A 54,145-nucleotide genomic window follows, 5' to 3' on the forward strand; every position below is an offset into this window, starting at 1 on the left:
GGCACCGCGGCAAGGATGCCGCGGTAGCCGCCCCCGGCCATGGATGGCCGATGGCGGCGGGCCCCCGGAGCAATGCCGGAGTGAGGGCATGCCGAGCCACAGCGAGGCACCGAATGGCGGGGCAAGAGCCCTTGGTTACTTGGGGCTTTTCCAAGTGACTCGCTGTAAAAGCGAAACCAATAGCCGCCATGACCGCAGAAACGGATATGTACACCACAAAAGCGGCCAAACACTGAGCACGCGTTGTCACTTCATAGTCGTGGCGATGATTTCCACCAGGTTGATTTGGGTAAAGGGTTTGGACAGGCGTGGAAGTCTGGTGGCGAAACCTTCCAGGCGCTCGGCGTAACCAGTGGCAAGAATGATCGGCAGGCTCGGCTTAATGATCCGGATGGCCTGCGCCAGTTGCGCGCCATTCATCTGTGGCATGGCCATGTCGGTGATGACCAGATCAATCGCCTGTTCGCTGTCGAACATGGCCAGCGCCTGTGCACCGGACACTGCACTGATCACTCGATGCCCCAGGTCCTCGAGCAACAGGCAGGTACTGGTCAATACCAGACTGTCGTCATCCACCACCAACACACACAGTCGGGGCACGGGCGGTGCGGCGTGCTCCTCGGCAACAGGTTTGGCGACTGAACCAGCGGCGGCGACGGGTATCCACAGTTCGGCGGTTGTACCTTTGTCCTTCAGGCTCTTGAGAACGAATCGACCGCCCAATTGCTCGATAAAACCATGAACCATCGACAGCCCCAGGCCAGTACCTTTGCCAACACCCTTTGTGGTGAAAAAAGGGTCCGTTGCCGATGCCAGCGTCGCGTCATCCATACCCTCACCGGTGTCGGTGACACTCAGGCAGACATAACGACCGGGCGCCAGGGAAAGCTGCTCCTTGTCCAGAACAGCATCTGTCTGGGCACTGATCACGATTTTTCCGCCATGGGGCATTGCATCGCGAGCGTTGGTCACCAGGTTCAGGACAGCCAGTTCGAGCTGATTGACGTCGGCCATGACCGGTTCAAGTTCTGCCGAAAAGCGCGTTTCGAGCACCACGGAAGGCCCGAGGGAGCTGCGCAACAGTCCGGTAATTCCTTGCACCAGCTTCGGAATCTCGACAGGTTCGGACTTGAGCTCCTGGCGTCTGGCAAACGCCAGCATGCGCTGAGTCAGGGTTACGCCACGCTGGGCACCCTGGGTGGCGTTGTCCACCAATCGGGTAATTCTCGAATCGTCCCCGACGCGTTTGCGGATGATCTCCAGATTGCCAAGGATGACGGTCAGCAAGTTGTTGAAGTCGTGGGCGATACCACCACTGAGTTGACCGATGACCTGCATCTTCTGCGCCTGAAACAGCGCTTCGCGGGTTTGCTCAAGGGCCTGCTGGGCTTGTGTGACTTCGGTGATATCGCGGGTGATCTTGGCGAAGCCGAGTAACGTTCCGGTGTCGCCCCGAATCGGGTCGACCACGACATGTGCCAGGAACCGCGTACCGTCCTTGCGAACACGCCAGCCTTTGTTTTCGAACCGCCCCTCACGTATTGCAATGTCCAGGGTCCGTTGTGGTTCGCCGGCCTCGCGGTCTTCCGGGGTGTAAAACATCGAAAAATGCTGGCCGATGACTTCTTCGGGCAAGTAGCCCTTGATGCGCTGAGCCCCAAGGTTCCAGTTGGTTATGCGGCCATCCGGGGTGAGCATGTAGATGGCGTAGTCAGTGACGCTTTGAACCAATAGGCGGAATTGCTGCTCGCTTTGCTTGAGGACTTCTTCGGCCATTTTGCGGTCGGTCAGGTCCCGGGTGATCTTGGCAAACCCCAGCAACGTGCCCGACGGGTCGAGAATCGGATCAATGACGACGTGGCACCAGAAATGTGTGCCGTCCTTGCGAACCCGCCAGCCTTCCCCCTCGAAACGCCCTTCCCTGATCGCCGTGTCCAGCGCTCGCCGGGGCAAACCGGTACTGCGATCCTCTTCGGTATAGAACCGCGAAAAGTGCTGACCGAGAATCTCGGCCTCTTCATACCCCTTGAAACGCTTGGCGCCGGCGTTCCAGCTGGTGATGATGCCATCGGGATCAATCATGTAGATCGCGTAGTCAATCACAGCATCGATCAACAGGCGAAAACGACTGTCGTCGATGGCGTTGGCTTTGGTCCGATCCTCGTTCATTGATCCCTCACGTCACTCTCGTTTTTCTGGAGTATGCGACAAACCGAAAATTTGGAAAGTTCGAAAATAACGCTGGGTGGCGGCTCTGGAACGTATGCCTCAGATTACCGGGTGGTCATACGTTCACTGAGTTGCAATAGAGGCTGGCGCAATCGACCACCAACGCGGCAGTAACTGCTTGACCTTGCTATCGCCAAACCGGTCATCGATCAACATCACCACCCCTTGATCCTGCTGGGTGCGGATCACCCTCCCCGCCGCCTGCACCACTTTCTGCACACCGGGAAACAGGTAAGTGTAGTCATAACCGGCGCCGAATATTGCTGCCATGCGCTGTTTCAACTGCTCGTTGACCGGGTTGAGTTGCGCCAGTCCGAGGGTGGCGATAAACGCTCCGATCAGTCGCGCGCCCGGCAAGTCGATGCCTTCGCCAAACGCCCCGCCCAGCACCGCGAAACCGACGCCCTGACTCTCGGCGGTGAACTGATCGAGAAAGTCCTGACGCTGTCCTTCCCCCATCCCCCGGGACTGCGACCACAGATTGATGTATGGGTGTTTCTCGGCCAGCAACTGCGCCACTTGCTGCAAATAATCGAAGCTGCTGAAAAACGCCAGGTAGTTGCCGGGACGCTGGCTGAACTGCCGGGCGATCAGCTCGACGATCGGCGCAAGGGATGACTGGCGATGGACGAACCGGGTGGAGATCTGGCTGACGATGTGCACTTGCAGCTGATCGGCGTGAAATGGCGATTCAACGTCTATCCACACCGTGTTCGCTGGCGTGCCGAGCAGATCGGCATAGTAGTGGCGAGGGCTCAGGGTCGCGGAAAACAGCACGCTGCTGCGTGCAGCCGTCAGGCGTGGGCGGATGAAGCCGGCGGGCACCACGTTGCGCAGGCACAGCTGCGACAGGTTGCGTTGGCGGTCGAGGTCGCGCTTGCTGATGTCGAACAGGAACTGTTCATCAAAGAGCTCGGCCACCCGGCAAAACTGCAGCATGTCGAAATAGAAGTTCTGTAACGCTCCGTCCAGGCCCTGCGGATGATCGTTCAGGTAATCGCCGATGCTCGCGCTGCACGACGACAACGCCTGGAGCAGTTTTTCCGGCGCCTTGTCATAGGCCTGATAGGCGCCGAGTTGCAGATTATGCAGGGCATTCCACTCACGATTGACCCGTTGCAAGGGTTTTTTCAACGCTTCGGGCGCGGTTTTTCGTACGCCGTTGAGGGTCGATTGGTCGAGGCTGGCGCTGTACATCTGCCGGCCGCGCTCCACCAGGTTGTGCGCTTCGTCCACCAGCACCGCGACGTTCCAGTTATTGGCCTGGGCCAGCCCGAACAGCAGCGCGCTGAAATCGAAATAGTAGTTGTAATCGGCGACCACCACGTCCGCCCAGCGGGCCATTTCCTGGCTCAGGTAGTAGGGACAGACGTCGTGTTGCAGGGCGACCTCGCGCAACGCGTTCTGGTTCAGCAGGGACAACGTGCTGGCCGCCTGGCGAGCGGCGGGCAAGCGATCATAAAACCCTTGGGCCAGCGGGCAGGATTCGCCGTGACAGGCTTTGTCTGGATGCTCGCAAGCCTTGTCCCGGGCGATCATTTCGAGCACCCGCAAGGGTGGCGCGTTGGCGCTGTCGAGGATCACTTGCGCGGCGTCCAGTGCCAGTTTGCGCCCCGGGGTTTTCGCCGTGAGGAAAAACACCTTGTCCAGTTGCTGCGGCGCCAGGGCCTTGAGCATCGGGAACAGCGTGCCGACCGTCTTGCCGATCCCCGTGGGCGCCTGGGCCATCAAGCAACGACCGGTGCTGACGGCCTTGAACACCGATTCCGCCAAATGACGCTGCCCCGGTCGAAAGTCGGCGTGGGGAAACGCCAGTTGTTGCGCCGCCTGATTTCGCCCTTCGCGATGAGCCATTTCCTGCTCGGCCCAGTGCAGGAACAAGGCGCAATGTTGTTCGAAGAACAGCCGCAGTTGCGCGGCGCTGAACGCTTCGACCAGGCAGGTTTCCTTTTCGCTGACGATGTCGAAATACACCAGGGCCAGATTGATCTGCGCCAGCTCCAGTTTCTGACACATCAACCAACCGTAAATCTTCGCCTGCGCCCAGTGCAGCTGACGGTGGTTGGCCGGTTGTTTGCTCAAGTCGCCGCGATAGGTTTTGACTTCTTCCAGGCAGTTTTGCGCGGGGTCGTAGCCGTCGGCCCGGCCCTTTATCTTTAACGTTTGATACTGGCCTTCAAGCGCGACTTCACTCTGGTAGCCCTCGCTGCGCCGGGACGCCACCGTACGGTGCCCGACAATCCCTTCCAGCGCCGTCGGCGAAGGCGTGAAACGCAGATCGAGGTCACCGGCCTTGGCGGTGAATTCACACAGCGCCCGCACCGCGATGCTGTAACTCAAGCGCCCTGCTCCGCCCATTGCACGTAGCAGACAGCAATCGGCATCTGGTGCTCATGACAGAACTCGAGCCAGCGCAATTGGTTGTCTTGCAGGCGATCACCGGGGCCTTTGACTTCGATCATCCGGTAGGTTTTGTCCTGCGGCCAAAACTGGATCAGGTCCGGCATGCCGGCGCGATTGGCCTTGATGTCCAACAGCAGTCGATTGAACCAGTGCTTGAGGTGTTCGGCCGGCAAGCAATCGAGTGCCTGATCGAGCAATTCTTCGCTCAGCACACCCCAGAACACGAAGGGCGACTGCACGCCCCACTTGCTGGCATAGCGTTCGCGAATTGTCTGGCGGTAACGCTCGTCATCGAGTTCCGCCAGGCAGTCCTGGAACAGCTCCGCGCGGCGTGCGTGAAAGTCCTCATTGAGCAGATCCACCGGCCCACGCTGGAACGGGTGGAAAAACGCCCCCGGCAACGGCGCGAAAATCGCCGGCCAGCACAGCAGACCGAACAGCGAATTGATCAGGCTGTTTTCGACATAATGCACCGGTGCCGATTCTTCCGCCAAATGCGCCTGAACGTAAGACTCCACCGACAGCGCCGGGTCGGTTCTGGGCAGTTGCAGGTCCAGGCGCAGCATTTGCCGTGGGGACGAGCGCTTTATCACCGGACCGCCCAACTTGCGCCGCAGCCTGGGCAGCACACGCAGCAATTGTTGCTGTTCGGCGGCACTTTCCGGCGATTGCTCCACTGCGACGGCCAGGTCCATGGCCAACTGGTATTCACCGCAGCGCTCCAATACGCGAATCAACCGCAGGCGCGCGCCGGGATAGGCACACTCGCGGTAGATCGCCAGTGCGGTAGAGAAATCCGCCAGGCGCTCGCAGTGTTGACCGATCTGGAACAACAGTTTGCCGCGACGTCTTTGCAGCCAGGGATTGCTCAGCGCCAGCCCTTTGATCTGCTCGACAATGCCTTCCACGGCTTCGCCGGCCTCAAAATGCTGCTGACACTCATGAAGGAAGAGGCAGGCGTCCACGTCGTCACGGCTGCGCAGGCCTCGGGAGTCGGCGCAGAACTCGACTTTTTCATAGGTAAAGATGCCCAGGTCAGCCAGTACGAATTCGGACCAATCCTGGTAAAGATTGCCGAAAAACATCAAGCGCAGCCGGTCGCACAGGCCCATGATGGTCAGGCTGAACAATCGGTCATCCAGCGACGGGCACCACTGGCCGAAACTTTGGGCCTGGGGAAACTGTTCGCTCAGTGCGGGCAGCCAATCGGTCTTTTTTCCCTTGGGTTGATCGATGGTGGCGCCAAAACACTGGAGAGTTTCCGCCTTGAGCAGCACCTCGAACAGCGCTTCGATCGACAGCGGCGATTGCTCATCGATCCAGCCCAGTGCCAGCAGTGGTCTGGCGGCGATGACGATGTCGCCGATCTCGAGGTAATGCAGCTTGCTCGCCCGGAAGTGAATTCCCTTGCGCATCACCATCCTGACCAGCAGCGCCCTGGACTCACGGGGCAACCGCTTGAACTCGTGGATGAAGTGTTGCTCTTCGACGCTCAGCACATCGGCATAGCGAAGCTCAAGCCAATCAAGCACTTGCATGAAGTTGTTCAAGTAGTAGAACGGATCGTCGAGAGGGTTTGCAGTCACAGGAAAAAAGGCCATGGCGAGCGAGTACTGGTTATGCGTACAGATACCAGCTACGCCCTGCCCCGTGCAAACGGAAAAGGATAAGCGGCGGCATTAATCGGTAATTTTTCGAGTGTCTATGAACTTTCTGCCTTTCCCTCGCACCTAACCGCGTTAGAGGCGCAGTGACGATTGATTTCGTCCGTGGCAGTCGCGCTGTTTTTTTGAAGGATGAGAGGTGGTTATGAATATTAAGACTCTGGGCCTGCCCCTGGCGGTAGCGGCCTTTCTGGCCCTGGCCGGTTGCTCGACACCAACGGTTGTGACGCTGCAGAACGGCACCCAGTATTTGACCAAGGACATGCCGAAAACCAAGACCAAGGACGGCTTCTTTGAATTCGAAGATATTTCCGGGGCGAAAGTGAAGGTCAAGGCTGATGAAGTGACCACGATTCGAAAGGAAGACTGAGCACCGAGTCATCGTTCTTCGCGAGCAAGCCCGCTCCCACATTGGATTTGTGTACACCACAGATCCAATGTGGGAGCGGGCTTGCTCGCGAAGAGGCCCTTACCAGGGCCACATCATCTTCAGGTAATAACAATCCCCGTACCCGACAAACTATCCAATCCCACCCCAACCAACGTCACCGAATCCCCCCCAAACGTCAGCACCGTGTCGTGCCCCACCGCCGTGGCATGCGCCCGATAGTCGTCGTTCGGCATCACCCCCTGAACCCCGAGAAACACCAGTTTGTCGCTGGCCTGGTAACCAACCACCCGGTCCTGACCAAACGCGCCGCTAAACAGGAACGTATCGATCCCGCCCCCCGACTCCAATAAGTCATTGCCCGCCCCGCCGACAAACACGTCGTTACCCTTGCCGCCGAGCAAATGGTCGTTGCCGTCCAGCCCCAACAACCAATCACCACCGGCGTGAGCCGTGAGCGTATCGGCCCCGGCACCGCCCTTCACTGTAGACGCGTACTGAGTCAGGTTGTTGCCCGCCTTAAGGCCTTCGGCCGTGACGCTGTGGATCACGTCATCCTTGAACAGCCCCCACAGAAACCCCGGCTCCTTGGTCACAATGCTGCCGATGTCGCGGGTCATGCTGATGCCGCCATTGGCGTCGCGGATGTACAGGTTTCCGGCGCCGTCATTGGCGAAGTCGAAATTTTTCACCGACTGCTGCACGTCCAGCACGTTGTTGCCCTTGCCGCCCAACAGGATGTTGTAACCACCACCGTCGCGGAAGGTGTCGTTGCCATCGCGGCCTTCCAGGTAGTCATTGCCCTTGCCACCCTGAATCAGGTCATCGCCGTCACTGCCGATGATGAACGTGCTGCCCTTGTGGGTTTCAGCGTTGCGATTCAGATCCTGAACCCAAGTGTTGGCGCGCGCCGGGTCCGACAGGTTGGCAACGATGATCGTCGAGTCTTTGCTGGTGAGGTCGTAGAACTTCGACTCGATCACCCGGTTCATGCCGTCGCCATAAGCGGTGGGCAAGTGAGAGATCCAGGTCGGAATGTTAAGGATGGAAAACGGCAGCACATTCCACGCTGTAGAAGCGTAGTGGTCGTTGAAGCTGACGATGTTATCGGTCGCCGAGACCTTGGCGGCATCGTGCACGCCCACCGACGACAGGTTAAAGGATGAACCATCGAGGGCGCGGTACACCGGGTCGTTCTCGTAACCGACGTTCAGCACTTTGTCGGTGCTGCTTTGGGTCGGCGAGGCGTAGGCGATGTAGTTGGAATCCTGGTAGAACCCGGCCCACTTGTCGTTGCTCAAGTCTGCCAGGCTATTGACCGCCAACCCGCCGAGGCTATGGCCGCTGACCAGCACGTCCTTGCCCGACAGGCCATTGGCCCGGGCAAATGCCGCCACGTCGCTGAGCAGGTCGCCGAAGGCTTCGCCGACGTAGTTCTTGGCATAATCCTTTGGCCCCAACGCCGCCAGCAGATCATTGATCACATCGCCGATGGAATCGCTGATCTGGCTTTCTCGTGGGCCGCTGGTGCCGCGAAAGGCGATACCGATTTCGCTGAGATGACCCTGCGCGTCGTACTTGCCGAGGATTTCCACCTGAGCGCTGGTGTACCCGGTTTTCTCGCCGAAGAACGTTCCACGTGCATCGACCTTGCCGTCATAGCCCAGTTGCGTGGCGGTGATGGGCGTCCAGCCGGCTTTCTGCACCGCGTTCAGCGCGGCTTTTTCCGAATCGGGGTTCCATGGGATTCCGGGAATGACGCCCTGGGAGTCGGTGCCGCCGATCAGCGCGGTCACCAGTGTCGCCGGCAAGCCAAGGCCGAAGCCGTTGTGCTGATAACCGGTGGCAAAGCCGTTATCCAGGTTGTGGTAGGAATACAGCGTGATCGCCATCGCGTCGGTAAATAACGCTTTGGAATTGGCTGTACCGAAGTTTTTGTAGTCGTACACACCCATTGGTATTGCCTCTCTCTTTGTTGGAATTGTTAGAGATAGCTCACAACCAGGACGCCCGATCACGAGGCGCCCCGGAGCATTTAGTGCATGCAGCCTCAGGCAAACGTAATGCCTGAAGCCGACAGGTTATCCAGTCCCACTCCCACCAGGGTCACGGCAAAGTCGCCAATCTTCAGCACCGTGTCATGGCCCGACTGCGAAGCGTGTTGCGTGTAGTCATAACCCTGCCCCGCGCCCTGAACGCCCATGAACAGAAGTTTGTCGTTGCTCTGGTAGCCATTGACCACGTCGAAACCGAAGGCGCCGCTGAACAGGAACGTGTTGTTGCCACCCGAGGCCTGCATCACGTCATTGCCCACGCCACCGACGAAGGTCACGTGGCTTTTGTCGCTGCGCAGCAGGTCGTCGCCGGCATTGCCGAACAACCAGTCGCCGTCGACAGTGGCCGCCAGTGTGTTGCCGTAGGCGTCACCGTTGAGCGAGTGGTTGTAGTGGGTCAGTTCGCTGCCATTGAGCAAACCGTTGGCGGTCACGCTGTAAGTCACCTCCTTGCTCCCCCACCATGAGCCCGACTCCTGACTGACCAGCGCGCCGATGTCGCGAGTCATGCTGATGCCGCCATAGGCATCCCGCACGTACAGCGTGCCGTCGCCGTCGTTGGCAAAGCTGAAGTTCTGCAACGGCTTCTGCAATTCGAAGGTGTTGCTGCCCTTGCCGCCCAGCAGGAGGTTGTAGCCACCGTCATCGCGGAACCGGTCATTGCCATCGCGACCTTCGATGAAGTCATTGCCGGCACCGCCCTTGAGCAGGTCGTTGCTGTCGGTGCCGATGATGAATGTGCTGCCGGTGTGAGGTTCGCCGCTGCGACCGAGGTCCTCGACCCAGGTCTTGCCCCGGGACGCTTCCGCCAGGTTGGACACGATCAGCGTCGAGTCCTTGTCGGTGAGGTCGTAGAAGCGCGAGTCGATCACCCGGTTCAACCCGTCGGCATACCCCAGCGAGCCGTGAGCCGACCAGTTCAGCGGATTGAGGATGCTGAACGGCACCAGGTTCTGCGCGGTGGACGCGTACTGGTCATTGAAGTTGACGATGTTGTTGGTCGCCGAATCCTGATGACCGTCGTGCTTGCCCAGGGAGCCGCTGCTGAATGTCGTGCCGTCGAGTACCCGAAACACCGGATCGTTCTCGTAACCGATGTTCAGCACGTTGTTGCCAGTAGCGCTCTGGGTCGGCGAGGCGAAGGCAACGTAGTTGGCCTCCTTGAAGAAACCGCCCCAGTTGTCGCCGCTCAGTTCGGCGAGGCTGTTGACCCCTAATCCGCCGAGACTGTGACCGCTGACCAGAACATCCCTGGCGTTCAGGCCATGGCCGATCGCAAACGCGGCGACGTCCTTGAGCAAATTGTCGAAGGCGTTTTTCGCATAGTTCGTCGCGTAATCCACCGGGCCGACAGCCGCCAGCAGGTTGTTTTTCATGTCGCCAAAGGTGTCGCTGTAACCCAGGCCGCCGGTGCCACGAAAGGCAATGCCGATACCGATCAGCTTGCCCGCCGCGTCGTATTTGCCGAGTACTTCGGCTTCGGCGCTGGTGAAGCCGTCCTTCTCGCCATAGAAGGTGCCTTGTGCGCCGACCTTGCGTTGATAACCCAGCTGTGTAGCGCCAATCGGCGCCCAACCGGTCGCAGGCAGTGGCTGCCCCGTCGGGGTGTACGCGTACAACGTCAGGGCGATGGCGTCGCTGTACAACGCCTTGCCGTCAGCATTTTTGTAATCAAACAGTCCCATAGGTTTGCTTCCTTTGCGTCAAATCAGAACTGCCAGTCGAGCGTCAGACCCACACCGTGGTCTTTCTCGCGGGAGCCGAGCAGTCCGTTGTAATCCAGGCTCAAACGAACGTCCTGCGCCACCGCCAAACCGGCCCGCGCACCCACAACGGCGGCGTTGCGGTCCAGGGAAACGCTCTGCACGCTGAACGCGGTGTTGCCGTTGGCGAAGGCCAGGTGGTCTTCGGAACGGGTGTTGCTCAGGTTGTGCTGCCAGCCCAGCGTGCCGGACAGTTCCAGCTGCTGCTTGTCCGACAGGGCAATCGCTTTGCTCGCCCGCAGGCCGAGGGTCGAGAGCACAGCGTCGCGGTTGTTTTCGCCGCCCTTGAGCGCCGCGGCATCACCTTTCTCGGTGAAGCTGTCGCTGTTCAGGTGCACGTAAGCCAGGTTGGCGAACGGTTCCAGTGCCAGCGGTTGCAGGTCCAGGCGATACGCCGCTTCGGTAAACAGTTGTGCGGTTGTCGCATCGCGTTTGGATTTCTGTTTGCCGCTGACGTCGCCGAATTGCAGGTCACGCTTCACGTCAATGCGGTGCCAGCTGTAGGCGCCGCCGACGCTCAGACGCAGCGCATCGATTTCATGGCCCAGATAGGCGCCCAAGTGGTAGCTGTCGACGGAGGCTGACGAATGCGTGCCATCGCCCATGCTCAACGAACTGTCGCTGTAACCGGTCACGAAACCCAGCCGCGTATCTTCAGTGATCAGCCCGTCGACACCGGCCAGCAAGCCGCCGATGGAGCTGTTGGAACTGGCGTTGTCATGCCCGCCATCGCTCTTGCCCCAGGCGCCGAGGACTTTGACCCAGGCGTTGCTGCGGTCATCGGTGGGTGCCGCAGCGTTGAACAGATCACGCTCACGCAGGCGTTCGCCGACGGCATCGCGCAGGTAACGGCTGTCGTTGATCAGCAGCGTGCCGATTGCCGGATGAATTTCACCGGACAGTTGCTGGAAGGCTTGTTGCGCGACGGCGGCAGTCGGCGACAACAGCAAAGTTTCATAGAGCGGATTGCCGGCGCCCAGTTGCTCGGTGGCCGCGGCGACGGCGCGTTGATTCGGGGTTTGGCCGACGCTGGCGAAAGACGCTGCGTTGCGCTCTACCGCCAGTTGGATGCCATTGGCCGAGTAGCCGAGTGTGCCTCCGATGAACAGATAATCCGGGAGCACGGCGCCGAAACGCCCTTCGATCCCGCCGGCCGCTTGCAGAATGTTGTACTGATGGCCGAGCAAGGATTTCACTTCGCGGGTGGTCAGCAAGGTCGGGCTGTTTTCCAGGGACAGGCTGACGGTAGCGCCGTCGATCACGGCTTTGCCGCCCGCCACGATCTGATCGCTGCTGGTCGGCGATAACTCCACGGCGTAGGTCGAGCCAGGTTCGAAGGTCACGTCGCCCGCCACTTGCAAGGTGCCGATGGAATTGCCTGGCGCCACGGTGCCACCGCTTTTCGCGGTCAATGCGCCGATGCGGCCATTACCGCCGAGGATCCCGCTGTCGTTGACGGTGACCGCCGAGAGCAGCGAGCCGTTGATGGCCAAGCGGCCCTGATTGACCAGGGTCGGGCCGGCGTAGGTGTTGGCGCCGGTCAGCACCAGCGTGCCGATGCCCTGTTTGGTCAGGCCACCATGGCCGGAAATGTCGTTGCGCCACGTGTCGAGGCCGCAGTGCACGTCATTGCACACGCGTTGAGTCGGTTTTCCCGCGTCGATGATCGCGCCGATCCCTGGCAAGTCCGCCACAAACTGACTGGAACCATAGGCACCCTGAATGCGGAACTCCTCGGGAATGTCCTGCTCGGTGACAAACATCGCCGGGCCATCGATGCCTTTGCGCAGGTTGATCATGCCCCAGCCGTACAGCGAATCGACACCTGGCGCACCGAGGTCGGTGGCCGTGGTGCGCAGTACGCTGGCGACCTGGGCGCCGGTCATGTACGGGAAGCGTTCCATCAACACGGCCATGGAACCGGCGACATGCGGCGCCGCCATCGACGTGCCGTTGTAGTTGGTGTAGCCGGTGGTCAGGTTGTCGGCGTTGGTACCGCTGATGATCGAGCTGTAGATCTTGCTGCCCGGTGCGGACACGCAAAAGCTGGCGGTGTAGCCGCAGCGCGATGAGAAGGTGCTGATGTTGTAGAGGTCCGGGCTGTTGAGGTCCGGGTTTTTCTGCAACGCCGCCACGGTCACCCAGTTCGGCGCGATGTCCGGGACGAAATAGCCCAGGCCGGCAATGGCGTCCGGGTTGTTGAGGTTGTAGTCGTTGCCGGCCGCGAAGATCGTCACGATACCGCTGCGGGCCGCCGCGATGGCGCCATCGTAGGCTCCGCCCGGTTTGGTCCCGAGCAACGGACGGATCTCGTTGAACTGCAATTGCGCGTCCTGCACGGTGAAATGCGGGTAGGCGGGGTTGCGTCCGCCGAGGTCGAAGCGATCGGTGATGCCGATGCCCCAACTGTTGTTGATGATCCGCGCGCCGCTGGCGATCAAGGCATCCCAACCAGCCTTGTAGACCGCGCCGTCGTTGCCGCGAATGATGCCGTCCTCCGGGCCCGGATCACCGTTGTCCGCACTGATGATCTGCGCGCCGAACGCCACGCCATGCATCGGGCCGCCATCGCGACTGCCGGCAGCGATCCCGCCAACGTGGGTGCCGTGGGCACCCAGTTCGCCGTCGGAACCGATCGAGGGCGAACCGTCGTAGCGAAAGGCATCGCCAGCTTTGACCGGGATGTACGGGTCGGTGTATTCGCGAATGCCGCTGGTGACCAGAGTGATCACCTTGTTGGTGCCGGAAAACTCCGGATGCGCGGCGTAGACCGGTTGGTCGAAGATCCCCAGCTTCACGCCTTTACCGGTGTAACCGGCAGCGTAGGCCTCTTGTGCGTTGACCGCTCCCAGCCCCCAATCGGCATTGAATTCAGTGCTGCGCCAACTGTTGGGATCGCCTGCTCTACCGTTTTCCACGTAAGGCGCCGCTTGCGCGGTACCGAGGGTGGCCAATGCGCAAAGCAAGGCAAGGTTGTTGTGCTTGTTATTCATCCAGCTACCGTCCTTAGTTGTGTTGCCAAAATCCCTGTGCCTTGAAAGCACCTATTTCTATTTGTGAAGCACGCCCTCTGCGTTAAAACTGCCAATTGAGGCTCAGCCCTACGCCATGGCTTTTCTCGCGGCTGGCCAGTTGGCCGGTGTAATCGAGGTTCAAGCGGATGTCCCGGCTCAGGGCCAGGCTGGCATGGGCGCCCACCAGCGCCGCATCACGCACCATTGGCGAACTCTCCACGGAAAACGCTGTGCTGCCGCCGGCAAACGCCAGGTGTTCTTCGGAGTCGGTATGGCTCAGGTTGTGCTGCCAGCCGAGGCTGCCGCTCAGGTCCAGTTTCTGCTGGCCGGACAGGTTCACGGTTTTCAATGCGCGCACGCCCAATGTGCTGAGCACCGCGTCACGCGTGTCGCCACTGCTTTTCAGTGCGGCAGCATCACCTTTCTCGGTGAAACCTTCGGTGTCGAGGTGCACGTAAGCCAGATTCGCGAAAGGTTCGAGCGCCAGCGGTTGCAGGTTCAGGCGATACGCCGCTTCACCGAACACTTGGGTAGTTCCGGCATCGACCTTGGCTTTCTGTTTGGCGCTGACGTCGCCGTATTGCAGGTCACGTTTGACGTCGGCGCGATGCCAGCTGTAGGCACCGCCGGCACTCAGGCGCCAGGTACCCAACTCGCGGCCGGCATAAGCACCCAGGTGATAGCTGTCGACCTTGGCCGACGAGTGAGTGCCGGAGCCCATGCTCACCGAGCTGTCGCTATAGCCGGTGACCAGACCGATCCGGGTTTGCTCATCGAGCGCCCCGTCGACACCGGCGAGCAAGCCGCCAATCGAGGTGGTGTAACCGGCGGTGTCATGGCGTTCATCAGTCTTGCCCCAAGCACCCAGCGCCTTGATCCAGCCATTGCTTTGAGTGCCTTGGGCGTCAATCAGTCGCTCACCAACCGCATCACGCAGGTAGCGGCTGTCGTTGATCAGTACCGAACCCAGCGCCGGATAGATTTCCCCCGACAACTGCTGAAACGCCTGTTGGGCGGATGTCGCGGTGGGCGACAGCAGCAGGCTTTCGTAAACCGGATTGCCCGCCCCAAGGCCTTCAACGGCGGAGGCTACGGAGCGCTGATTCGGCGTTTGGCCGACGCTGGCGAAGGTTGTGTCGTTACGCTCGACACTCAGTTGAATACCGGTGGCGGCGTAATCGAGGCTGCCGCCGATGTATAGATAATTGGGCAGCACCGCGCCGAACTGACCTTGAATACCGCCGGCCGCTTGCAGGATGTTGTACTGATGACCGAGCAGGCTTTGCACTTGTTGAGTGCTGAGCAAGGTCGGGCTGTTTTCCAGTGACAGGCTGACGGTCGCGCCGCTGACCGTGGCCGTGCCGCCCGCGACGATCCGGTCGCTCTCGGTCGGCGACAGCTCCACCGCGTAGGTCGAACCCGGCGCAAACGTGACGTCGCCGCTGACCTGCAAGGTGCCAATGGAATTGCCGGGCGCAACCGTAGCGCCGCGGTTGGCGGTCAGTGCGCCGACGCGCCCCGATCCGCCCAGCGTGCCGCTGTCATTGACGGTCACTTGCGATGCCAGCGAACCGTTGACCGACAGCAGACCGCCATTCACCGTAGTCGGCCCGCGATAAGTGCTGTCGCCGGTCAGCATCAGGCGCCCGGCACCGGACTTGATCAGGCTGCCTTCGTAGACCCGAGTGGAGGCTGCAAGATCCCGGGCCGTGCCCACCGCATAGTCGGTCTGATCCTGCTGGCTGGCACCAACCGGTACACCGTTCTCCCAACCTTTGGTCAGCAGTGTCTGTTGCCAGGCACTGTGTTCCGCCGCGTCTTCGCTCTGACGCTGAATCAGCGCCTTGTCGGTGATGTCGTTGCTCCAGACATCGCTCTGCCCTGCCCCCAGATTGGCGTCGAAACGTCCGAGTAATTGCCCCGGCCCGTGCATCGCCCGTTCTAGGTTGGCGACGCCCCAGCCGACGCGGGTATTCGGCGCCTCGGTGATCGAACCGTCGAGTTGGGTGGCGGTGGTCAACAGGGTCTCCAGCGCCTGCTGGTTGTTCATGTACGGATAGCGTTCCATCACCAGCGCCAAGGCACCGGTGGCATGCGGCGCGGACATGGAGGTGCCGGACTTGATCGCATAGCCAGCGCCGGGAATGGTGCTGTCGATCTTCGCGCCGGGGGTGGTGATGCACCAATACTTGGCGATCCCGCACTGGTTGTATTTCTGCTGGTTACTTTGATCCAGCCCCGACACCGCCAGCCAGTGGCCTTCCAGGTCCGGCTCAAAATACGGCAAGGCAGAACGCACGCTGGCGTTGGGGTAACCGCTGTTACCGGCGCTGAACACGTTGATCACGCCGCGCCTGGAAACGTCCGCCGCCTCATCGAGCCAGGTGCCTTTGTTCCAGTGCTGGGTGTAGGCCGCATGCAGATCGTCAAGGGTCCGATAGCTGACATCCGGTGGCTGGCTGCCCCAGCTGTTGTTGATCGCTCGCACACCGGCATCCGCCAACGCGTTATAGACCGCTTTGAAGTAGCGCGGATCAGGATTGGGGCCGAACAGGAAGCTGTCGTTCTTGTTGGTGTTGCCGACGTAGACCTGCGCGTTGTAGGCCACGCCGTGCATGCCGGTGCCGTCGCGGGAAGCGCCAATGGTGCCGGCGACGTGCGTGCCGTGGGAGTCGTTGTTGGCGTTGAGTGCGCCGTCGACATTGAACCGTGAGCCGTCAATGTAACTGCCGCTGGCGGTCACCGCGTGGTAACGGTCGGTGGCGAATTCGGGATGGGCAGCATCGAAGCCTGAATCGAGCTCGCCGATTTTCACGCCTTTGCCAGAGATGCCGGCGGCATAGGCTTGATCGGCTTGCATACGGGCAAGTCCCCAGTCGCGCTGGAACTCCGCCGAGCGCCAACTGGCAGCATCACCGGGCACACCGGTTTCCAGGTAAGCGGCTTGCACCGAGACGGGCATTGCTGACACCAGGAGTAATAGCGTGCCGACCGACATCGGCTTGATCTGTACGTCCGTGTTCATGACTTCTCGCTTTTTTTGTTTTTTTTGGGGCATCTATCGCGTTCTTGGGCCTTGGCCAAACGCTTCGTCAACCTTGGCCAAATCCTGCTCATTCAACGTCCCGGCGTAGTAATGCAACTTGGTCCAGGCCATCAAGTAGTCGTAGCGTGCCTGCGCCAGATCGCGGCGGGTGGTAAATAGTTGTTGTTCGGCGTTCAGCGCATCGAGGTTGACGCGCTCACCGCCCAAAATGCTTTGCTTGGTCGAGACCACCAGCGCTTCGGCAGACGTCAGGGCCTTCTGATAAGCCCGCAATTTGTTCACACCGGACAGGCAGGCGCTGAACTGCCGACGCAGCTGGATCAGGGTTTCCCGGGTCTTGCCGTCCAGTTCGTACTCGGCCTGCTCCATGGTGCGGCTGGCCTGACGGGTCGATGCGGACACCCCACCGCCGGCGTACAGCGGCACGCTGACTTCAATCCCGATGGTGTTGGTGTCGTAGCGCTGGTTGTAGGTGTTGCCGCTTTCCGACTCGTTCTGGCGCACCGAGGCGTAGGCGCTGACTTTGGGCAGGTGTCCGGCACGGTTGCGTTCAACCTCGTAACGCGCGACTTCCACGGCCTGACGCTGGGAGGCCAGGTTCGGGTTGTTGGCCACGGCCATCTCGTGCCAGGTGTCGTAATTGGCCGGCTGCAGGGTGAACGTCTGGAAACGCTGATCCAACGGCGCCAAATCCCCGATGTTGATCGTCGGCACGCCAATCAGCGCGCCCAGCTCTCGCAACGACGCGTCCTGCTCATCGCGGGCTTCGATTTCCTCGGCGGTGGCCAGTTCATAGCGGGACTCGGCCTCAAGGATGTCGGTGCGCGTGCCCTCGCCCTGGCGGAACATGTTCTCGTTCTGCTGAAACTGTTGCTCGAAGGCTTTTTTCTTGGCCTGCGCGATGTCGATCTGATCCTGAGCGAACAGCGCCTGGGTGTAATTCTCCAGCACCCGAACCAGCAGTTCCTGGCTCTTGCCGCGAAAGGCTTCGTCGGCAAACAGCGATTGCGCCACGCCTTTGCGGTACGACGCGTAAGCCTCGTAGTCGAGCAGCGGTTGTTGCAGGGTCAGGGTCGAGCCGTAACTGCTGTAGTTGCGATCATCGGTGCGGTTCTGCCCGCGCTCATTGAGGGCGGTGGCCTTGGAGGAGTTGCGCCCCTTGTTGTAGTTGTAACCGATCCTGGGCAACAGCCCGGCGCGGCCAATGACGCGGTTTTCAAGTCCGGCATCGCGTTCCTTGATGGCGCCGAGAAACACCGGATCATTGCGCAATGCTTGTTCGTAGACCTCGAACGGCCCCATGGCCAGCACACTGTTGCAGGTCAGCAACGCCAGGGTCGCTGCGAGCATGGAAAGCTTATTCATACAGCGGAACATCCTTATTCCTCAGTCAACGCGGAACCTGCCCGGTCGAGCAGCGGCTTGAACAAATAGTTGAGGAGTGAACGCTCACCGGTGCGCACGAACATTTCCGCCGGCATGCCAGGCTTGATCACCAGACCGTTGAGTTTTTCCATGGCCTGATCGCTGACGCTGCTGCGCAGCACGTAATACGGCGCACCGGTTTTCTCGTCGATCATCTGGTCGGCGGAGATCAGGCTGACTTCGCCGGGCACGCGCGGCGTGCGGCTCTGGTTAAACGCCGTGAACAGAATGTCCACCGGCAAGTGCGTGCCGACCTTGTCGACCAGGTTGACCGGCAGGTGCCCTTCCACCTCCAGACTCGTCCCCTGAGGAACGATCTCCAGCAGCGTTTCGCCCTGTCGCACCACTGCGCCCACGGTGTGAACCCCGAGGTTGACCGCAATGCCATCGGCGGTGGCGATGATCTCGCTGTGTTGCAGATCGAACCCGGCGGAAGTCAGCTGCTCTTCCAGCGTCACGCTCTTCAATTGCGCTTCGGCCAGTTGGGTACGGACTTCTTTCTGGTATTCCTCGATGTGCTGTTGCAGTTTCAGCCGCGATTCGAGGATGCCCTGCTCCACACGGCCGCTGTCGCCGGTGTTTTCTGCGAATTGTTGCTGAACCTGCGACAGCTGACGCTGGTACTCCATCAACCGATTGCGCGGGATGTAGCCGTTATCCGCCAGGGGCTGAAGGTTGCTCAGCTGTTGTTGCAGAGAGCTGGCCTGGGCAGTCAGGTCCGTGCGGGCGCGGCGCATGCCAGCCAGTTGCGCGCTGGCGCCTTCGATGCTAGCGCGCAAGGCAGCCTGCTCGCGGGAAAACGCTTCACGGCGGCTGCTGAACAACTGCCGTTGACCTTCCAGCACCAAGGCCAGACGCGGGTCAGGATTGTTGCTCAGTTCAGCGGGGAAACTCACCTGCTTGAGGTTGTCCCGTTCACTCTGCCACCGCGCCAGACTGGCCCAGGCCATGCGGTATTGCGCTTGCAGCGATTGCACGTCCGCGGCGACTTGCGTCTGGTCGAGCTGGAACAATGGCTGGCCCTGCTTCACCACTTGGCCCTCGCGCACCAGAATCTGGCTGACCACCCCACTGCTCATTGATTGCACGGCTTTGCGCTTGCCCGACACCACGACCGTGCCTTGCACGGGAATGCCTTGGTCGAGAGGCGCGAGACTGGCCCAGGTGAAGAAACTGCCGGCGCCGACGATCGCCAGAATCCAGCCCATGCGGACGAAGAAACGCGCGTCGCGTTCAGGGCGTTCTGCGATGTAGTCGTGTTCCATGGTGGCTTCGCTGATGTTGCTCATACACCCGAATTCCTTGTCGAGGGCTGATACTGACGGCTCATGCTGAGTCCGCCCGGTGCTTGCACGGTTTTCTCCCGCTGCTGTTCCTGATTGGCTGCGAGTGCCTTGAGCACGTCCTGGCTTGCACCGAAGGCTTGCAAGCGCCCTTCGTTGAGCACCAGCAACTTGTCGGCCTGGGCCAGTGCCGAGGAGCGATGGGTCACCAGAATCACGCTGGTGCCTTGGGCTTTCATTTGCGCAATGGCGCTGGCCAATGCCGCTTCGCCCACGGTGTCGAGGTTGGAATTGGGTTCATCCAGCACCACCAGTCGCGGGTTGCCATACAACGCACGCGCCAGGGCCACACGCTGCTTCTGCCCCCCGGACAAGCCGCTGCCGTCCTCGCCGAGCACGGTGTCGTAGCCTTGCGGCATACGCAGGATCAGTTCGTGAACGCCAGCCTGTTGCGCGGCTTCAACGACTTTTTTCGGGTCCGCCTCGCTGAACCGGGCGATGTTTTCGGCGATGCTGCCGCTGAACAATTCGATGTCCTGAGGCAGGTAACCGATGTAGGGACCGAGATCGTCGCGGTTCCAGCGATGAATGTCCGCACCGTCGAGCCGCACCGTACCGCCCAGCGTCGGCCAGACGCCAACGAGCACCCGGGCCAATGTCGATTTGCCAGAGCCGGAGGCGCCGAGCACGCCCAGCACTTCCCCGGCACCGAGGCTGAAATTGACCACATGCAGCGTTGCGGCCCGTTGTCCCGGCGGCGCGGCGCTGACTTGTTCGAAGCTGATCTGACCCTTCGGCGCTGGCAGCGCCATGGCCTCGTCACTCGGTGGAAAGGCTTGCAGCAACGAATCAAGACGACGATAAGCGAGCTTGGCGCCGCTCCACTGCTTCCACACGGCGATCAACTGATCGATGGGGCTCAGGACGCGGCCCATCAGAATGGAACCGGCGATCATCATCCCGGCCGTCATATCACCCTTGATCACCAGCAAGGCGCCAAGGCCCAGCACCAGCGATTGCAGGCACAGGCGCAGGGTTTTGCTCAGAGAGCTGATGACGGCACCGGTGTCGCTGGCCTGGTTCTGCAGACCGAGAAAACGCGAGTGCACCTGGAACCAGCGTTTACGCAACGCCCCGAGCATGCCCATGGCCTGAATGGTTTCGGCGTTGTGCAGGTGACTGGTGGCCAGTTGGCTGGATTTCTGGGAAAACCCTGCGGCTTCGCCCAAGGGCTTTTTGGTCATTGTCTCGTTGAGGCAAGCAAGGCCAATCAGCACCACCGCGCCCACGGTCGCAAACACGCCGAGCCAGACATTGAACAGGTAGATCACAAACAGATAAACCGGAAACCACGGCGCATCGAAGAAGGCAAACAGCGCAGGACCGGTGACGAATTGGCGAATTTGCGTCAGGTCCCCCAAGGCTTGCCCGGCGTTGCCCTCGCCCTTGAACAGGTTGCGCTCGAATGCGGCCTGATAGACCCGAAGGTTGAAGCGGCGCTCCAGTTGGCTGCCGATGCGGATAACGATGACGCTGCGCACGATCTCAAGCAGACCGATGAAGGCAAAGAATCCGACGACCATTAAGGACAACATGGCCAGTGTTGTTTCGTTTTGCGAAGACAGCACACGGTCGTAGACCTGAAGCATGTAAATTGACGGAACCAGCATCAGCACGTTAATTAACGCGGTAAAACAGCCGACGCTGATCAGGATGCTCTTGTAGTCGCCCAGCGCTTTGAATAAGGGTGCGGTGGCCGGGCTCTTTGCCATCTTCATGGATTATTCCTGAGGTGTTATTCCTCGCCCTAGCTGGCGAAGTTTCCATTAACTGTCCGCGCAGAGGCGGATATAGGCTTTGCAGTAGCGCTTACAAACTAATAACAACTTTTCGTGGGCGGCAGAGCGCCTCGACTAGTTGTGTTGTGCTTATGTCGGCAATGACGAACGTTATAGTCGAACCGTGTTATTGCACCTGGCGCACAAGTGTTATGACCAGATCGGATTGCAATGTGGCTTTATACGATCCGTCGCGTTGGCGGCTGAGAAATAGAATCTTCGAACCTTCTTTGCCGGTGATCGCCAGGCCATCCGGTTCAGGGAACCAGCCAATCGCAGATTCGCCGTCCAGCCAGGCACTGAGACAATCGGCGCCCTCACCCAGCGTCTGTTTCGGTTGAAAGTCGATGACGCAGACGTTGGACGGTTTGTCCTGCAACGCCTGGGACTCTGGCGAGTCATCTTTGGCGATCAGGGTCGCCTGCCATTTGCCGGCCAGTTCCGAGGGGTCTGCTAATTTCAGGCTGCTCGCCATGGCTACATCTCCAAAAATCATCATGAACGTCGCCAATAGCCACGCGGTTGTTCTGTAGGTGAAGCCGTTATGGATCATAAGGCGCTTTACTCATTTCAAGGGGCAGAGAGCGGCGCGTCAGCGCCGCCCTCCTTTTCACCTCACATTACGCCGCGATGTCGGAGTAAGCCGCCTGGCCCACGGTGCTGACCAGGAAATCAGCCACGCCATGCCCGGAGAAGTCCACCGACAACAGGCTGTTGCCGCCCGAAGAGGTCAACACCGCATCGCCTGCCGCACCGGTGAACGAGTTCACGAAATGCAGGCCTGCGCCGTTGGTGATACCGGTCAGGTCGATCTTGTCCAGACCGCTGACAAAATCGAGGATCTGGTCGACAGCACCGGGTTTGGAATCGCTGCTGGCCGCAAACACGAAGGTATCCGAACCGGCGCCACCCCACAGTTTGTCCGCGCCGCCCGCGCCGAAGAGGATGTCGTTGCCGGCACCGCCCTTCAGTTCGTTGGACACGCTGTTGCCGATCAGCAGGTCGTTACCCGAACCGCCGATAGCGTTCTCGACGGTGACACCCTTGGCGATGGAAACGTTACCCACCAGGCCGCCAACGTCGGAGAACGAGGCCTCATTGAGGTTGATCTTCTGGTTTTGGGTAAAACCGGAGAAGTCCAGCGTGTCCTTGCCGCCCGCATCCCATACCGAAAACACAACCTTGTCCGACGACGAAGTCGCACTCAGGAAGTCGCGCCCAGCGTTGGAGTTGAAACCGTAAGTGGTGTCGCCGGTTCGGGTGGTGGTGTTGGCACCATAGAGCTTTTGGATGGCCGCGATATCGTCCATCAGCGGACCGGACGAATAGGCTTCGACGCCGCCCTTGCTGAAGTTCTGGCTGGTATTGCTTTCACTCCAGTAGCTCATGACGCTGTAACCGCGGGTGTCTTGCCCGTAGGAAGCGTCGTTGTAGGTTGGAGCGCCCTCGCCGGCGTTGTAGTCGCCAGGATGGGCAAGGCCCAGGGTGTGACCGATTTCGTGAGTCAGGGTTTGCCGGCCGTAATTGTTAAGGTCCGGCGTCTTGTTTGGCGTGTAGCTGCTGTTGGTCAGGTACCAGGAAGTACCGTCGTAACCCGCGCCGGTGCCAGGCAGATAGGCGAAGGCCGCTGCGCCATCCTGGCCGCCGCTGTAGTTGCCGAAGGTCATGTGACCGTCGCCGCCCGTGGCCTTATCGGTGAACGTGACATTGGCCACATCAGCCCAGGATTGCATGGCAAGCACGGCCTGGCCTTTCTGCTGAGCACTGAACTGGCTGAACCCGGTGATCCCGTGTTTGTTCATGGTGCTCGACGACGCCGAGGTCAGGAACGTGTAGGTGAGTTCGATTTTGCCGCTGCCGTCCTTGTCCTGGTAGGCAGCGCCATCGCGCAGCAATTGGGTCGCTGCCTGGTCGACGGAGAAGGAGGGTTTGCCATTGACCATGAGGTTACCGCCCCGATCATACTGATGGCTGAAGCTATTGATCTGGTTGAACGCAGAACTGGATGCAGCCAATGCTTGCAGTGGCTGGAACGCCTGTTCGGCGGTATCAATAGCGTTGTCTTTTACTTTCGACATAAACACACTTCCTTGTTTAGCTATGGAACAGTTTTTTGTCAGACAGCGACAATCTCTGGCGAGATCGTCCTATCACTCGCCCAATGAAGGCGAAAGAAAACTGACACAATTTGAAATCAACCGTCTACATTTTTTTTGACGTCAAATTGAGTTGTTCCTGCAAGTACCCGGAAACAATGCCTGCGCTGTCGAAATATTGTTTGTTAGATGGCGGTTTGCGCAAATTGTCTGACAATTTGTTATTTAATTATTAAATAGAGGTAAGTTTCTTTTTTGTCGATGGGGTCTCACTTTGCGTGAGTTATTAATATGAGTGCCAGCGCATTGATATCAGTTGGAGATTTGTTGGGTTTTTGATTTTTACGACTGCTGCGCAGCCGAACGCAGCCTTCGGCAGCTGCTACAGGTTCCGTGTACGCCGCAATCCTTGTAGCAGCTGGCGCAGCCTGCGTTCGGCTGCGCAGCAGTCGTCAGATACTCACAACCAACACGCATCCCAAAGTGGGTAGTCATGAACCCGCGTCACCAGTCCCGCTCGGATCGGATTAGCCACGACATACCGGGCAAGCGCCTTCACATCCTCCTCCCGCCGAACCGCACGATCGTGGTAACCCTTCTGCCACAACCGCCCTCGCCGCCCTAACGCCTGATTGACCGCCAAGCTACTCCGGGATTTGATTCGGCACATCAGCTCCGCCAACGTTCTATCGTGCAGTTGCACCAAACAGTGCATATGATCCGGCATCACAACCCACGTCAGAAAGTCGCCCCAGCCCTCCTCCTGCGCCTGACGCAACTCCTGAACGACCAACCTCCCCAATCGCCAATCAACAAAAAACGGCTGCCGTTGGTCAACGACAGCCGTTATCAAATAAATACGTCCGGATTCAGAGAAACGACCAACGCGTAGCTGACCCGCATTTGTACAAACAGGCATTCCATTGCCTCCTGATCCATCGATAGGAGGCCAGGAATCTACAGCGTTACCTGCCAGCCCGACGGGCCGCAATGACTACAAGATATGAACCCTCAACTCCCGGTACGAATCTTGTTCCACACCCGCGTACGGACCCGGTCGATGTTCAGTGGCATCGCCTCCAGCGCAAACAATTTCCCCATCATGTCCGGGCTCGGGTAGACCTTGGTGTCATTCTTGATCGCCGGGTCGATCAGGCTGTCGGCCTGCTCGTTACCGTTGGCGTAGTGCACGTAGTTGCTGATGCTGGCCATGACGTCCGGGCGCAGCAGGTAGTTCATGAAGGCGTAGCCGGCCTTTTCGTCCGGGGCGTCTACCGGCATGGCGACCATGTCGAACCAGATGGCGGCGCCTTCCTTGGGAATCGAATAGCCGATGTCGATGCCGTTCTTGGCTTCTTTCGCGCGGTTTTCGGCTTGCAGAATGTCACCGGAGAAGCCGACCGCCACGCAGATGTCGCCGTTGGCCAGGTCGCTGGTGTACTTGGACGAGTGGAAATAGCTGACATACGGGCGGACTTTCATCAGCAGCGCTTCAGCCTTTTTGTAGTCTTCCGGGTTCTTGCTGTGATGCGGCAGGCCCAGGTAGTTCAGTGCCGCCGGCAACAGTTCGGGGCCGTTGTCGAGGATGGCCACGCCGCACTTCTGCAGCTTTTGCATGTTTTCGGGTTTGAAAATCAGATCCCAGGAGTCCACTGGCGCGTTATCACCCAACACGGCCTTGACCTTGGCGATGTTGTAACCGATGCCGGTGCTGCCCCAGAGGTACGGGAAGCCATGTTCGTTGCCCGGATCGTTGGTTTGCAAGGCCTTGAGCAACGCCGGGTTGAGGTTTTTCCAGTTCGGCAGTTGGCTCTTGTCGAGTTTCTTCAGCGCCACGCCTTGAATCTGCCGCGCCATGAAGTGGTTGGACGGAAACACCACGTCGTAACCGGATTTGCCGGTCATCAATTTGCCGTCGAGGGTTTCATTGCTGTCGAAGACGTCGTAACTGAACGCGATGCCGGATTCTTTCTGGAAGTTTTTGGTGGTGTCCGGGGCGATGTACTCCGACCAGTTGTAAATCTTGACGGTCTCGGCCGCGTGGCCGAGGGTCGCGAAGAGCGCAAGTGGAGCCAGAGTCAGTGTCTTTCGGATCATGAGTCGATTCCTGATGGGTTTATTGTTGTTGGCAGGCAATCAGAGGATCAAAAAATCAAAACGTAGGTCTTGCGCACGGTTTCCTGGATATCCCAGATACCGAGGCTGTTGGCTGGCAACATCAGTGCATCGCCAGCTTCTATGTGCAGGGTTTCACCGTCATCCGGGGTAAACGTGCAGCGTCCCTGGATGAAGTGACAGAACTCCTGGGCGACGATCTGCCGCCGCCAGCGGCCGGGCGTGCATTCCCAGACGCCGGTTTCGACGCCATCGTCGCGTTCAACGCTGGTGGTCGAGGCCACCGCCACGGGCATGCCCAGCGGCACGGCGACCGGATTCGACTCTTCCAGCTTCAGGGTTGCGGTGTTCTTGAATTGCGTGATGCTCATGGGAGTACCTGTCGATTGAGCCTATAGATGAAGAGCGCGCCGTTTACTGCATGAAACCTTCCATGAAGCCGGCAATACCAGTGGCCAGTTTGCGACGCCAAGGTGCGGTGGCCGGGTTGGCCAGGGTCTGGTCTTCGTGGACGAAGCTGCGGATGATTGCGTTGTAGCCGAGCCAACGGCAGGGCTCCGGCTCCCAGGCCCTGAGCGCGTCGAGCCCGCCATGGATGACCCACGGCTGGCGAACCAGCTCGGTGTCGCGCCGCAGAATCAGGTCGGCCAGAGTCCTGCCACCCAGGTTGCTGGCACCGACGCCCTCCCCGCCATAGCCACCCGACAAGGCGATGCCACTGGCCTGATCGCACAGCATGTGCGGCTTGAAACGCCGGGACATCCCCAGATTGCCGCCCCAGGCATGGGTAATCCGTACGTTCTTGAGCTGCGGGAAGAGTTCGCCAAACAGATAACGCCGCAGCTCCACCTCGCTGGTGGTCAGGTCGAAGTCATGGCGCAACTTGGCAGCGAACTGATAACCGCCCCGCGCGCCGAACACCAACCGGTTGTCAGCCGTGCGCTGACCGTAAGTGACCTGGCGACTGTTTTCGCTGAAGGCCTGGCCGCGACTCAGGCCGATTTCATCCCACGTGGCAGCGGATAACGGCTCGGTGGCCACGATCAAGCTTTGCACCGGCAGCTGATAACGCCCCAAGGGTGGCAAGGTGACCGAGTAACCTTCGACCGCCGGCACGATCCAACGGCTGCGAACCGAGGCTTTCGCCGTGCGCAGACCACCCGATTGCCATTGGGTGACCGGGCTGTTCTCGTAAATCCTGACGCCCATTTTCTCCACCGTCCGAGCCAGACCTCGCACCAACTTTGCCGGGTGAATGGTCGCGACGTGCGGTGCATAGATACCGCCATAAGGTTTGGCGACTCTGATCTGTTGCGCCAACTGCTCGGGGCTGAGCCAGCGGTAATCGCTTTCGGTCAATCCCTGGCTGTAGAGCGTGTCGAGGTAGTGCCGAAGGCTGGCTTCCTGTTCCGGATAACGGGCAGCGCAATACAGCGCCCCGCCTTTGCGGTAATCGCAGTCTATGTTTTCACGTTCAAGGACCATCCCGACTTCATCCGGAATGCCGTGCAGCAAATCGAAAGAAGCCCGGCGCTGTTCGGGTGGCAAGTCGGCGAGCAAGCGGTCTTCGCCCAGCACATTGCCCATCAGCCAGCCACCGTTACGCCCCGAGGCGCCAAAACCGGCGGTTTGCGCTTCAACGATGGCGATGCTCAGGTCGGGCGCCAGGCGCTTGAGGTAGTACGCGGTCCAGAGCCCGGTGTATCCCGCGCCAATGATGGCGACGTCGACGTCCAGATCCTGTTCCAGCGCCGGACGCGCCAATAATGGCTCGTCGAGTTGATCCATCCACAAACTGATAGTGCGCCACGCCGACATGCAAGACTCCGCCACTCAAACTTCGATGACGTCGATCCTAGTGCGTGGACTTAGAGGCTGTCTTGCGCGCGTGCACGCAGAGAAATTTGTTTTACGTAGGCCTTGGGCGACTGGCCGGTGTGCTGACGGAAGCAGCTATAAAACGACGACAGCGAATTGAACCCGGCGGCAAACGCCAGTTCGTCGATACGCAGTGGCGGCGTGGCGTTATCCAGTGCCGCGAGCAAATGCTGCAGCCGCGCCTGGTTGACGTATCGGTAGAAGCTCTGGCCAAGCACCTGATTCAGCAGATATGAAATCTGATTGCGGCTGTACCCGCACTCCTTCGCCACCCGTTGCAGGTCGAGTTCGGGATCGAGGTAAGGTTGTTGGCGCTGAAAATACTGCTGCAAGTCTTCAGCCATGAAGCTCAGCTGGCGTGCAGACAGCCCGAGTCGACTGACCGCCGGACGTTGGCTGCTGGCGGCTTTGCTGACGGGCTGCTCATGCACCAGCGAGGCATATTCGTTGACCCGCCAAATCAGTCCGTCACATACGGTAATTGCCTCGCTGGCCCGGAACGACACCAGGCCTTCACCGCCGCGCAGGGTGATGCGGTACTGAATGAACGCCGTGTTGCCGTCCAGACGAATACGGTCCGAGTGCTCCAGGGCTTCATCGGGATCGCGGGGCATGCTGCTGCGCACGTATTCACGTAATTCGGACAGCCCCATCACACGGTTCTGGAAAAAATCGCTGTACTGAATCTCTGGGTGATAGAGCGCCATCACCCCGTCCAGGTCCCGGTGTTTCCAGCGCAAGTGATAACGCATCACCGTGTCGCCCGTGGCCTGGGTTTGCAGCGGACCATCATCATCGGCGTGCATAAAGGACTCGGCGAAAAAAAGCCGAGCTTGCCGAAATTCCGTCTCGGCTTCAATGACCAACCAGTGGTTGCCAACTGCCGAATACCGACCGTTCCCATGACCTGCATCAAAAAAACTGAACCAATCGCTAAACGGCCTGAAAAATCCACATTGTTTTCACATTTGGCTGCTACTTTTAAAGGCAGTCACCGGTTGAGCCATTGAAGGCTCTTCCCTCCTAACATGAGCTAAAGGAAGCGCTCGATGAATGAGGCGGGCTGCATATGAATAAAGGGTTCAGTAAAGTCACCTTTCCAAACGCCTGCCAGCTGATGCGCTGGCATTTTCATCCCATGGGTTTCGAGGCGAGCATGGATGCGCCGGGCAGCATGATTGCCCGTCTATTTGACCGTGCCAGTGGCGAGACCATGATCGCCATCGCCGGTATTCCTTGCGCGACGGTAATGAACGCTGCAGATGTAGAACGAATAATCGAAGCGGTGGAAGACGAGCTTGAGGCTTTCATTCCGTCCGCCGCCCTCAGGAGCTATGCCTGAAGGCTGAACTTTCAACAACAAGCCCACGTTAAGTGGGCTTTTTTGTGCGCGACGATCTTTGGCGGTTCACGCCGATGTCTTGCCCTGTCGGTGATCGGCAAAGAACGCCTTGCCCTTGCCGATCCGATCGGAAGCTTTAGGCAGGTTGGCCGCCTGGGTGTCTTGCCCATCGACATACCAGTAGCAATGACTCACTGCCCGAGTGATGCCGACGTAAGCCAGCCGCAGGATCTCGTCTTTCTGTGCGCTGTCGTACGCTTCGCTGTCGCCAGCCTTGCCCAGACCGGCCATGCGGTAGACCTGGTTCTTGTACGGTGAACTGGTCAGGTGCTGACAATCACCCAGCAGGAACACGGCGTCAGCCTGGAGTCCCTTTGCGCTGTGATACGTCAGTTGTTTGAGCCGTCGTGCTTCGTACGGCAAGCTAGAATCCACATTAACTACAGACTTAATATGCTCTTCTATCAATAGCTTATCGCTGCTTTTTCGATAAAGCATCAAGATTGAATCGCCCTTTCTGTAGTGTTCCATCAGGCGCTTGGCCATGCCTTGATCGTCGCGATCGAGAACGTTAACCGGCAACAACGCCTTTGGCTCGCCACTGGCCTTGGCCTTCTTGCCTGCGATCGCCGGCGCCGCACGAACGATGTGTTCGGCCGCATCGATGATGTGCTGATGGCTGCGGTAGTTATCGCTCAGCATCACCTTGGTCGTGCTCGGCGAAGGGAATTCCTTGTTGAATTCCATGAAGTACGTCGGTGAACTGCCCCGCCAGCCATAGATGGACTGCCAGTCATCGCCGACACAAAGCAACGACGAACGCTGTGCACCGCGCCCCACGTGCATGGCCGGGCCGCGACTGCGGATTTCCGTCAGGCTCGCGCGGATCCAGGAAACGATCTGCGGCGATACGTCCTGAAATTCGTCGATCATCAAGTGCGACATCGGCCTGAGCAGCTCATCACTCAGCAGCTTCAGGTTTTCCGGCGAATGTTCGCTGAACAAGGCGAACATCCGGTTGTAGGTCATCACCGGTGGTTTCTGATCGAGCAGGTGATCTTCCAGCGCTCGCCAGTACAGGCTCAAGGCCTCGAAGAAAAACCGGTCGGGGTCGTCCTTGGCAAAACTCATCTGGCCCACGGCAGTGGGTACATCCAGACCGAGGTTCTCGATAAACCCCGCCGCAGCGACAAAACAGTCCAGTAACGGCGCAGAGCTGAGCTCGCCCTTGACCTTGTAATCGAAGCCCGGCCCGGCACTCGCATCGCCTCCCAGAGAGGCCAATACACGCTTTGATGATTCGTAACTATCCAGCCATATCAATGGTTTACGACAGAAAGCTTGAAACAGGGTGCGTTTTACCGCCCATTCCGCGCGCACGCTCAATTTGGAATTCGGGCGGCTGACCTGCGGGTTTTCCCGGGGATCGAACCCCAACACCACCCAAGCGTCCAGGCTCGGAATATAGCCATGACAATGAAACGTTGAGCCGTTGATATCGAACGTCTGGCGCTTCGGCTCTATGCCTTTGATTGGCCAGGCACCCGCGCGAAACCACAAATCTTCGATAGCGTCGCAGAGCTCTTCGTCGCGCTTGGCGGCCAGTTCGGTCACGGCCATGCGCTTTTGCACGTCCGGGTGATCGCGCTCCAGCTCTTTTAGCTGCAGCGCGTGACGGGACAATGGCTTGATCAATTCGCGAAAGCGCTCATTGCGCGTGTGCAGGCTGTGATAGCAAGCGTTGAGTTGCTGGCGCTGGGCGTCGTTGATGCGCAGGTCGAAAGGATTGCTGTCGACTTCCTCATCGCCGCTTTGCGCTCGGTGACTGAGGTTTTCAAAGGCTTGTAGCCGCTCGAAGCCCGGCAGGCTGCGAACCATTGGCAGAATTCGCGAATGGAAGGTGCGCACCAGATCACGCGCCTCTTTGAAACTGAGCGACCGGCCCCAGAGTGCAAACAGCTCGATCAGTTTGTTGATGAAGTCTTTGCGCGATTCACGGGTAAAGGTCACTACTGTCATCGAACCCAGCTCGAACCCCAGATAATGGGTCAGCAGCAAAATACGCAACACCAACGTGGTCGACTTGCCCGCACCCGCGCCGGCAATCACCGAGGTCGAGGGTGTGTCGCTGAAGATCATTTTCCACTGCGCGGCACTGGGCTGGGCCTGCGGTGGCAGCAGTCGAGCGACATCCGTCTTCATGCGCTTCTTCAACTCAGCGCTCAACGGCAGACGCCAATCGTCGAACAGATTGTCGTCAACGTTGGGCGGCCGGTGTTCGGTCGAGCGCGAGTCGCGGATCAACAATACCTGTCGGCCTTCCTCCAACCCTTCAAGTTTGCCTTCCTTATAGCCGTAATCCACCCCGGCACTGTGCCCACTGCGAAAGCCGTCTGCCTGGCCGTGCAGCCAGGATGCACGGTGTTGTGCGCGCAGACGCGTCAGGCCATGACCAAAGAACCGGGCGGCCAGACGCTTGAGCAGCGGCATCTCGGCCAGGGGACGAAGTTCAGGAGGAAGATCGGGGGTGTGTTGCGGCACGCGGGCTGACTCCAGGGTGTGAGGCTGTTGGGGGCTATGGTGTCTGCATTTGCCCTTCAGTTCTAGTGAAATGCTTACAGGTCATTGGCTTATGCGATGAAGTGAAGGTTGGGTGAGAATCTTTCGAGGTGAATTGATATCAGTTTATTCGATTGTATTGAGGCATTTTTTACGCTTTTTATCGATTGATGCTTGATAGATGATGCTCGCCATCAACCACCGGTTCTCAGGCGCTCTGCCCCATGACGAACCTTTTCAGGAGACGATCATGCTTGAACTCAGACCCTTCAAATCCCTGGGCGGCGCCAACCATGGCTGGTTGGATGCTCATCACCACTTTTCGTTCGCCGAGTACCATGACCCAAAACGCATGAACTGGGGCAACCTGCGGGTGTGGAACGACGACGTGATTGCCTCTGGCACCGGTTTCCCGAAACATCCGCACCGGGACATGGAAATCATCACTTATGTCCGTGAAGGCGCAATCACTCACGAAGACAACCTGGGCAACAAGGGTCGTACCGAAGCGGGCGACGTTCAGGTCATGAGCGCCGGCACCGGGATCGCCCACAGTGAATACAACCTGGAAGCGACCGAAACCAGGATCTTCCAGATCTGGATCATCCCGAACGAATCCGGTTTGGCACCGTCCTGGGGCGCCAAACCTTTTCCGAAAGGTCAGCGCGAAGGTTTCGTGACACTGGCAAGCGGCAAGGCCGGCGACGATCAAAGCCTGCGGATTCGAGCCGATGCGCGATTGGTGGCCGCGAACCTGAAGGCCGGTGAGTCCGCCGAGTATCGCCTGGACAATGGCCGTCGCGCCTATCTGGTACCGGCCACCGGCGTCATTGAAGTCAATGGCTTGCGTGCACAAGCTCGAGACGGTATTGCCGTTGCCGATGAGCAGGTGTTGCGGGTGACCGCCATCGAAGACAGTGAAATCGTTCTGGTGGACCTGGCTTAATCGTCAAACGCAGAGCAAAAAAAGGGGCGACCGTCATGGCCGCCCCTTTTTACATTCTGGATTACTTCGCAGAGATCGCGCCGTCCACCAGTGTTTGCGCTTCAGCCACCAATTGCTTGAGGTGTTCATCACTGACGAAGCTTTCAGCGTAGATCTTGTAGATGTCTTCAGTGCCCGACGGACGCGCCGCGAACCAGCCGTTCTCGGTCATGACTTTCAGGCCACCGATCGCCTGATCGTTACCCGGCGCGTGGCTGAGGATGCTCTGGATCGCTTCGCCCGCCAATTGGGTCGAGGTGACCTGGTCCGGCGACAATTTGCTCAGCAGTGCCTTCTGCTCAGGGTTGGCCTTGGCATCGACGCGCACCGAGAACGGTTCGCCCAGCTCGTCGGTCAAGGCGCGATAGGCCTGACTTGGGTCGCGGCCAGTGCGGGCGGTCATTTCTGCCGCCAGCAGTGCCGGGATCAAGCCGTCTTTGTCGGTGCACCAGACGCTGCCATCCTTGCGCAGGAACGAAGCACCGGCACTTTCTTCGCCGCCAAAGCCCAGAGAGCCGTCGAACAGGCCGTCAGCAAACCACTTGAAGCCGACCGGCACTTCGTACAGGCGACGACCCAAACGTTTTGCCACCCGATCGATCAAGCCGCTGCTGACCACGGTTTTACCCACGGCCGCATCGGCGCGCCATTGCGGACGGTTCTGGAACAGATAGTCGATCGTTACGGCGAGGTAGTTGTTCGGCGCGAGCAAACCACCGGACGGGGTCACGATGCCATGGCGATCGTGGTCCGGGTCGCACGCGAATGCTACGTCGAAGCGCTCTTTCAGACCGATAAGGCCCTGCATGGCGTGAGTGGACGATGGGTCCATGCGGATCTGACCATCCCAGTCGACCGTCATGAAGCGGAAGGTCGGATCGACCTGTTTGTTGACCACTTCCAGGTCCAGACGGTAATGCTCGGCAATCGCCGACCAGTAGCGCACCCCGGCTCCGCCCAGCGGATCGACACCCAGACGCAGCTTGGCATCACGAATGGCATCGAAGTCGATCACGTTGATCAGGTCGGCGACGTAGGTATTGAGGTAATCGTGACGATGGGTCGTGCTGGCCTTCAACGCCTGCTCGTAGCTGATGCGCTTGACGCCAGCGAGCTTGTTGCTCAGCAGTTCGTTGGCCTTGGCTTCGATCCACTTGGTGATGTGGGTATCGGCAGGGCCACCATTGGTAGGGTTGTATTTGTAGCCACCGCTTTGCGGCGGATTGTGCGACGGCGTGATGACGATGCCGTCCGCCAGGCCCGACGTACGCCCGCGGTTGTAGCAAAGAATGGCGTGGGAAATGGCCGGTGTCGGGGTGTATTCGTCACCTTCGGCGATCATTACTGTCACGCCGTTGGCGGCCAGCACTTCAAGGGCGCTGGCGCCGGCCGGGGTGGACAGCGCGTGGGTGTCGATGCCGACGAACAGCGGGCCGTTGATGCCTTGGGCTTCGCGGTACAGGCAGATGGCCTGGCTGATCGCCAGAACGTGCCATTCGTTGAAACTCAAGTCGAACGAGCTGCCTCGGTGCCCGGACGTGCCAAAAGCTACGCGCTGGGTCGAGATGGCGGCATCGGGTTGGCCGGTGTAATAGGCCGTTACCAGTCGCGGGATGTCGACCAACAGTTCTACCGGTGCCGGTTTGCCCGCAAAAGGACTGAGTGTCATGCAAAACCTCTGAAGTCGAGTGGTTCAGGAATAGGAACGCAGTTTACTGGCAGTTTGACCGCAGCGCGATGGGATCGATCCACGAGCACCAAGGATGTTTTGTGCCCCATTCAATCGATCGACTCAAGACGTAATGCATCCCCTAACAAGCCCATTGCCGCGGCAAGGTCGTGGTCACCGCCGAAGGTGTGACTCAGGCGCAAGTGTTGAGCGTGCAAGCCCTGCAGACTGAACAGCTCTCCCGGTGCGATCACCACCTGGTGCTTGAGCAGTCGCTGGAACACTCGACGTACATCGACCTGGCGCAGCGAACGAACCCAGATGGTTGCACCGCCCTGGGGTTCGACAAAGTGCAAGGCATCGCCCAGACGGTCCTGCAACAGCTGCGTCATCTGCACCTTGCGGTCCTTGAGCATCCGCCGTAATACCTGAAGATGCTGATCGACACGTCCGTTGCCGTACAAGCGCGCGATGGCTTTCTGGCGAATCGGTGACAAGCGGAACGAACGCAGCAGAAAGTACCGTTGCAGTTCAGCACTGAAATGCCGCGACAGCAGATAGCCGTATGGCGCCTCCGGTCCGATGATTTTCTCGAACGTGGAAAACACGATCAGCCGATCGGGGTCCAGCAAGTCGCGAAACCGCTGGCCGTCCGGTTCGAATCCGAGCTCGCCGTAGCAGTCGTTTTCCAACACCCAACTGCCATGTCGTTCCAGCAACTGCGCGACGACTTGTCGGTTGTCGTCGGGTGCCAGGCTGCCTCGCGGCATGTTCAGCCCGGATGAAACCATCACCAGTCGCACCGGCTCGGTCTCCAACAGCTCCTTGAGCCATTCGACGTCCAGGCCACCGCTGGATTGCACCGCCAGCTCGATCACTCGCACCTGCGCAGCCTGGAGCAACCGCAGAATCGCCCAGTCGCACGGCGACTCGACCAACACCGTGGCGTCCTTGAGATTCAACACAGCGATCAGTATTTCCAGCACGCCACGCAGGTCGGCGCCAATATAGACATCGTCGGCGTGCCAGCAGCGCAGCGGCGAGGAGGTGTAGCGCGCTGCCAGGGCAATGCGCAACTCCAGCTCGCCGCAAGGTTGCGATGTCGGTTGCGGCTGACGCGGATACTGGCGCAGCAGTTCTCGTTCCAGCAGTAACAACGGACTGTCGAGGGGTTGCAACAACGCCGGTTCATCGGCGCTCAAGACCAGCATTCCGGGACGCCTGGCGTTGACATAAACGGTTTCGAGCAGGTCGTTGCCACTGCTGAGCGTGCTGATGGAGGACACCGGTAACGCGTAATAGCCGGACTTGGCCACCGAATAAACGCGCCCTTCCTTCTCCAGTAGCGAATAAGCGTACTGAATGGTCGAGATCGACACGCTCAGACGCTCCGCCAACTGTCGCAACGAAGGCAGGCGGACTCGCGTGTCACTGACCGGTTCGTTGATCAAGTTAGTCAGATATCGGTACACCGCCTGATACGCGAAGTCAGTTTCTCGAGGCCCTTTCATGGGCGAGGGCCGAATGCCGTGTGAACGTCATCATGCATCGTCAAGAAATCTGTCAAGCCACGCACTTTCAGCGCCCCGCTGACCATTCATCCGCCACCGCCGTGTCGTCGTCATAGTCGGCTGCTGCTTGCACACCCGCGCCGCCGAGAACCGGGGCGCCTGCCCTACCCTCATCCGCAAACACCGGACCCATGCGGTAAAGCTTGCCGATCAAGCTGACAGGCAACCCGCTGACGTCGGTCATCCATTGCAGAACTTGCTCCGGCACCGGATTGCCCTGCATTGCCCGGTGCAAATCAGGCATCGCCACGAGCATGCCGGGGTGGCACTGGCGCAGAAAACGCTCAAGTGCCGCGCCATTCTCGACGAAAGGTGAAAAGAGCAGGCACACCAGTTGAGCCTCGCTCAGGCCAAGGTTTTTTTGAGCCTCGGCCGTTGCCAGCACGCGCTGCTCGGCCAATGTCGCCGGATTGCCGAACGCCTCCACCGCTTGTTCGCACAAACGTTCCGCCAGTTGTTTGCGCCGCATCATCACCAAGGCCCGTTGCAGGTATTCGGCGACACCCGTCTCGTAGTCGCGGTCGTGCACGAAGCAAGATTGCAAACCCCGCATGTGTGCAGAGATAGAAAGGCTGACGTACTCGTTGTCGCGGAGCTGAGCCGCCAGTTCGTCAGGTTGAAAACCGAGAAACTCTGTGAGTAGCGGCCAACGCTCTTCCAGGTTGCTGACCAGCATGTCGTGAATGTCGATGTACGTGGTGCGACGACAGGCCTCAAATCGTTCGGCCGGACGCCACGCAACCTGGTCATGCTCAGCATAAAAAGCGCGGTAGCAGTCGCAGCCCAGTTCATCGAGCAGCGCGAAAAGCGCCTCGTAGCCGGTTTCGTGGTGGTTTGAGGTCTTGAGCCCGGCCTTGGCGGCAGCACGTTTCAACCCGTCGAGAAACTGCTTCTGCTGACGAGGTGAGTCGCTGCTGATCAATGCATCGACACCGCTGTCCCAGCGAGCTATTTGCCCATAGAACTCGCCGGTGGCCAGATACCCGTCGTCCCACAGATCAAGCGGCCCGTTCCTGGCGCGACGATGGCCCACCATCAAGAGATTGAGCCGATTCGACTCACGGCCGCCTTCGGAAATCGGCGTCAGGTGGTTGAACGGCAGGACTTCCCGGTTATCAACCATCAACACTTCGACCCGAGGATCGTCGTAGAGGAACAAGGCGCTGTAGCTGCGATGGATGTTTTCCAGGGCCGCAGGGCTTGCGTCGTTCAAACGCAAGGATGCCACTCGCAACTGGAATGTCGCGGGTGCCCGGCCGGCGATACTCAGTTGTGCCGCGCGCAGCAGCGCCAGGGTGTAGCAACTGTCGCGGGACCCGGACTGAATCGCCAAGACCTTGTAGTCGCCAATACGCTCCATGCCCCCGGCGGCCACCACCAATCGCTGAATCATCAGCTGCAATGCCGTGCGTTCGGCGCGCGAGAAGAAACTCAGCAATCGCTGCAGCACTTGCTGATAGACATAGTTCATCGCTTGGTCATGGATATTGGTCATCTTTATTTACCTGATGCTTGTAAGTTCGATATCGCGCCAACAACGACACGCATTGCGCAATGGGTTGCTTGCCACGATTGAAGTACTGGACGCTATTGCCAAATGCTAGCACTTAAGCTTTTAGTAATTATTTGAAATAACTAGAAGTCTCCCCTGCTCCCGCCAGAGACAGGTGGCCGCCAACCCCTGTAGCGCCGGCCTCTTGCGGCTGCGAGCGACATCCTAGGAAATGTCCGACAGCGTCCCACAGACAATTAGCACAAGAAATAGAGAAAGAAGTCACCCATGTTTTTTTGGCAACTGCGCAACGACGAACTATTGGTCGGATATGTATTAACAGTGAGTATTGAAAAGTATCAGCCTGACAACCAGCCATGACTCATTCCTTGAGATGAAAGTAATCATTCAATTATCAAGGCTTATATGATGATTAGAAGATACAGATTGAGAGCAAAAACCAGTTCAGTTGCTGAACTGACCCATTGATGGGGCAATGGGACGTCTCATTTTGGCAGGTGCTGAAAACAGAAGAGTCCGTGGGTACGGACTCTTGCAGAGGGGCTTATTTGAAGGGCTTATGCAGGTTCAACCTGGAGGGCGACCCGTTCGCGGCATGGGCATTCGTCCATGTAGCGGTGTGCTTCGACAAACTCGGCAAACGGGAAGACCCGAGTCTTGAGCGGCAGCAGCACACGGTCGGCGGTCATCTGGTTGATGTCGCGCAAAGCGCGTTGCAGTGCGACCTGGTCCTGGATGATGCCCAGTTCAGGCTTGCCGGTGAAATTGCCGATGCAGTGCACAAAGAACTGAATGTTCTTCTGGAACGCTGCGCAGGCCGGGAACGGCGTCTGGTTGCCGCCTTGCAGGCCGTAAAGCACCAGGCTGCCGCGAGGTGCAAGCACATCGCCAAGCAACGACATCTGTGGACCGCCGAGACCGTCGAACACAACGTCCACGCCACGGTTGTCGGTGATCTTGTTGATCTGCATCAGCAGATCCTGTTCTTCGGTGACGATGACTTTCTCGGCACCCAGGGACAGCAGATTCTCACGTTCTTCCGCAGTCTTGGTCGCGGCAATGACCCGGATACCCAGCGCCTTGCCCAGTTGTACAAAGGACGGACCGGCGCAGTGACTGGCGTCGGTCACCAGGGCGAATTGACCGGGTTTGACCCGTGCCAGATCGACATAAGCGAAGTAAGCGATCAGCAGCGGCGTGTAATGCACGCTGGCTTCGATCGGGCTGAGCACGTCCGGGTAACGGGTAAGTGCCGAGCGCGGCAGAACGATCTGTTCGCCGTAGACCGGATAATCGTTGGGGCTTTCAGCCGGGAAGCTGGCGACCTTGTCGCCGACTGCCAGATCATCGACGCCCTCGCCGACCGCCGTCACGACACCGGACATTTCATGGCCAAGGCCTGAAGGCAGACGAGCGTGGGACGATGCCAGGTTCTGGCGCCAGAGAATGTCGTACCAGCTGATGCCAATCGCCTCGACGCGCACCTGCACTTCGCCCGGCGCAGGGAGAGCGGCCGCATGCTCTTCGCATTTGAGCACCTCGGCTGGACCAAACTTGTGAAAACGGATCGTGCGGGACATCGCAAACCTCGTCAAAGAAACCTCTAATGCCCTGAACTCTATCTGGGCTTTCTACCCAAGACTATCAGTGGCTATTAATAGTCGACATGCCTGTCATTGATTCCGCAGCGCCGGTGACATCGTCAAATGCCGTGAAAACCGAAGCATCCTTTTCAGGAAAACTGAATTACTCGGTGCAGAGTAGCAGCCTTTCCCCTTAATATTCACGCCGGCCATTGTTCTCATATGGCCGCTCTCGTCAAGCTTGATGACTCTGCCAGGACTCCAGATGAATCGTAATGACCTGCGTCGTGTCGACCTGAACCTGTTGATCGTTTTCGAAACATTGATGCACGAACGCAGCGTGACCCGCGCTGCGGAGAAATTGTTCCTCGGCCAGCCGGCCATCAGTGCGGCCCTCTCGCGCCTGCGCGGGCTGTTCGATGATCCGTTGTTCGTGCGTACCGGCCGCAGCATGGAACCGTCCGCCCGGGCGGTGGAAATCTTCGCCCTGCTCTCGCCTGCACTGGATTCGATTTCCACCGCGGTCAGTCGTGCGGCGGAATTCGACCCGGCCACCAGCACCGCAGTGTTTCGCATCGGTCTGTCGGACGATGTCGAGTTCGCGTTGCTGCCGATGCTGCTCAAACGCCTGCGCGCCGAATCTCCGGGGATCGTGCTGGTGGTGCGTCGGGCCAACTACATCCTGATGCCGAGCCTGCTGGCCTCGGGCGAGATTTCCATCGGCGTCAGCTACACCGCCGACCTGCCGGCCAACGCCAAGCGCAAGGTGCTGCGCCGCAGCATGCCGAAGCTGTTGCGGGCCGACACGGTGCCGGGGCCATTGAGCCTGGATGATTTCTGTGCACGGCCTCATGCGCTGGTGTCGTTCGCCGGTGACCTGAGCGGCTTTATAGATGAAGAGCTGGAGAAACTGGGGCGCAAACGACATGTGGTGCTCGCGGTGCCGCAGTTCAACGGACTCAGCACGCTCATCAGCGGGACCGATATCGTCGCGACCGTGCCCGATTACACGGCTGAAGCGTTGACGGCGGCCGGTGGTGTGCGGGCTGAAGACCCGCCGTTGCCGGTGCGCAGTTTTGAATTGCACATGGCCTGGCGTGGGTCGCAGGATAATGATCCGGGCGAGCGTTGGTTAAGGTCGCGGATTCAGATGTTCTTTGGTGATCCGGACAGTCTTGCTTGATCCTGATTTAGCATGCGGGCTTCTGGCCCTATCGCGAGCAAGCTCGCTCCCACATTGGAATGCATTACCCTGTGGGAGCGAGCTTGCTCGCGATAGGCCGCAACGCGGTCTCAATCTGAACCTTTGCATTCTCCGCAACACTGAATTGTCATCAATCTAATTGATAGCCGCCTAACGAAAGGTGCACGCTAGAGAGCTTGCATCGGACTTATATCATTCCGAATGATAGTTACCTTTGCCTCATTCGATTCGTGCGATACAACCTCGCCGAGCATCATCCGTCCATTCTCAATACATTGGCGGATGCATCCATGGAACAATCACTCAAACATTTACGCTTCCCGTTGGCCCTGTTGGCCGTACTGGTGATGAGCGCCTGCGGCAAGACTCCGGACACGGCCGCCACTATGCCCGCAGCCAAGGTCAGCGTGGCCAAGGTACTGGAACAACCGGTCAATGAATGGGACGAATTCACCGGGCGTCTCGAAGCGCCGGAAACCGTAGAAATTCGTCCACGGGTCTCTGGCCAGATCGATGAAGTGGCCTTCACTGAAGGCGCTTTGGTCAAGAAAGGCGATCTGTTGTTCCAGATCGACCCGCGTCCATTCCAGGCCGAGGTTCGCCGCCTTGAAGCCCTGGTTGCCCAATCCCGCGCCAACGCCACCCGCAGCGAAAACGAATCCCAGCGCGGCGAACGTCTGCGCACCAGCAACGCGATCTCCGCCGAGCTGGCCGACTCGCGCACCAGCGCGGCTCAAGAAGCCCGCGCCGCCGTCGGAGCCCTCCAGGCACAACTGGACCTGGCCAAACTGAACCTGAGCTTCACCCGTGTCACCGCGCCGATCAGTGGTCGCGTCAGCCGTGCGGAGATCACCGCCGGCAACCTGGTGACCGCCGATACCACCGCGCTGACCAGTGTGGTGTCCACCGACAAGGTCTACGCCTACTTCGACGCTGACGAGCGTGTGTTCCTCAAATACACCCAGCTCGCTCGCCAGGGCAAACGCGGTGCTACCACGCCGGTTTACCTCGGCCTCTCCAACGAAGACGGCAACCCGCACCAGGGCGTGATGAACTTCGTCGACAACCAGGTCAACCCGAAAACCGGCACCATCCGCGGTCGTGCCGTGTTCGACAACAGCGACGGCGCCTACACCCCAGGCCTGTATGCACGCTTGAAACTGGTCGGCAGCGGCACCTACTCCGCCGTGCTGATCAACGACGAAGCGGTCGGTACCGATCTGGGTAAAAAGTTCGTGCTGGTGATGGATGCCGACAACAAAACGGTTTACCGCTCGGTCGAGCTCGGTCCGAAGATCGAAGGTTTGCGCATCGTGCGCAGCGGCCTGAGCAAGGACGACACCGTCATCGTCAAGGGTCTGCAACGGGTTCGCCCTGGTTCGCCGGTCACGCCAGAAGTGATCCCGATGGCCAGTGAACAAACCCTCGCGGCACTCGCACAACAACGACAAGCGCTGGAAGCCAGCAACCTGCCCCAAGTCGCACCTGCCAAGGTCGCGCCGGGTTCGGTTGTGAAACTGGCTGCTGCGACACCACGCGGTTAAGGGATCACTACGATGAATTTTTCCCAATTCTTCATTTCACGGCCGATCTTTGCAGCGGTACTGTCGCTGCTGATCCTGATCGCCGGCGCCATCTCGCTGTTCCAGTTGCCGATCAGTGAATACCCGGAAGTGGTTCCGCCGACCGTTGTGGTCCGCGCCAACTTCCCGGGTGCCAACCCAAAAGTCATCGGTGAAACCGTGGCTGCTCCACTGGAGCAAGCCATCACCGGCGTCGAGAACATGCTGTACATGTCCTCGCAGTCCACCGCTGACGGCAAGATCACCCTGACCATTACCTTTGCGCTGGGCACTGACCTGGACAACGCACAGGTGCAGGTGCAGAACCGTGTGACCCGGACCGAGCCGAAACTTCCAGAAGAAGTGACGCGCATCGGTATCACCGTGGACAAGGCTTCGCCCGACCTGACCATGGTTGTGCACTTGACCTCGCCGGACAAACGCTACGACATGCTCTACCTGTCCAACTACGCCTTGCTCAACATCAAGGATGAGCTGGCGCGTCTGGGCGGTGTCGGTGACGTGCAACTGTTCGGCATGGGCGATTACTCGCTGCGTGTCTGGCTCGATCCGAACAAGACCGCTTCGCGCAACCTGACCGCTACTGACGTCGTGACCGCAATTCGTGAACAGAACCGTCAGGTGGCTGCCGGTGCGTTGGGTGCTCCGCCTGCGCCGAATGCCACAGCCTTCCAGCTCTCGGTCAACACGCAAGGTCGTCTGGTTTCTGAAGAAGAGTTCGAGAACATCATCGTTCGCTCCGGCGAAAACGGTGAAATCACTCGCCTGAAAGACATCGCTCGGATTGAGTTGGGTTCCAGCCAATACGCCTTGCGTTCGCTGCTGAACAACCAGCCGGCGGTGGCGATCCCCATCTTCCAGCGCCCTGGTTCCAACGCGATCGAAATCTCCAACGAAGTGCGCGACAAGATGGCGGAGCTGAAAAAGAGCTTCCCGGAAGGCATGGACTTCAGCATCGTCTATGACCCGACGATCTTCGTGCGCGGCTCCATCGAGGCGGTGGTTCACACCCTCTTCGAAGCACTGATCCTCGTTGTTCTGGTGGTGATCCTGTTCCTGCAAACCTGGCGCGCCTCGATCATTCCGTTGGTGGCGGTGCCGGTTTCGCTGATCGGTACGTTTGCGGTGATGCACCTGTTCGGCTTCTCGCTGAACGCCCTGTCATTGTTCGGATTGGTACTGGCCATCGGTATCGTGGTGGACGACGCCATCGTGGTGGTGGAAAACGTCGAGCGAAACATTGGACTCGGATTGACGCCGGTCGAAGCAACCAAACGGGCCATGCGTGAAGTGACCGGTCCGATCATCGCGACGGCGCTGGTGCTGTGTGCGGTGTTTATCCCGGCGGCGTTCATCTCCGGCTTGACCGGGCAGTTCTATAAACAATTCGCCCTGACCATTGCGATCTCGACCGTGATCTCGGCGTTCAACTCGCTGACGCTGTCGCCTGCGCTGGCTGCGGTGTTGCTCAAAAGCCATGACGCACCGAAGGACCGTTTCTCCAAGGTCCTCGACAAGATCTTTGGTGGCTGGCTGTTCCGTCCGTTCAACCGTTTCTTTGACAAGGCCAGCCATGGTTATGTCGGCACTGTAGGCCGGGTTATCCGCAGCAGCGGCATTGCCCTGCTGTTGTACGCAGGCCTGATGGTGTTGACGTTCTTCGGTTTCTCCAGCACTCCGACCGGTTTCGTACCCGGCCAGGACAAGCAATACCTGGTGGCCTTCGCGCAACTGCCGGACGCCTCGAGCCTGGATCGTACCGAAGACGTGATCAAACGTATGTCCGACCTCGCCCTGAAACAGCCAGGCGTGGAAAGTGCGGTGGCCTTCCCGGGCCTGTCGATCAACGGTTTCACCAACAGCCCTAACGCCGGCATCGTGTTTGTGACCCTGAAACCGTTCGACCAGCGTAAAGACCCGAGCATGTCCGCCGGTGCGATTGCCGGTGCGTTGAACGGCCAGTACGCCGGGATTCAGGAAGCCTACATGGCGATCTTCCCGCCGCCGCCGGTACAAGGCCTGGGCACCATCGGTGGTTTCCGCCTGCAGATCGAAGACCGGGGCAACCTGGGCTACGACGAGCTGTACAAAGAAACCATGAACATCATCACCAAGAGCCATAACGTGCCGGAACTGGCCGCTCTGTTCACTAGCTACACCGTGAACGTGCCGCAAGTCGATGCGGCTATCGACCGGGAAAAAGCCAAGACCCACGGCGTGGCCGTCAGCGACATCTTCGACACCCTGCAGATCTACCTGGGTTCGCTGTATGCCAACGACTTCAACCGCTTCGGCCGTACCTACCAGGTCAACGTTCAGGCTGAACAGCAGTTCCGTCTCGAACCGGACCAGATCGGTCAGCTGAAAGTGCGTAACAACAAAGGCGAGATGATCCCGCTGGCGACCTTCATCAAGGTCAGCGACACCTCGGGCCCGGACCGCGTGATGCACTACAACGGCTTCATCACCGCTGAAATCAACGGTGCAGCAGCCCCCGGCTACAGCTCCGGCCAGGCCGAAAAAGCCATCGAGAAACTGCTCAAGGAAGAACTTCCGAACGGCATGACCTACGAATGGACCGACCTGACTTACCAGCAGATTCTGTCCGGTAACACCGCGCTGTTCGTGTTCCCGCTCTGCGTACTGCTGGCGTTCCTGGTACTCGCGGCTCAATACGAAAGCTGGAGCCTGCCACTGGCGGTGATCCTGATCGTACCGATGACTCTGCTGTCGGCCATCACCGGTGTGATTGCTTCGGGAGGCGACAACAACATCTTCACTCAGATCGGCTTGATCGTACTGGTGGGACTTGCCTGTAAGAACGCGATCCTGATCGTCGAGTTTGCCAAGGACAAACAGCAGGACGAAGGCCTCAGCCCGCTCGCCGCGGTACTGGAAGCTTGCCGTCTGCGTCTGCGGCCGATCCTGATGACTTCCTTCGCGTTCATCATGGGTGTTGTGCCTCTGGTGTTCTCCAGCGGTGCCGGTGCCGAAATGCGTCATGCCATGGGCGTGGCGGTGTTCTCCGGGATGCTCGGGGTGACCTTCTTCGGTCTGTTGCTGACGCCAGTGTTTTACGTGTTGATTCGTAACTTTGTGGAGCGCGGTGAAAAGCGCAAAGCGGCCAAGGCCCTGAAACTGGAGGCGCAACAATGAGCCTGAAAGCCTTCCTGCCGAGTCTTCTGGTACTGGCCCTGAGTGCCTGTGCCGTCGGCCCGGACTACAAGACCCCAGCCACTGAGCCGGCCAACATCACGACCGCCACCGATGGCAGCGCCGGTCAGAAGAACTTCGACCGCTCGCGCTTCGAAGGCATCTGGTGGCAGCAGTTCGAAGATCCGACCCTCAACCAGTTGGTGACTCAATCGCTGCAAGGCAACCGTGATTTGCGCGTAGCCTTCGCTCGCTGGAAAGCGGCGCGGGCAATTCGCGATGACGTCAGCAATGACGCCATGCCAACCATCACCAGCCGCGCCAGCAGTGACCTGGCCAAAGGTCAGATTCCGGGCCAGACCACCAAACGGGTCAATAGCGAACGCTACGACCTGGGCCTGGACATGGCGTGGGAGATCGACCTGTTTGGCCGTATCCAGCGCAACCTGGAATCTGCCGACGCCGAACAGCAAGCGCTCGAAGCCGACCTGTACCAACTGCAAGTCTCGATGATTGCCGAACTGGTGGACGCCTACGGTCAACTGCGTGGTGCGCAGCTGCGGGAAAAGATCGCCCTGGCCAACCTGAACAACCAGCAGGAATCGAGCAAGATCACCGTCAGCCTGCGTGATGCCGGCGTCGGCGATCAGCTCGATGTGGTCCGCGCCGATGCACGCCTGGCGTCCGTCGAAGCCAGCGTGCCGCAATTGCAGGCTGAACAGGTTCGGGAGAAAAACCGCATCGCCACTCTGTTGGGTGAGCGGCCGGACAAGCTGACCGTCGACCTGAGTCCCAAAGACTTGCCGGCGATCGCCAAGGCCCTGCCGATCGGTGATCCGGGTGAACTGCTGCAACGTCGCCCGGACATTCTCAGCGCCGAGCGCAAACTGGCCTCCGCCACCGCCCGTATCGGCGTGGCCAAGGCTGATTTGTTCCCACGGGTCAGCCTCAGCGGTTTCCTTGGCTTCACCGCCGGACGTGGTTCGCAAATCGGTTCCTCGGCGGCTAACGCCTGGGCACTGGGCCCAAGCATTACCTGGGCCGCGTTCGACCTTGGCAGCGTGCGCGCCCGTCTACGTGGTGCCGATGCTGATGCCGAAGGCGCCCTGGCGACCTACGAGCAGCAAGTGCTGCTGGCGTTGGAAGAATCGGAAAACGCCTTTAGCGACTACGGCAAACGTCAACAGCGCTTGATCTCGCTGATTCGTCAGAGCGAATCCAGCCGCGCCGCGGCCGACCTGGCCGAAATTCGCTACCGCGAAGGCACGGCGGACTTCCTCGTCCTGCTCGACGCCCAGCGTGAGCGTCTGGCGGCTGAGGACACTCAGGCCCAGGCCGAGGTCGAACTGTATCGCGGGATTGTCGCGATTTACAAAGCCCTGGGCGGTGGCTGGCAACCAGAGACGGTCGCCAGCAAGTAAAGTTTTAACGAGCTCCTTTGGTTGGTCGCAACCAGCCAATTCCTTTGCCCTGCGCCTCATTCGGTCGCGGGGCTTTTTTTTGCCTGCGCACCGTGCTGGAAGCAATTACAGAACCTGTGGGAGCGGGCTTGCTCGCGAAGAGGCCGGTACATCCAATGGATATTCTGCGGCAGACACACCGCATTCGCGAGCAAGTCGGATCGCCGCACCGCCGCTCCCACAGGGGGTTAGCGGTGTTCTTGGGTATTGCGGTTTTCCAGGACTGTGACGGTGGCCGTGGTCCCGGCACGCAGTCGGTTTTTGGCCGCGTAATCGGCGTCGATCTGTATCCGCACCGGCACCCGCTGCGCCAGTTTGACCCAAGTGTAACTGGGGTTGATGTTGGCCAGCAGGCGACCGCCGGGCAGGTTCTCCCGGTCGGAAATGGCGAAGGCAATGCTTTGTACAGTGCCACCGAAGGTTTCGCCGCTCATCAATTCGATCCTGACCCGGTCGCCCTCCTCGATTCGCGGCAGTTTGGTTTCTTCAAAATAGCCACTGACATAAAACGAATCGCTGTCCACCAGCGCCAACAGCGCGCCACCGGCCGCGGCATAGTCACCCTGACGGGTCAGCAGGTTGGTGACGTACCCAGTGACGGGCGCTTCGACCCGCGTGCGCTGCAAGTCCAGTTCGGCCTGGGTCAATGCGGCAATGGCCAATTGCACGTTGGCCTGGGCCAAACCGAGGTTGGCTTGGTTGCGCAATAACTCGGCCTGCGCCACCGCCACTTCCGTGCTGGATTTCTCCCATTCTTCGCCAGAAATCGCAAACCGCTGCTTGAGCGTGCGACGTCGGCGCTCTTCACTCTGACGCTGGCGGAGCAACGCTTCACTGGCGACAATCGTTGCCTCGGACTGGCCAAGGGTGGCTTTTGCCACTTCCACCGAACGCTTGGCATGCTCAACCGCCAGGACATAGCGCGCCGGATCGATTTCCAGCAGCAACTGGCCTTTCTCCACATGCTGGTTGTCCTGCACGCCCAGGCCAACGATGCGCCCCGAGACATCGGCGGACAAGGTCACCACATCGGCACGCACCCGTGCATCTCGTGTCCAGGGCGCGCGGGTGTAATGTTCCCAGGCAAACCAGCCGAGAACAAAGGCCAGCAACACCACCGCCACCGTCGCAAGTCGGGCAAGGATCTTCTTCAAAGCATCAAGCTCCCATGACCAGAATCAGCGTTGCGCAAACGCAGGCGTACAACGCGCCTTCGAACAAGGCTTCATGCCAGACGAACCGCAACACGCCAATGCGGCGCAAGATCCAGTCCAGCACCAGGTAAATCGGTAGCGCCAGCAGTAACGCCTGGGCAATCGGCGGCAAGTAGACGCCACCCAACTCAAAATCAATGGGCAAGGGTCGGCACTCCTTCCGTTTCTGCGGGTTGAAAGTATTTGCGATGTCGCTCCAGAAACGACACCACGATCAACAACGCCACGCGCATCCTGAAGACCGACCACAGGTGTTCATGAACGTCTAAATGGAGGTCGTCCATTTCGTCGCCCAAGACACGCAGATTTCCGAGCAGCTGTTCAAGGTCAATCCCGGGCCGCCCGGCGATCAATCGTCCGGTCTCACGGACAGCAGCGAGCAAACGATTTTGCTGTTCAGTACTGAGCAACGTGTTGCTTCGCCCCTGTTGTCTGAGCTGGTTCAACGCCACACCCAGTGCCATGCACCCGAGGCTGACTTCGAACAGCTCGCTGGATTGCTTGTCGTTGGTGGCCGGCAACAGTCCCAACATCATGGTCAGGCGATCGACCATGCGGCTTTCAAACGCAAATTGCTGCTCATCGGTGGCCGGCGTCTTCAGCAAAGCGTAGACCTGCTCACAGTTTTCATTGAACAGCCGGCGTATTCGCAAAACGGGCCTGAACGGGAAGATCAAGGCATAGACACTGAGCGCCAGCGCGGCTGCGCAGATATAAGAACCGGCAAACTCGAACCACTGAATGGCACTGTTTTGGCCGATTTCTGTGTTTTGCGGGCCCAACAACAGCATTGTCGTTAGTCCAAGACCAATGCCTGTGCCCGTGGTTGGCGGACTGGACAACCCCACCGCGACGGCATACAGCAATGGGGTTAACAACAAGGCGAGTAACTCGAAGTCACTGATCATCGGTATCAGCAGGAACAGATACAGCGCTGATACCCCCAAGGCCAGACCCAGCCCTCTGGCAAAGCTTTGGCTGGCCAGCAACGGCCGGGGAAAAGTCGCCATCAGCGAACAGAGAATTCCCGCCACGATCATCCCGCCGCGCGCCCCGTCCCAACCGGTCTCGATCCAGATCAGGCCGGCCACCAGCAACGCGGTAAATGCGCGGATCGCGTTCATCGCCGCCAGCGTGAAGTCCAGGTGCAGCGGATTGTCCTGGCCGCGAAACATGCTGCTGGCCGCACGCCCGTCCTGGATTGCGTCGCTCAGTTCGAGAATCTGACCGAGCTGCTCCAGCATCCGCGCCTGTTCCCAGCGCAGTGCCCAGGCCAGTGAACGCAAGGTGGCTGGCATCGTCTCGGTGAGTTGTTCGGCCTTGTAGGCCTGATCATCAAAACGCTGTTGCAGCGCCGTAAAATGGTGCCGCGCTTCGGTCGATAACGAGCGACCTTGCAGGGCCAATTCATCGAGAAAGACCAGCTCTTCGGCGCGTAATCGCTGTATCTCCTCCGGCAAGGCACCTTTCCAGCGCTCGGCAAGCAGCTCCCGCTGGTGACGCAAAGCCGTCAGCCGCGACGTCAACAACACCAGCTGATTACCCAGCAACTGCACCAACTCATTGGCGCTGCGCAACCGGGGCGCATCGAAATACAAATGCCGACGTACCCCCTCCAGGGCGCTGATCGCGCCGAGTAGTTGCATCTGCCTCCGATGGAAATCGGCCTCGCTTTCCTCGGTTCGAATGACGGCAGCAGCGTGGGTCGCGAGCAGCTTGATGACCTGATCGATCTTGGCGAAGTAATCCCGGGCCACCGCTTCCGGCCGCGCAGTGAGCAGGCTGACCACGCACACGCAAGCCACCGCCAATAGCGTCTCGGTCACGCGGGTGACGGCGAGAAGGAACGTACCGTCCTGATCGGGTACCGCCAGCAGTGCCACGACCACCGCCGTGTACCCGCTCAACACAAACGCCTGGGAACTGGTGTAGCGCAACAAGGTGCCGCCGGCGGTACACAGCGCCAGCCACAAGGCCAGGGTGAGGATGAAAGGCAGGGGCGCCTGGGGAAAGATCGCCATGATCACCACCGCCACGACCGCCCCGAGCGTGGTGCCGATGACCTGGCCGAAACTCCGGGCCAAGGCCATGCCGCCCAATGGCTGGCTGACGATGACCACCGCCATGATCGACCACTTGGGCTGCTCAAGGTCGAACAGGAACGCCAGATACAACGTCAGCAGCCCGGCCGCGATGGTCCGCAGGGCGAACAACGCCACGCCGGGCCCGGGGTTGAGTATCGCTTTGAAGTACTGAAGCAGCGGTTGCATGGGAGCGCTCATCGAGTCATCTCCAGCAAGCGTAGTCACTGCCAACGCGCCTCGACGGGTTTCAATGTCGACGCAACCTGTAGGCAAAATCATTGAAAAGCCAGACTGCCTTGAATCGACTGACTTACGTAATGAACTGAGTCTGGGTTTGACTCACAGCCTTGCCTGACCGAAGCTGGCACCTTTGCAACAGCTTGCCAGCTCCCGGATTCCTGCATGCCCCAGTCCCGCCGCTATCTGATCATCAGCCTCTGCGTCCTGTTTGCCATCGGCCTTGCCTGGTTTTCCCTGCGCAGCACAACCCCCGCCGTGCCGGAGGCGATCAAGCGTGGCTACACCGAGGCGCTGAATCAGGCGCGCGCGGGCCAACCGGGCGCCGCGCGGGTCCTCTACCAGCAACTGGGCCGCCCCGACATATCGCCCAAACGCCGCGTCTGGTTACATGCCGAACTGCCCAACTACCCCAGCTCCGTGGCCTTGAAACTGGCGGATGCGGACTTGCAGCATGAATCGCCGGACGTGCGCATTGCGGCGATCAAAAGCATCAGCGGTCTGGTGCCCAGCGGTCAGCGCAGCCTGCTGCTGGGCCCGTTACTCGATGACAGCGAACAGCGTGTCCGCTATGCCGCCGTGAACGCCTTGCTGGGGCTGTCGCCGGACGATCTCGGCTTGTACTTCGGGCCGCTGGAGCAAGCCATCGATGCCTGGGAACAGGACCTGAAGAGTCAGCCGGAAAGCGCCGACAACCAATATCAACTGGCTCGGCTGCATCTGCACAATGCCGAATTGAAAGAGGCGCAGCAGGCACTGCAGAACACCTTGCGTCTTGCGCCCGGCAACCTGCCCGCGCTGGTGATGCAAATCGACGTGCTGGATCGCCTGGGCCAAAACGATGCTGCCCGGCAACTGTTGGCCAAGCAGCTGAAGGCTCAGCCCGATTCAGCCTACCTGCAACATGCCCTGGGACTCTGGCTGTTGCATCACGGGCAAAGTGAATTCGCCCTGCTCGGCCTTTCCAAAGCCGTGGAACTGGAACCGGACAACAAGGATTACCGCTACGACCTGGCCACCACGCTTCACGATGAACAGGAGCTGGAAGCGGCGCAGAAACAGTTGCAGGAGATCGTTCAGCGCCACCCGGCCGACCGGAAAGCCCGGGTATTGTTGATCAATTACTGGAAAGAAAGCGGCCAGCTTCAGAACGTGCAGATTCTGCTGGCGCAACTTGAACAACTCAATCCCGACGACCCGGCCTTGCAGCAAGGGCTTTAACAACAGCAAAAATTTCGTTGAACTCGTCGTCTCGGCCAAGGGTCAAGAGAACAGGCAGTCCATTCAGGCACTTACGGCCTGCTGCCTCGCTTCCCCTAGTCATGAGAGGGCATTTTTTGTCTACATCAAACGAGTTGATCAGTGCAAAAGCCGCCACCGGCATCGAAGGTCTGGATGACATCCTGGCCGGTGGTTTGTCCCGCGGGCATGTGTTTTTACTGGAGGGTGAACCCGGTACCGGCAAAACCACCGTCGCTTTGCATTTCCTGTTGGCCGGCGCCCGAGCCGGCGAGCGCTCGTTGTACATCACGTTGTCGGAAACCGAGCGAGAGTTGCGACAGGGTGCGTTGTCCCATGGTTGGGAGCTGGATGAGAACATCCACATCTTCGAGCTGACGCCCCCGGAAAGCCTGCTCAATGCCGAGCATCAGCAGAGCTTGTTGTATTCCTCGGACCTTGAGCTGGGCGAAGCCACCAAGCAGATTTTCGAAGTGGTCGAACGGGTCAAGCCGACCCGCGTGGTGCTCGACAGTCTTTCCGAGATCCGCCTGCTGGCCCAAAGCTCACTGCGCTACCGTCGCCAGATCCTCGCGATCAAACATTACTTCGTGCGCTATGACGCCACGGTGGTGTTGCTGGACGACCTGACCACCGAATCCCTCGACAAAACCGTGCACAGTGTGGCCCACGGCGTGATTCGCCTTGAGGAACTGACGCCCAATTATGGCGCCGAGCGTCGGCGGATCCGTGTGGTGAAGTACCGGGGCCAGAAGTACCGAGGCGGGTTTCACGACTTCACGATCATGGGCGACGGCGTGCATGTTTTTCCGCGCCTGGTGGCCGCCGAACATCGCGGTCGCTACATCCGCCAGCAGTTGACCAGCGGCATCAAGGAAATGGATGCCTTGCTCGGTGGCGGGATCGAGACCGGGTCCAGCACGTTGATCCTCGGCCCGGCCGGTACCGGCAAATCGCTGATCTCGATGATCTTCGCCGCTGCCGCCGTGGCCCGTGGCGAAAAAGCCGCGCTGTTTATTTTCGATGAAGAGCTCGGTTTGTTGTTCGAGCGCATGAAGAACATCGGCATAGACCTCCAGGCGCTGCAAGACACCGGCAACCTGCTGATCGAGCAAGTGGACGCGGCCGAGTTGTCCCCCGGAGAGTTTTCCTATCGGGTTCGTCGCTGCGTCGATGAGCGAAACATCAAGACCGTGGTGATCGACAGCATCAACGGTTATCAGGCGGCGATGCCCGAGGAAAACGCCTTGGTACTGCACATGCACGAGTTGCTGCTGTACCTCAATCGCCAAGGTGCCGCGACCTTCATGACCGTCGCCCAGCATGGGCTGGTCGGTGACATGCAAGCCCCCGTGGACATCACCTATCTGGCCGACACGGTCATCCTGCTGCGCTACTTCGAAGCACTGGGCAAGGTTCGCCGGGCGATCTCGATCATCAAGAAACGCACGGGCAGCCATGAATCGACCATTCGTGAGTACCGCATCAGCGCTCAGGGCATGACCATTGGTGAACCGCTGGATGCCTTTCAGGGGGTATTGCGCGGTGTCCCGACCTATCTGGGTGCCAGCAAACCCTTGCTTGAGGAAGGAAACCCGTGATTGCCCAGGAAGCGATGTCCGAGCGCGCGATCATTCTCGCGCCGCTGGGTCGCGACAGCCAGATTGCGCTGATGATGCTCAATGAAGCCGGTTACGACGGGGTAATTACTCGGGACCTGGTGGCGTTATGCCGCGAGCTTGAGCAAGGGGCAGGATTGCTGTTGATCTCTTCCGAGGCCTTGTTGGGCGGTGATCTTGAACCGCTGCTCGGCCTGATCGAGCAACAACCGGCCTGGTCGGATCTCCCGATTGTATTGATGACCTACCATGGCGGCCCCGAACAAAACCCGGCGTCGCGCTACGGCCCACAGTTGGGGAACGTGACCTTTCTTGAGCGCCCTTTTCACCCGGTTACGTTGATCAGTCTGGTGACCACCGCGTTGCGCGGACGTCGACGACAGTACGAAGCCAGGGACCGGCTGATCGATCTGAGTCAAAGCGAACTGCGGTTGCAAAACACCCTCGAAACCCTCGAACAGCAGGTCGAGGAACGCACCGCCCAGCTGCGACACAATGAAGAAGCCCTGCGCCAATCGCAGAAGATGGAAGCGGTCGGCCAGCTCACCGGCGGCATTGCCCACGACTTCAACAACATGCTGACCGGCATCATCGGCAGCCTGGAGCTGCTGCGCCGACGTCTGGCCCGTGGGCGCACCGACGATCTGGACAGTCTTATCGACCTGGGCGTGACCTCAGCCAACCGCGCGGCAGGCCTGACCCACCGTCTGCTGGCGTTCTCCCGGCGTCAGTCGCTGGACTCCAAACCCGTGGAGATGAACACCCTGGTGGTCTCCATGGGCGAGTTGCTTCAGCGCAGCATCAACGAAACCATTCAGCTGGACATGCAGCTGAACGAGCAACTCTGGGTGGCCGAGGCCGATCCCAATCAACTGGAAAGCGCCCTGCTCAATCTGGTGATCAATGCTCGGGATGCGATGCCCGATGGCGGCAAACTGGTGGTGAAAACCAGCAATCGGTATCTGGACATTGGCTTCACCGAAACGCAGAGCAACCTTCAACCGGGTGATTACGTGGTGCTGAGTGTCACGGACACCGGGTGTGGCATGCCGCAAAGCACCATCAACCGGGCCTTTGATCCGTTCTTTACCACCAAGCCCATCGGCCAGGGCACAGGCCTTGGATTGTCGATGATTTATGGTTTCAGCAAACAATCGCGCGGCCACGTCTCCATTCACAGTGAAGTGGGAGAAGGCACCACGGTGAGTCTGTTTCTCCCGCGATTCGGCGGTGACCTGCCTCAGGACAGCCCGGTGGACATCCAGCACGCTCCGTTCGCACAGAATGGCGAAACGGTACTGATCGTCGAGGACGATCCGGCGGTGCGGGTGTTGGTCAGTACGGTGTTGAGTGATCTGGGCTATGCCTTCGTCGAGGCTGGCAATGCCGACAGCGCGGTGCCGATTCTAGATTCCGGGCAGCGCATCGATCTGTTGATCAGCGACGTTGGATTGCCCGGCATGAATGGCCGGCAACTGGCGGAAATCGGCCGGCAATACCGGCCGGACCTCAAGGTGTTGTTCATCACCGGCTACGCCGAACACGCGGCGGTGCGCGGTGGGTTCCTTGACCCCGGCATGCAGATGATCACCAAGCCGTTCACCTTCGACCTGCTGACGGCGAAGGTGCGGGAGATGATCCGGATCTGACGCGCCCCCTGCAGGAGCGTAATGCTGTTCACTTAAGGTCGGGGTTTCCAGGTACACATGCGTAGCTAGGGGGCGGTGGATCAAGGGTCGACCTGTTTTTTTGTGTGTATATCCGTTTCTGCGGTCACGGCGGCTATCGGTTTCGCTTTTACAGCGAGTCACTTGGAAAAGCGCCAAGTAACCAAGCGCTCTTGCCCCTTTCGTTCGGTGCCTCGCTGTGGCTCGGCATGCCCTCGCTCCGGTCCTGCTCCGTGGGCCCGCCGCCATCGGCCATCCATGGCCGGG

At 59.5% G+C, this 54,145-nt stretch carries 35 protein-coding genes; 10 read left to right on the forward strand and 25 right to left on the reverse strand.

Going from position 1 to position 54,145, the window contains the following annotated elements:
- Positions 1-246: 246 nt before the first annotated feature.
- From ASC74_RS20950 to ASC74_RS20960, 3 genes are all read right to left on the reverse strand, one after another.
- Entirely contained in the window at positions 247-2,169 is a 1,923-nt protein-coding gene (locus ASC74_RS20950) for a hybrid sensor histidine kinase/response regulator (protein WP_056743694.1), read from the reverse strand.
- 123 nt (positions 2,170-2,292) lie between these two features.
- Positions 2,293-4,569 (reverse strand): ATP-dependent DNA helicase, encoded by a 2,277-nt coding sequence (locus ASC74_RS20955; protein ID WP_056743747.1) that lies wholly within the window; start codon positions 4,567-4,569, stop codon positions 2,293-2,295.
- Positions 4,566-6,233, reverse strand: coding sequence for a VRR-NUC domain-containing protein (locus tag ASC74_RS20960; protein ID WP_056743696.1), 1,668 nt, complete (start codon positions 6,231-6,233; stop codon positions 4,566-4,568). Before ASC74_RS20960 ends, ASC74_RS20955 begins: the two co-directional genes overlap by 4 nt.
- A 208-nt stretch (positions 6,234-6,441) precedes the next feature.
- On the opposite strand from ASC74_RS20960, the gene ASC74_RS20965 reads away from it, so the two are divergent.
- Entirely contained in the window at positions 6,442-6,666 is a 225-nt protein-coding gene (locus tag ASC74_RS20965) for a YgdI/YgdR family lipoprotein (protein WP_056743698.1), read from the forward strand.
- A gap of 119 nt (positions 6,667-6,785) precedes the next feature.
- Here ASC74_RS20965 and ASC74_RS20970 read toward each other — a convergent pair whose 3' ends face one another.
- From ASC74_RS20970 to ASC74_RS21035, 14 genes are all read right to left on the reverse strand, one after another.
- A complete protein-coding gene (locus tag ASC74_RS20970; protein ID WP_056743701.1) occupies positions 6,786-8,639 on the reverse strand; it encodes a polyurethane esterase in 1,854 nt (617 codons plus the stop codon).
- Positions 8,640-8,734: 95 nt separating this feature from the next.
- The gene (locus ASC74_RS20975; protein ID WP_056743703.1) at positions 8,735-10,423 is read right to left on the reverse strand and encodes a polyurethane esterase; all 1,689 of its coding nucleotides are present in this window, start codon (positions 10,421-10,423) and stop codon (positions 8,735-8,737) included.
- A gap of 23 nt (positions 10,424-10,446) precedes the next feature.
- The gene (locus tag ASC74_RS20980) at positions 10,447-13,494 is read right to left on the reverse strand and encodes an autotransporter serine protease (RefSeq protein WP_056743705.1); all 3,048 of its coding nucleotides are present in this window, start codon (positions 13,492-13,494) and stop codon (positions 10,447-10,449) included.
- 82 nt (positions 13,495-13,576) lie between these two features.
- Positions 13,577-16,540, reverse strand: a complete 2,964-nt coding sequence (gene eprS / locus ASC74_RS20985) for an autotransporter serine peptidase EprS (RefSeq protein WP_056743750.1) — start codon at positions 16,538-16,540, stop codon at positions 13,577-13,579.
- A gap of 33 nt (positions 16,541-16,573) precedes the next feature.
- The gene (locus ASC74_RS20990; RefSeq protein ID WP_056743708.1) at positions 16,574-17,938 is read right to left on the reverse strand and encodes a TolC family outer membrane protein; all 1,365 of its coding nucleotides are present in this window, start codon (positions 17,936-17,938) and stop codon (positions 16,574-16,576) included.
- Between the two features lie 2 nt (positions 17,939-17,940).
- Positions 17,941-19,275 carry an HlyD family type I secretion periplasmic adaptor subunit gene (locus ASC74_RS20995; RefSeq protein WP_056743710.1) on the reverse strand — a complete coding sequence of 445 codons (1,335 nt, stop codon included), beginning with the start codon at positions 19,273-19,275 and terminating at the stop codon, positions 17,941-17,943.
- Positions 19,272-21,047, reverse strand: a complete 1,776-nt coding sequence (locus ASC74_RS21000) for a type I secretion system permease/ATPase (RefSeq protein WP_056743712.1) — start codon at positions 21,045-21,047, stop codon at positions 19,272-19,274. Before ASC74_RS21000 ends, ASC74_RS20995 begins: the two co-directional genes overlap by 4 nt.
- Before the next feature lie 187 nt (positions 21,048-21,234).
- Positions 21,235-21,660, reverse strand: a complete 426-nt coding sequence (locus ASC74_RS21005; protein ID WP_056743715.1) for an AprI/Inh family metalloprotease inhibitor — start codon at positions 21,658-21,660, stop codon at positions 21,235-21,237.
- Positions 21,661-21,727: 67 nt separating this feature from the next.
- Positions 21,728-23,185 (reverse strand): serralysin family metalloprotease, encoded by a 1,458-nt coding sequence (locus ASC74_RS21010; protein WP_056743717.1) that lies wholly within the window; start codon positions 23,183-23,185, stop codon positions 21,728-21,730.
- Positions 23,186-23,663: 478 nt separating this feature from the next.
- Positions 23,664-24,122, reverse strand: coding sequence for an REP-associated tyrosine transposase (locus tag ASC74_RS21015; protein WP_056743718.1), 459 nt, complete (start codon positions 24,120-24,122; stop codon positions 23,664-23,666).
- A gap of 92 nt (positions 24,123-24,214) precedes the next feature.
- Positions 24,215-25,300 (reverse strand): polyamine ABC transporter substrate-binding protein, encoded by a 1,086-nt coding sequence (locus ASC74_RS21020; RefSeq protein WP_056743720.1) that lies wholly within the window; start codon positions 25,298-25,300, stop codon positions 24,215-24,217.
- Between the two features lie 47 nt (positions 25,301-25,347).
- Entirely contained in the window at positions 25,348-25,689 is a 342-nt protein-coding gene (locus tag ASC74_RS21025; RefSeq protein ID WP_056743722.1) for a cupin domain-containing protein, read from the reverse strand.
- 43 nt (positions 25,690-25,732) lie between these two features.
- On the reverse strand, positions 25,733-27,136 hold the full coding sequence (locus ASC74_RS21030) for an NAD(P)/FAD-dependent oxidoreductase (protein ID WP_056743724.1): 1,404 nt from the start codon (positions 27,134-27,136) through the stop codon (positions 25,733-25,735).
- A gap of 50 nt (positions 27,137-27,186) precedes the next feature.
- Positions 27,187-28,002, reverse strand: coding sequence for a helix-turn-helix transcriptional regulator (locus tag ASC74_RS21035; RefSeq protein WP_056743726.1), 816 nt, complete (start codon positions 28,000-28,002; stop codon positions 27,187-27,189).
- Between the two features lie 263 nt (positions 28,003-28,265).
- Between ASC74_RS21035 and ASC74_RS21040 the strand changes: the two genes are divergently transcribed.
- On the forward strand, positions 28,266-28,538 hold the full coding sequence (locus ASC74_RS21040; protein ID WP_046048374.1) for a DUF1652 domain-containing protein: 273 nt from the start codon (positions 28,266-28,268) through the stop codon (positions 28,536-28,538).
- 66 nt (positions 28,539-28,604) lie between these two features.
- Here the strand turns inward: ASC74_RS21040 and ASC74_RS21045 are convergent, their stop codons facing one another.
- A complete protein-coding gene (locus ASC74_RS21045) occupies positions 28,605-31,079 on the reverse strand; it encodes a UvrD-helicase domain-containing protein (RefSeq protein ID WP_056743727.1) in 2,475 nt (824 codons plus the stop codon).
- A 268-nt stretch (positions 31,080-31,347) separates the two neighbouring features.
- On the opposite strand from ASC74_RS21045, the gene ASC74_RS21050 reads away from it, so the two are divergent.
- On the forward strand, positions 31,348-32,043 hold the full coding sequence (locus ASC74_RS21050) for a pirin family protein (protein ID WP_056743751.1): 696 nt from the start codon (positions 31,348-31,350) through the stop codon (positions 32,041-32,043).
- A 61-nt stretch (positions 32,044-32,104) separates the two neighbouring features.
- Here the strand turns inward: ASC74_RS21050 and pgm are convergent, their stop codons facing one another.
- The 4 genes from pgm to ASC74_RS21070 all read right to left on the reverse strand — a co-directional run bounded on the left by pgm (position 32,105) and on the right by ASC74_RS21070 (position 38,415).
- Positions 32,105-33,751, reverse strand: a complete 1,647-nt coding sequence (gene pgm, locus ASC74_RS21055) for a phosphoglucomutase (alpha-D-glucose-1,6-bisphosphate-dependent) (RefSeq protein ID WP_056743729.1) — start codon at positions 33,749-33,751, stop codon at positions 32,105-32,107.
- 110 nt (positions 33,752-33,861) lie between these two features.
- Complete coding sequence (locus tag ASC74_RS21060) at positions 33,862-35,262, reverse strand: aminotransferase-like domain-containing protein (protein WP_056743731.1); 1,401 nt, start codon at positions 35,260-35,262, stop codon at positions 33,862-33,864.
- 67 nt (positions 35,263-35,329) lie between these two features.
- Positions 35,330-36,817: a hypothetical protein gene (locus ASC74_RS21065; protein WP_056743733.1), complete on the reverse strand. Its 1,488-nt coding sequence runs from the start codon at positions 36,815-36,817 to the stop codon at positions 35,330-35,332.
- Positions 36,818-37,392: 575 nt separating this feature from the next.
- On the reverse strand, positions 37,393-38,415 hold the full coding sequence (locus ASC74_RS21070; RefSeq protein ID WP_056743735.1) for a zinc-dependent alcohol dehydrogenase family protein: 1,023 nt from the start codon (positions 38,413-38,415) through the stop codon (positions 37,393-37,395).
- A gap of 268 nt (positions 38,416-38,683) precedes the next feature.
- On the opposite strand from ASC74_RS21070, the gene ASC74_RS21075 reads away from it, so the two are divergent.
- The 4 genes from ASC74_RS21075 to ASC74_RS21090 all read left to right on the forward strand — a co-directional run bounded on the left by ASC74_RS21075 (position 38,684) and on the right by ASC74_RS21090 (position 45,779).
- Entirely contained in the window at positions 38,684-39,601 is a 918-nt protein-coding gene (locus tag ASC74_RS21075; RefSeq protein WP_008156370.1) for a LysR family transcriptional regulator, read from the forward strand.
- A gap of 311 nt (positions 39,602-39,912) precedes the next feature.
- Complete coding sequence (gene mexE / locus ASC74_RS21080; RefSeq protein WP_033054979.1) at positions 39,913-41,166, forward strand: multidrug efflux RND transporter periplasmic adaptor subunit MexE; 1,254 nt, start codon at positions 39,913-39,915, stop codon at positions 41,164-41,166.
- A gap of 12 nt (positions 41,167-41,178) precedes the next feature.
- Positions 41,179-44,361, forward strand: coding sequence for an efflux RND transporter permease subunit (locus tag ASC74_RS21085; protein WP_056743736.1), 3,183 nt, complete (start codon positions 41,179-41,181; stop codon positions 44,359-44,361).
- A complete protein-coding gene (locus ASC74_RS21090; RefSeq protein WP_056743738.1) occupies positions 44,358-45,779 on the forward strand; it encodes an efflux transporter outer membrane subunit in 1,422 nt (473 codons plus the stop codon). Before ASC74_RS21085 ends, ASC74_RS21090 begins: the two co-directional genes overlap by 4 nt.
- A gap of 227 nt (positions 45,780-46,006) precedes the next feature.
- On the opposite strand, the gene ASC74_RS21095 is transcribed toward ASC74_RS21090, so the two are convergent.
- Genes ASC74_RS21095 through ASC74_RS21105 form a run of 3 tightly spaced genes read right to left on the reverse strand, consistent with a single transcriptional unit; the run spans position 46,007 to position 49,314 of the window.
- The gene (locus ASC74_RS21095) at positions 46,007-46,972 is read right to left on the reverse strand and encodes an HlyD family efflux transporter periplasmic adaptor subunit (RefSeq protein ID WP_056743740.1); all 966 of its coding nucleotides are present in this window, start codon (positions 46,970-46,972) and stop codon (positions 46,007-46,009) included.
- Between the two features lie 4 nt (positions 46,973-46,976).
- Positions 46,977-47,177 (reverse strand): DUF1656 domain-containing protein, encoded by a 201-nt coding sequence (locus ASC74_RS21100; RefSeq protein WP_046048365.1) that lies wholly within the window; start codon positions 47,175-47,177, stop codon positions 46,977-46,979.
- The gene (locus tag ASC74_RS21105) at positions 47,167-49,314 is read right to left on the reverse strand and encodes an FUSC family protein (protein WP_056743742.1); all 2,148 of its coding nucleotides are present in this window, start codon (positions 49,312-49,314) and stop codon (positions 47,167-47,169) included. Before ASC74_RS21105 ends, ASC74_RS21100 begins: the two co-directional genes overlap by 11 nt.
- 204 nt (positions 49,315-49,518) lie before the next feature.
- Here ASC74_RS21105 and ASC74_RS21110 point away from each other — a divergent pair, with 204 nt between their 5' ends.
- From ASC74_RS21110 to ASC74_RS21120, 3 genes are all read left to right on the forward strand, one after another.
- On the forward strand, positions 49,519-50,574 hold the full coding sequence (locus ASC74_RS21110; RefSeq protein ID WP_056743743.1) for a HEAT repeat domain-containing protein: 1,056 nt from the start codon (positions 49,519-49,521) through the stop codon (positions 50,572-50,574).
- Positions 50,575-50,690: 116 nt separating this feature from the next.
- A complete protein-coding gene (locus ASC74_RS21115; RefSeq protein ID WP_056743745.1) occupies positions 50,691-52,193 on the forward strand; it encodes an ATPase domain-containing protein in 1,503 nt (500 codons plus the stop codon).
- A gap of 14 nt (positions 52,194-52,207) precedes the next feature.
- Positions 52,208-53,860, forward strand: a complete 1,653-nt coding sequence (locus tag ASC74_RS21120; RefSeq protein ID WP_056743753.1) for an ATP-binding protein — start codon at positions 52,208-52,210, stop codon at positions 53,858-53,860.
- Positions 53,861-54,145 lie beyond the last annotated feature (285 nt).

It is taken from the genome of Pseudomonas sp. Root329, assembly GCF_001424925.1.
Classification (GTDB): Bacteria; Pseudomonadota; Gammaproteobacteria; order Pseudomonadales; family Pseudomonadaceae; genus Aquipseudomonas; species Aquipseudomonas arabinosi.

Bases quoted from the DNA above. Each gene is read 5' to 3' on its own strand.
- ASC74_RS20970 (WP_056743701.1), bottom strand. From the start codon at position 8,639: ATGGGTGTGTACGACTACAAAAACTTCGGTACAGCCAATTCCAAAGCG.
- ASC74_RS21065 (WP_056743733.1), bottom strand. From the start codon at position 36,817: ATGACCAATATCCATGACCAAGCGATGAACTATGTCTATCAGCAAGTG.
- ASC74_RS21085 (WP_056743736.1), top strand. From the start codon at position 41,179: ATGAATTTTTCCCAATTCTTCATTTCACGGCCGATCTTTGCAGCGGTA.
- ASC74_RS21005 (WP_056743715.1), bottom strand. From the start codon at position 21,660: ATGATCCATAACGGCTTCACCTACAGAACAACCGCGTGGCTATTGGCG.
- pgm (WP_056743729.1), bottom strand. From the start codon at position 33,751: ATGACACTCAGTCCTTTTGCGGGCAAACCGGCACCGGTAGAACTGTTG.
- ASC74_RS21060 (WP_056743731.1), bottom strand. From the start codon at position 35,262: ATGAAAGGGCCTCGAGAAACTGACTTCGCGTATCAGGCGGTGTACCGA.
- ASC74_RS21025 (WP_056743722.1), bottom strand. From the start codon at position 25,689: ATGAGCATCACGCAATTCAAGAACACCGCAACCCTGAAGCTGGAAGAG.
- ASC74_RS21020 (WP_056743720.1), bottom strand. From the start codon at position 25,300: ATGATCCGAAAGACACTGACTCTGGCTCCACTTGCGCTCTTCGCGACC.
- ASC74_RS20980 (WP_056743705.1), bottom strand. From the start codon at position 13,494: ATGAATAACAAGCACAACAACCTTGCCTTGCTTTGCGCATTGGCCACC.
- ASC74_RS21040 (WP_046048374.1), top strand. From the start codon at position 28,266: ATGAATAAAGGGTTCAGTAAAGTCACCTTTCCAAACGCCTGCCAGCTG.
- ASC74_RS21075 (WP_008156370.1), top strand. From the start codon at position 38,684: ATGAATCGTAATGACCTGCGTCGTGTCGACCTGAACCTGTTGATCGTT.
- ASC74_RS21070 (WP_056743735.1), bottom strand. From the start codon at position 38,415: ATGTCCCGCACGATCCGTTTTCACAAGTTTGGTCCAGCCGAGGTGCTC.
- ASC74_RS20990 (WP_056743708.1), bottom strand. From the start codon at position 17,938: ATGTTCCGCTGTATGAATAAGCTTTCCATGCTCGCAGCGACCCTGGCG.
- ASC74_RS20950 (WP_056743694.1), bottom strand. From the start codon at position 2,169: ATGAACGAGGATCGGACCAAAGCCAACGCCATCGACGACAGTCGTTTT.
- ASC74_RS21105 (WP_056743742.1), bottom strand. From the start codon at position 49,314: ATGAGCGCTCCCATGCAACCGCTGCTTCAGTACTTCAAAGCGATACTC.
- ASC74_RS20965 (WP_056743698.1), top strand. From the start codon at position 6,442: ATGAATATTAAGACTCTGGGCCTGCCCCTGGCGGTAGCGGCCTTTCTG.
- ASC74_RS21110 (WP_056743743.1), top strand. From the start codon at position 49,519: ATGCCCCAGTCCCGCCGCTATCTGATCATCAGCCTCTGCGTCCTGTTT.
- ASC74_RS21035 (WP_056743726.1), bottom strand. From the start codon at position 28,002: ATGCACGCCGATGATGATGGTCCGCTGCAAACCCAGGCCACGGGCGAC.
- ASC74_RS21015 (WP_056743718.1), bottom strand. From the start codon at position 24,122: ATGCCTGTTTGTACAAATGCGGGTCAGCTACGCGTTGGTCGTTTCTCT.
- ASC74_RS21120 (WP_056743753.1), top strand. From the start codon at position 52,208: ATGTCCGAGCGCGCGATCATTCTCGCGCCGCTGGGTCGCGACAGCCAG.
- ASC74_RS21010 (WP_056743717.1), bottom strand. From the start codon at position 23,185: ATGTCGAAAGTAAAAGACAACGCTATTGATACCGCCGAACAGGCGTTC.
- ASC74_RS21030 (WP_056743724.1), bottom strand. From the start codon at position 27,136: ATGTCGGCGTGGCGCACTATCAGTTTGTGGATGGATCAACTCGACGAG.
- ASC74_RS21050 (WP_056743751.1), top strand. From the start codon at position 31,348: ATGCTTGAACTCAGACCCTTCAAATCCCTGGGCGGCGCCAACCATGGC.
- ASC74_RS20960 (WP_056743696.1), bottom strand. From the start codon at position 6,233: ATGGCCTTTTTTCCTGTGACTGCAAACCCTCTCGACGATCCGTTCTAC.
- ASC74_RS21000 (WP_056743712.1), bottom strand. From the start codon at position 21,047: ATGAAGATGGCAAAGAGCCCGGCCACCGCACCCTTATTCAAAGCGCTG.
- ASC74_RS20995 (WP_056743710.1), bottom strand. From the start codon at position 19,275: ATGAGCAACATCAGCGAAGCCACCATGGAACACGACTACATCGCAGAA.
- ASC74_RS20975 (WP_056743703.1), bottom strand. From the start codon at position 10,423: ATGGGACTGTTTGATTACAAAAATGCTGACGGCAAGGCGTTGTACAGC.
- mexE (WP_033054979.1), top strand. From the start codon at position 39,913: ATGGAACAATCACTCAAACATTTACGCTTCCCGTTGGCCCTGTTGGCC.
- eprS (WP_056743750.1), bottom strand. From the start codon at position 16,540: ATGAACACGGACGTACAGATCAAGCCGATGTCGGTCGGCACGCTATTA.
- ASC74_RS21090 (WP_056743738.1), top strand. From the start codon at position 44,358: ATGAGCCTGAAAGCCTTCCTGCCGAGTCTTCTGGTACTGGCCCTGAGT.